The organism is Kaistella rhinocerotis, assembly GCF_030243905.1.
Classification (GTDB): Bacteria; Bacteroidota; Bacteroidia; order Flavobacteriales; family Weeksellaceae; genus Kaistella; species Kaistella rhinocerotis.
Genome location: NZ_JASSYY010000001.1, coordinates 288,358 through 346,028 on the forward strand (window position 1 = coordinate 288,358; position 57,671 = coordinate 346,028).

Below are 57,671 nucleotides of genomic sequence, written 5' to 3' on the forward strand. Positions count from 1 at the left end.
TTGTCAAGTGAATACATCCGAAACTGATGCTGAACGGTAGGAAATACCTTCGTCACCTGGCCGCCCACACGAAGTGTAGGCGAATTTGCATCAAAGTATTGTGGAAACTGAGTTTCAAGATCCTGAAGCTCTTTGAGCTTCATGTCAAATTCAAAATCTGAAATTGTAGCTTCATCCAGCGTGTAATAGCTGTAGTTGTGCTGGTGAATTTCTTTGCGCAGCGCCTCGATTTTTTGCTGAATATTTTCGGGCATTTTACTGAAGTTTAGATAAGAATTGGAAATTAATAGTTTGAATTTTCGTGTGCGCGTTTATTCGCTAAGCATTTGCTCAATTTTATCAGAAAGTTTCTCCGAATTCGGAAGCATCTCCTTCTCAAGTACCAAATTGATCGGTACCGCCGGAACATTTCGCGCGCCGATTGCTTCCACAGGTAAGTCGAGATATCGGAAACAGTTTTTCGAGATGCGGTGTGCGAGTGCTTCTGCAAGTGAATTATTGATCTGTTCCTCCGTAAGCACGATGCATTTTCCGTGTGCTTTTACGCGTTCAAAAATCAGTTTCTCATCCAGCGGAATCAGTGTCCGCAGATCAATGATTTCTACTTGCCCGTTAAAATTCTTCGCTGCGGCTTTGGCCCAATAAACGCCCATTCCGTAGGTTACGATAACAATTGAGCGTCCTTCCTGAATACATTGCTCCTCAGCTTTCAGGGTGATATCTGCTTTGCCGAACGGTAAGATGTAATCTTCGGCGGGAGAAACCCGTTTTGCATCTTCAGTTCCCGGCACTTTGCTCCAGTACAGACCTTTATGCTCAAGCATTATCACAGGGTTCGGATCATAATAAGCAGCTTTTAACAATCCTTTAAAATCAGCAGCGTTGCTTGGGTAGGCGATTTTAATTCCTTTGATATTTGCAAGAATACTTTCTACACTGCCACTGTGATAGGGTCCGCCACCGCCATACGCGCCGATGGGCACGCGGATGATATTGCTTACGGGGAATTTTCCGTTGCTTAAATAGCTCGATTTTGAAATTTCCGTTACCAATTGGTTAATCCCTGGATAAATATAATCTGCAAACTGAACTTCTACGATAGGTTTAAGTCCTACAGCGCTCATCCCGACAGTAGAGCCGATGATATATGCTTCCTGGATGGGTGTATTAAAAACCCGTTTTTTACCGAATTTTTGTCCTAATGTAACCGTTTCGCGGAACACGCCGCCGATTCTTTCGCCCACATCCTGGCCGTAAAGTAACGCTTCGGGATGTTTTCTCATGATTTCCTGAATCGCGTGGATCGCTGCATCTACCATCACAATTTTTTCTTGGCCGTGCGGTGAGCGCGTACCGCTTTCTTCGGTAATAGGAGTGGGTGCGAATACAAAATCTTCCACAGATTCCGGTGAGGGATCCGGTGCTGCGAGGGCATTTTGGAATGCATTTTCTGCTTCCGAACGTGCTGTTTTTTCCATTTCGTTCAGCGTCGCTTCATCAAGCCCAATTTCAAGAAGACTTTTTCTCAGAATATCACCCGGATCTTTCGCGCGGCAATTGATCAATTCATCTTCCTGACGGTAAAATTCACGCCGCACACCGGAAGTATGATGGCCTATCAGTACTGTTTTGGCACAAACTACGAGCGGTTTACGTTCTGCACGCACGAATTCTACTGCATTTTTCATCGCTTCAAAACTTGCCGCAAAATCGGTTCCGTCGACACGCATACGGCCAAGACCGGTGAATCCCGCCACGAAATCGTACGCATCCGCAGTGCGGGCTTCTTCTTTTGTAACAGAGATTCCCCATTCGTTATCCTGCACCAAGAAGATGATCGGGAGTTGGTGAAGAGCCGCAAACTGGAAAGCCTCCGAAACTTCGCCTTCGGTTACCGAATTATCACCCAAACTGCAGATTACAACTGGATTTTGCTTAAATTCTTTAAGCCCAAATTCTTCAATATATTGAATACCCTGCGCAATACCTGTTGTAGGTATCGCTTGCATCCCCGTAGCCGAACTTTGATGAATGATTTTCGGTAGATTATCTTCAAGACTTGAAGGGTGTGAGTAGTAAGATCTGCCGCCTGAAAATGGGTCGTCGGCTTTAGCTAAAAGTTGGAGCATCAAACGGTACGGCTCAAAGCCTATGCCCATCAAAAGACTTTCATCACGATAGTACGGCGAAACCCAATCCTCGGCTGTAAGCTGATAGGCTGTTGCAAGCTGTATGGCTTCGTGTCCGCGTGAGGTACTGTGAACGTAAGGTACTAGTGCCCGGTTTTCTTCATAGATATCCGCCATGGCCTTCGCGAGCATCATATGATTGTAGGCTTTTAATAAAATCTCTTTAGATACGTTTGGCTGAGTTTCGGTTTCCATAGCTAACAAAGATAAAGATTTTAGGGGAAATTTAATGATGATAACGTTTACTGAAGCCTACATCAAGCCCTAAATACCTACAAAATGATATTGTCGCCATTTAGCCTGAACTGTTGAAAAAAAGTTAGTACCAGACTGAAGAGTTTGCGACTTATTCATGGATGTTTCATTTCACATATTTTATCCTATATTTACCACAGAAAAATTTAAATATTAGTTTTATGAAAAAATTATTACTCTCTTGCGGTATCGCTTTTAGCTTTTTCGCACAGGCTCAGCTGAATCACTTAGCTGATTTCGAGGATGCAACTGATGTAGGACAGTACGCACAATTTGGCGGCGGTACTTTCACTTCCGCAGCTGCATGTTCGGGAGATTTTGGTGGACAGTTGCAGATTGGCGCGGTCACTACAAACGGTACAGTGACGCAAACAGGTTGGATGGTCCTTACAGAAGTGCTTGAAGAAGAATTCGGCAAACTGAACAATGGACAGGCGGTAGATGTAAGCTTTAATTACAAAAAAGCCGCGAACTCAAACGGAACGCTTTATGTTGCCCTATTCAGCTACCTGCCGGCAACAAACCAGTGGAACGTGGAATACATCGGAGCAGGAACTGCATTGGGAGCCGCTGCGATTACGACTTGTCAAACTAAAAGTGCTACTATTCCTGCAGGTAAGATGCAGCCCGGCCAAGCCTACGGTATTGGCGCGTGGGTTGTAGGAAGTGCTAACGGAAATATTTTTGTTGATGATATCAACATTGCACAGCAAAACGTAAGTACTGCACCTGCTTGTACTACCTTTACCAACCTTACCAGCGGTTCTGTACTGCCATCGGGAACCAACACTATTTCATGGAATGAATCTCCGACTGCAGTAAATTATTATCTGAAAGTGGGAACTACTCCTGGCGGAACTGATGTCTTCAACGCTGCTGTGACAGGAACTTCACAGAACATTACCCTGGCGCCAAACGGTACTTATTACGCCTCTGTGTCTCCTTGGAATACAGTAGGACAGGCGACAGGTTGTACGGAAGTATCTTTCACCACGAACAATGTGATTACTTATTGCGCGCTTACAACGAATCAGCCTACGGCTATTGCGCCAATTAAATCTGTAAACTTTGCGGGCGTAACGAACAGTTCTGATCCTACAGCAACTACTATTGGTTCATTCGCGCATTATCAGGATTTCACAACCACTATTTTTGAGGTGAAAGATAATGTTACGACATTGCCTATCACGGTATCAGGAACTACAAACGGAAACCCTGTGAATGGTTGGGCTATGTCTGTATTTATCGATTGGAACGGTGACGGTGACTTCGATGATGCCGGAGAATCTTACTTCAATACTACAGCAACTATGGTGAGAAAAGCAGGGGTAACTGATAACCCGGTCGTACTTACAGGAAATATCACAATCCCTTCTGGTGTTGCGTATGGCCAAAAACGTATGCGAGTGAAGTACAATTTTGCCAGCACGGCTATCCACACAGCACTTACCACAGGATGCAGCCAGATGGGTAACGGTCAGGCGGAAGATTATACGCTCGATTATCAGCAGTTCCTTGCAGTAGGAAATGTTAGTAAAGATGCAGTATCTGTATATCCTAATCCATTCGTTGATGTGGTGAAGATTTCTGATATCAAAGGTGTAAAATCAATCACAGTGACAGATGCTTCAGGCAGAAATGTTCGCACTTTAGCTGCGGCTTCTGAGATCAACCTGGCACAACTGAAATCTGGTCTTTACTTTATCAATCTTCGCTATGAGGATGGTACTGTGAAAACAGTGAAGTCTGTAAAGAAGTAGATTTTTCATTTAAATTTATATTGAAGGACGGCAGTTTATCTGCCGTCTTTTTTTGTTTAGATTTAATTTTGTCGGCCCAAACTTTCGCTGTTTTAAGCGTAGAAAATCAATATGCTTATAGTGAAATTTCTGGCAACCGAACCTGCTTTCATGGTTTTGATTTAAGAAGATAAACGCCTATTTTTACCAAAATTTCCACACTTCATGTATCTTATTTTCGACACTGAAACCACCGGTTTACCTAAAAATTTCAATGCACCACTTACCGATGCCGACAATTGGCCCCGGATGGTGCAGATCGCGTGGCAATTGCATGATGATTTAGGAAATCTTATTGAAAACCAGGATTTTGTAATTAAGCCTGATGGTTTTGATATACCGTTTAACGCATCGCGAATCCATGGTATCTCCACCAAAATGGCCCGTGAGGAAGGCCGTGACCTGCGTGAAGTGCTGTCACTGTTTTCGGAGGTTTTAAAAAAGTCTAAGATAGTTGCCGGCCACAATATTGATTTTGATTACAAAATCGTCGGCGCTGAATTTTTAAGACAAGGTCTTGACGACTCGCTGCACGCAATTCCGTCTGCCGATACAATGGAGATCGGTACAGAGTATTGCCAGTTGGGAGGTGGCAAAAATGGCCGGTTCAAATCGCCCAAACTTGTGGAACTCTATGATAAACTTTTCGGTGAAAAGTTCGATGAAGCCCACAATGCCGCGGCAGACGTAAATGCCACCGCACAGATCTTTTTCGAGATGATGCGAATAGGGATTATTCCCGCAAAAGCATTGCAAATCAGCGAAGACGAATTGCAGCGATTCCGGGACGCACACCGGTCACGATTCGCGCCGTTCCCGATTGTCATCCGCCGCCAGGTTTCAGCTACTAAAAAGAAGAAAACCGTTGATTTTGGCGATTTTGATGAGATCGAACTTGGCGAATACTTTAATTTTCACAATCACAGCATTTATTCGTCGCTACAGTCTTCGACGCATATCTCTGAACTTATTTCTCACGCTCTTGCCAATGATTTTCCGGCGGTGGGACTGGTGGATATCGGAAATATGATGGGCGCCTTCAAATTTGTTGCGGAGGTGGAAAAAGCCAATGACAATATTTCAAAAAATTATCAGACCTATCTTCAAAAGTTAGAATCTGCTGCAGCGGAAGGGCAAACTTTCACCGAACCTGCGCCGCGAAAAGAACCGCTGATCCCTGTTTTGGGTTGTGAATTTTATATTTCAGACAGGCCGGAGCAGAAGCAGTTTACCAAAGACGATCCCGACCGCAGAACGAATGTAGTTTTGCTCGCAAAAAATTTCAAAGGTTATAAAAACCTCATCAAACTCTCAAGTCTTGGTTTTGTGAACGGATTCTACTTCGGTGTTCCGCGGATTTCAAAACAAATGATCGCGGAGCACAAATCAGACCTGATTGCGCTTACCGGCGGCATTTCAGGTGATATTCCTTCGACAGTTTTAGAATTTGGTGAACAGAAAGGAGAGGAGGTTTTCAAGTGGTGGAAAAATACATTTGAAGATAATTTTTATGTCCAGCTTCAAAATCACGGGGTAGAAGAGGAAGAATATATCAATGAAGTGCTATTGGGCTTTGCAGATCAGCATGAAGTGAAAATTTTAGCCCAAAATGAAACTTTTTACACCAATAAGACCGATGCAAACATCCAGGATATCCTTTTCTGCATCAAAGATGGTGAGAAACTTTCCTCACCGGTGGGAAAAGGTTTCGGGAAAAGACGTGGTCTTCCTTCCAAAGAGTTTTATCTGAAAAGCCGCGAGGAACTGAAGCAGGCTTTCATTCAGTTCCCTGATGCTTTCGAAGCTTACACAGAGTTCCGGCAAAAATTTGAACCTTACAAACTGAAGCGTGATGTGCTGCTTCCGAAGTTTGACATTCCGGAAGAGTTTTTACATGAAGAAGATTTGCTTGATGGTGGAAAACGTGGTGAAAATGCCTATTTGCGGCATCTTACGTACCAAGGTGCACGCCAGCGATATGCTGAGATTACTCCGTCAATAAGTGACCGGCTCGATTTTGAACTTGATGTCATTGCAAAGACCGGTTATCCGGGGTACTTCCTCATCGTACAGGATTTTTGTAATGAAGCACGTAAGATGGGCGTTTGGGTGGGTCCGGGACGTGGATCGGCCGCGGGATCTGCGGTGGCTTACTGTACAGGAATTACGAATGTGGACCCCATAGAATACAATCTGCTTTTTGAGCGTTTTCTGAATCCTGAACGTATCTCGATGCCGGATATCGATATTGATTTTGATGACGAAGGCCGTGATAAAATCATCAAATGGGTAGTTGAAAAATACGGCAAGAGCAATGTAGCGCAAATCATTACCTATTCTGTTCTTGGCGGAAAATCCGCTATCAAGGATGCCGGACGTGTGCTCGATGTGTCCATCCCGGAAACCAATAACATTGCTAAACTCGTTCCTGCTGTGCCCGGAATGAACATTGCCAAGGCTTTTGCAAAATTTGAAAAACTCGGGCCGGAAGACAAAGTTTTAGCGCAGGAGATGAAAGATATTCTGGCTGATCCTGCTGATGAGCGTTATGATGTGTTGAACGCAGCGCAGAGAATGGAAGGCTGCATCCGGAATACCGGAATTCACGCATGTGGTGTTATCATCACTCCTGAAGATATTTCGAACCTTGTGCCGATCGCTATTGCGGCAAAGGATCCGGATATTTTGGTCTCGCAGTTTGATAACTCGGTGGCAGAAAGTGCCGGTTTGCTGAAAATGGACTTTTTGGGTTTGCGGACTTTGACGATCATCAAGCACGCCATCAAACTCATTAAGCAAAGACACGGAATTGAAATCGATACAGACAACATTCCGCTGGACGACCTAAAGACGTATCAGTTGTTTCAGGAAGGCCGCACAATTGGTATTTTTCAGTATGAAAGTCCGGGAATGCAGAAGTATATGCGCGAGCTAAAACCTACGAAATTTGCTGATTTGATCGCGATGAACGCGCTTTACAGGCCGGGCCCAATTAAATATATTCCAAATTTTATCAACAGAAAAAACAAGCTTGAGGAAACAGTTTATGACCTTGAAGAAACTAAAGAATTTCTCGAGGAAACCTACGGAATCACAGTTTATCAGGAACAGGTAATGTTGCTTTCGCAAAAACTCGCCAACTTTACCAAAGGTGAAGCCGATACGCTGCGAAAGGCGATGGGGAAAAAAGACCGCGCTACTTTGGATAAAATGTATCCTAAATTTTTGGAGGAAGGACAAAAGAACAATCTCGACGTTGATAAACTCAATAAAATCTGGAAAGACTGGGAAGCTTTTGCAGAATATGCTTTTAACAAATCTCACTCCACCTGTTATGCGCTGATAGCTTATCATACCGCTTATCTTAAAGCCAATTATCCCGCAGAATACATGGCGAGCGTAATGACGAATAACCTCAATAATACCAAGCAGATCACCATGTTCATGGAAGATTGCAAAAGCATGGGCGTTGATGTGTTAGGACCGGCCGTGAATGAATCTCAATACGAGTTTTCGGTGAATGAAAAAGGTCAGATCCGCTTTGGGCTTGGCGCTATAAAAGGAATTGGTGAAGGTCCGAGTGAGGCAATCGTAAATGCCCGAAAAGAGGAGAAATACCGCAATATTTATGATTTCTTCGAAAAAGTTCCGTGTACGCAAATGAATAAGCGAGTGGCGGAAAGTTTGGTGATCGCCGGTGCTTTTGATGAGGTTGACCGTTACCACCGCGCGCAGTATTTTGACATCGATATGAGTGGCCGAACCAATCTTGAAAGGCTTTTGCGCTACGGCCAAAGTTTTCAGGAAAGCAAAAATGAGATCGAAAATTCGCTTTTTGCTGACTTTGCAGAAGAAGTGCAGATCGAGCAGCCCAAAATAAATCCCGCGCCGGAGTGGCAGAACATGCACAAACTCAATAAGGAAAAGGAAATTATCGGGTTTTATCTTTCCGCGCATCCGCTTGATGAGTACCGTTTTCAGTTTCAGTTTTTGCAGGGCGCATTGAGCAAGAAGGAAATTCTGGAAGGCAAGAAAGAGGAAATAGAGGAACTGAGTCCGCTCATCTTACCTACGGAGATCATCGATACAGCGGAAGCTGATGAAGATTTGGTCGATATTCCGCTGGATGTTGCTGATGAGGAAGATGACGCCGCGATAGAAGAACCGACGAAGAAAGTGCAGCCGCGAGGAAATTTTAATTTCCTGAACCTTGATGAGATCGATAGTTTCAAAGATACTGCGTTCGCGGGTCCGCAGGCCGATCTGTTTAATAATGACCAGCTGAGCTGGAAAGAAAAACAGGCGCTTCGAAATAACACACCTGAATATATGGTCGCCGGACTGGTAACCGAATACAGCGTCCGCGACGGAAAAAACAGTGGCGAAAAGATAGCTTTTGTCACACTGGAAGATTATAGCGGAAGTTACAGTTTTCGGCTCGGCGACCGAGATTATATGAGGCTTCGTGATAAAATAGAAGTGCAGCGTTTTGTTATTTTCAAGATTAAATTTGCGCAGTCTAAAGACGGGCGTGTTTTCGTGAATGTGAATGAAGTGACCGATCTGAAGGATGCTTTCGAAAAATTTGCGAAAAAGATGACCGTGGTAATTGGGCTGAATGACCTTCGGCGTGAGGACATCAGTTTTTTCCGCGAAAACTTCATCGATAACAAAGGAGAGCAAAAACTTACGTTCCTTGTCAAGAATCCTGATGACCAGACCACAGTTGAAATGCTTTCAATGAAAGCACAGATTGAAATTAACGGCTCACTGCTCGAAATTATCCATCAAACGCAGAAATATCAGGTATATCTGAATTAAAGCCACATTATCGTAATTAAAACTATTAAAAAAGATTTCGCATAAATTTCTTTTGCAGGTATTGATATTTTTGCTAAATTAGCAATCAAACACACAAATGCATGAGAAATCAAATTATCCTCTACGATAATCATTATCTCTCTATGGAAGCATTCTGCTGCTTCCTCGACAGTAATGGTTATAACAAAAAGTTCGATTACCTCCACACCTCCGACTTTCAGGAGCTTCCGGAGATGATTACCAACCAGGCGGAAATCGCTATTATCAACGTTTGCGGCGTGCCGAGCAATGACGCTCTGGAGATGCCCGAGAAACTTCTCGCGAAGAATCCGCAACTCAAGATCATCATCGTTTCTTCAAGTCCTGAAGTGAAGGTGATTAAAAAATTCTTTGAGAAAGGAGTGAAGAGTTTTTTAACCAAAACCACTGACGGTGTGGAATTCGTGCACGCGATGACGCAGGTGTTGGAAGGAAAGGTTTTTCTTACGGAAGATACCAAAAACGCGCTTTACAACTTTATTTGCAACGTTGAAAATATCGAAGAGCCTGATCCTTTGCGCACCGAAGCACTGACAGTCCGTGAAAAAGAAGTTTTGCGTCATATCTGCGAAGGATTACGGACACGCGAAATTGCCGATGAGCTGTTTATCAGTCCGCACACGGTAGAATCTCACCGCCGCAACATCATGCAGAAATTGGAGGTACGAAGTTCCTCCATGCTCGTGAAATTTGCGATGAGCCACAAATTAGTTTCTTAACAAGGATACAGATCTTTTGCTTCCCCTAAAAGGTTACACGCTTTTAGGGGATTTTTTTGTACTCTGGCATCTCAGCCAACGTTAGGATGCGCTTCCTGCTTCAGAATATTCTTTTCCTTTAAGGCAACTAGCATACGTTCGTACTTGTATTGCTGCCAATCGAATTTTGCTAAGAATTCAAGGCCCGCACGGAAACCTTTATTGAAAAGTTCGGTCTTTTCCTGTTCATCCATGAAGAAATTGAGCCAGTTACTTGGGCTGCAATCTACATATTGAATGCTGTGCGTGCTGTAGAAGGTGTATTTCGTGAGAAAAGTTTTATCGTTAAATCCTTTCAGTGTATCAAAGATATTTGCCATAAAAGATAGCGGACTTTTCAGGATCTCCTTCGTTCCGGAGCCGCGCGCTTCACCCATTTCCGCTTTATCCATAAGTCTGACCCCAAAGACCGGAACTCGCGGATAGAAGATGTCGCTTTCGTGAAAAATATCTATAGGAAAATTTGAAATACTGCCACCATCGATGAAGATTCCTTGTTCATATACACTTGCCGGCTCTGCATTAAGCCAAAATTTCCACGCCGCAACTATTGAATCTTTTGAAGTATCGATTTTTGTAATCATTGGCTCGAAAAAGTAGGGTACCGACATCGAAGCACGTACAAATCTTGCCGGGCTGATCTCGGAAAGCTGTGTGTTGCTCCAGTAAAGGTTAGCCATTTTGGGTAATTCAACTTTTATTTTTGAATTGATATCAGTGGTGATGATCGTGTAATCTGCACGCAGTAGCGTAAAAGGATTGTCACGATAAACGTCATTGTCCTGCGCTGCCTGCAAAAAGTTGCGGAAGCGTACCAGATCAAGGTTGGCTAGTTGAGTGTCTGGGATGTTTTTAATGTGTTCGAGCGCATTGGTGTAATATTCCGGGCCATTTCCGTATCTGTAGTTGAGCTGCAGGTCCCTACCTTTTTTGTTGTATTGCTCATTCAGATGGCTGATATTTTTGACGTTATTACGTACAAGAACGGCCATCATTTGCTTCTCGAATTCGTTTCCCGGATTAAGTCCTATGTGATTCTTATTAAAAAGTTGAAAATAATGCCAACTGATTAATGCCAGCGATAAAAAGATAACAAACGGCAACAGATACCACAGCGGATTGATTTTAAAAATTAAAGTAACAAATGGGAAGAGCAGGATGATAATCAAAAGTCCCAAAACCGTATATGACGCTCTTTTAATGTACCTTTTTCGTTTCAAAATCCGGCTGGCGAGCCGGCGCACAATAGATTTTCCATCCATGAAAGCCTCAAATTTCCAACTAAATAAGATTTCTCTAATCTTCGTGCTTTTACTTAATTTATGATTACCCAGGGCTGCAATAAGCATCGTATTGATCGCCCCCGCACTCGTTCCCGCGATACGCAAAAAGCGAATCCCAAAAACTTCCAGCGCATACAGATAACCCACCAGCGCTACACCCCAAACGCCGCCGCCTTCCTGCACAAAATTTACATACTGATTGCCCTCGTCGTCTAATATGTCCGAGAATTCCTGTGCTGCGATGTTGTCACAAAGTTCGCTGAATCGTTCTTTTGATTCCTTATCTAACTTTGCATCGTGCTGTATCATTTCGATTATTCTTGCATCCATTTGAGTCAGGTTTTAGTTTTTATTATCTTGGTCTGTTTGGCCGCCTTTCACCCGTTTCCTGATGATATTGAAGAGGTAGATCACAAGTGGGATGACGATAAGTGAAAGGATTTCCTTGAAATGTGAATCCGCAAACCGGTAAATCTTTTGCCCAAAAGTGAGTTGCGGCTCGTTGATGTCAATTTTGATATTGATTTGTCGCTCTGCAAGTTTCAATTTCTGTCCCTCAGGGGTTTCTGCTTTGATAAGCAGCGTGATATTTCCCAAATGCGCGGTCTTTGCAATAGCTTTTACTTTCCAGTGCCAGTAATTTCCATTCTCCAAATCGAGTGTTTGCTCATTGGGGTCAGCTTGCGAAAGTGCTTCTGCATCATCTACTTTTGTTATTTTAAAGTCATCAAAATCGTAGAGTGGTTTTATCGAAAGTTTTTTGTAGGCTTCAATGTTTTTAATAATACAAACCACGCTGCTGTCATTGATTTTGGTAAACTCCAGATCCTCCTTTTCTATTTGTCGGATGCTCTGTCGGACCTCTGACGGTTTTCCCTGCACTTTCACGAAAACGCGCAGGTCACGGGTTTCATTTTGCGGGATCACCGGGTAATATGAAAATCCGAGCGTGGCATCTACAGGCTTCGCTTCATTATCGTCTGTTACACTTTCACCGGCATCGGCATCCACAGAAACAGCGGCAGAATCAATGTCTACCGAACTTCCGAGCGTTGCCGAATCTGTAAATACGGCCGTATCAGAATCTGTCGCCGCGGGTGCGTTTTCATTGGAGCCACCGGAGCAAGCCAAAAGCAGAAGACATAGTAAAAAGGGCGTGAATATTTTCATTTTCAGGAATTTTAAATCATTCAGCGGCGAGATATTCTTTCAGTTTTTGCGAAACTTCCGGCGACTTCAGTAGTTCTTCCCGCATCAGTTCACGGTCAGCATCGCTCCAGATATCATTTTCGTGATATTCCAAAAACTTTTGGAGAGCCGGATTGGTGTGCATTTGTTGCAGGATTTCAGTCTGGAACATTTCACCGCGTACTTCATTAGCTTCATTTTCACCTTTCAATCTCAGTAAAAGTCCGAGTAGATCCAAAATTCCCCACAGATTCACGGTTGCTTCTTTGGCTTTAACTAAATTTTCTTCGGAAGGCGGAACTGTTAAAGCTTGGTCTGCTTTCAAAATACCGCATCCCAGATAAATTTTGTGCAGTGGGTAAGAATGGCGGTCCGCCGAAGCGAAAAGTGCGTTTTTTACCATTTCTACTTTACGCCATTTTTCTCCCGGGAATTTTTTCAGTATCTCGTTGATTTCATTGCGATAATACGTTAGCCAAATTGCCGCTGCGGCTGCAACCTGCGGCGTGGCAGATGACGTTCCGCCACCGTCAAGACGGAAGTATTTACCCGCGTCATTCATGGTCGCCCAGAAAACGTTCGGCGTGTATGCTGCCAAAGCGTGAGTCATCACGTCGGCAGGTCCGAAATTTCCCTGCATCGTCTCACCGCCCTCAGATTTTGTTTGGATTCTTGCCTTCAAAACGTACGGAAGATTGTCGTATGCGACGCCCGTTGCTGCGATCACCCGCTCCCAGCGCGCGGGATATAAAATCGTTTTAGGCAATGCTTTCCTTGGTCCTTCAAACCACGAATTTCCGGCGGCTGTCACAACTGTGATTCCGGCTGCATAGGCTTTGTTCACCATGTTTGCCCACGCTTTAGTAGGCGCACCTGCCATTGACATACTAATGACTTCACAACCTTCGGAAATTGCATATTCCAGCGCATCTACAAATGAGGATGTCTGGATTAGCGCAACCGTTTCGCTGATCCGCATTGAGATAATTTCGGCAAACGGTGCAGCACCTACCACACCGCTGTAATTGTCACTTGTATGTGAGTTCCCGACGCTCCCGCCGGCTAATAAGATCATCGTCGCCGTGCCGTGGCCATCCTGCTCAAGTTTTGTACCTGAGGCGACATCTATCGCCTGTTTACCTTCTTCACCTTTAATGAAACTTCGGCTTTTGTCTTTCATTAAGTTTTTTGGCAGCGCGGGATGATCCGGCTGAAATCCTGTATCGATGTGCCCAACTTTGATCCAGGGATCTTTCACTTTTTCTAAAAGTCTTTTATTAGCTTTAAAAAATTCGGAATATTTATCTGTAAGATGCCAAACAAAACGGTCGGTACCTTCATCCGGACGTGGCCAGTTTTTAAGGTATTCGGTTTCATCAAAAGCTTCTAATTCCGGGTGTTGGCTTGCCAAATATTCCGGATCCTGTGCGGAAAAAATCCTATGTCGCAGGTCCGGTTCTACAAATTCAGGTTTTTGTCCGGCCGCCAATTCGCCGTCCAAATAATCGTGTGCGGCGTCCCACGGGTTTAGTTCGTCGCCTTTTGTAATGATCCGAGGAATTGGTTTTCCGAATTTATCTAATATTTCCATCGCTTTGTTATTTTAAATTTTATTGTCATAATCCGAAATGAAGGCCAGTCTTTCCGCGGAGTTATTGAACCCGAAACCTTCCAGTTCGGCGTGTAAAGGACCATAGTTGCCGTTTCTGCAAACAAAGTAATCCGGCGATAGGTTCTTTACTTCGGTAATAATCGGCCGCTGTGTATGACGGTAGGGAAGAACACGTTTTGGAACTTCCTTCACCACGAAATAAATCAGGTCAACTACGCTCACAAACTCATCCGTGGGCGAGAGATTTCCATTAAAGACCTCAAGACAGACTTCCGTAAAAAGGCTATTGTCGGAGCCCGGCAAAATCACCGATTTTTCATCGTCATCACAAGCTGAGATAAAAACCCTGCCCTCGCCGCCCTGAAGTTTTTCAAATAGCAGCCTGTTCGACGTCTCGGGAACTGTTTCAAGCTGCTCGAAAACCGAAATTTCTTTTGCTTTCATGCCGTCTGCATGGCAGCAATCGAGCAAAACCAATATTTTGTCGGCATTGAGCTCATTGATCTTCTGTGAAAATAGATTTCCATTGAGCAGGGTTTCTTCTTTCTGAGTCAGATCAGCACCGGAAGTTTTAAGATAAAAGTCGAAAACCAGAGGATCATCCTCGCGTGGAATTTTAAGTCCGTGACCGGAATAGTAGATCAACACAGTCGGATTTGCTGTTAGCCTGCTTGCTGCAGTAATTCGCTCAAGCGCCTCCAGAACCTTTTGTTTTGAAGCGTTTGTTTCCGTAAGAAATTCGATATTTTCATTGGGGTAGCCGCCTTTTTGTGGGTCGCTAAGCAAGTGATAGATTGCGTTGGCATCAGCAACTGTGGCAGGAAGATCTCCGCCAACACCAATGATGAGGGCAAAGAAATTTTCCATGACTTATTATTAATCAATCATCAGAGGAACAAAAGAAGGATAATAAAGCAGCGGAAATTCTTTGCTTTGAGAATAGTTATTTTTCATGGTTGTGTTGTTAGTTTCCTCAAAATTAATAATTTATCACAACACAACTTTATTTTTTTAATTAAATATATGTTCTGCTAGGAATATATTTAATCTCAATAAAATCACCATCTTTTCCGGCGGACATAAACAAATGTGATGACTACGATCAGCACCATCAGACCCAGTGTCATGAAATATCCGAACGGTTCGTGAAGTTCGGGCATGTTATCGAAGTTCATTCCGTAAATGCCGGCGATAAATGTGATTGGAAAAAAATACATCGAATAAATCGCAAGTACCTTCATCACCTGGTTAGCACGTTGGTCACTCATCGCCAGGAACATCGAAATCAGGTTGGTAGATTGCGATGTAAGATGTTCAAAATCTGTTACAACGTCGTCGTGTTTATCTTTAAGGTTGATAAATTCCGAATCATTAATCGAGAGTATTTTAAACTGATCGATGATGCTTCCCGAGATGTGCAGAATGCGGGAATTCAGGCTGCTGCGTCTTTTAAGGTTGTAAATCTGACGGATAAGTTTGCTGTTTCCGTTGTTTTTTAGAAAAATATCATTCTCAATCTTATCCATTACTTCCAGCAGTCTTTGTGACTCGTCATCAAAGGATTTCATCACTTTCAGTGCAAGGGCAAGCGCTATCTCGTCGGGTGTGGGTGAAAGCCCGTCCGCAGCCTTGATTTCATTTAAATATTCAACGACGCTAAGATTTTTCATGCGGTGAACCGTGATGATCAAATCATCTTTCAAAAAGATCCCGAGCTTTGTGGAGATATCACTTAAGGTATTCAGTGCGCGGCGTTCAAGCTTTGTATTTTCTCGCAAAAGAAAAAATCTTGTGCCTCCGTCTTCCTCAAATTTCGGAAGGTGGTTCGGATCCATCGTATCTTCCAGCAGCAAGCCATTGATGTGATATGTTTCCTCCAGAAATTTCAGGTCCTGAAGCGTGGGCGCTTCCACGTCAATCCACTTACAGTGCTGATTTTGGTATACGGTTTCGATTGGCATTAAACAAAATTAGCAATAAATCTGCCTGCTGCTGTCCCGCTCTGTTGATTTAAATAAAATTATCTTTGCACAAAGAATTTTACATGATAAAAAGTACAGTAAGAGGTATTGGCCATTATGTTCCGGACAATGTAGTGACCAATGATGACCTTGCAAAACTGATGACCACCAACGATGAGTGGATCACGGAAAGAACGGGCATAAAGGAACGCCGCCACCGAGCCAACAGAAATGATGCAACAGAAACCACAGCCTATTTTGGTTTTAAAGCTTCTGAAAAAGCGCTGGAAATGGCTGGTCTTACCGCAAAAGATATCGATTATATCGTGTTTGCAACGCTCTCACCCGATTACTATTTTCCGGGTTGTGGCGTGCTTTTGCAGGAAATGTTGGGCTGCGACACCATTGGCGCGCTCGATGTGAGAAATCAGTGTTCCGGCTTCGTGTATGCGATGAGTGTTGCGAATGCTTTCATTAAATCAAAAACATACAAAAACATACTTGTAGTAGGTGCTGAAACGCATTCATTCGGACTCGATTTTTCTGATGAAGGCCGCGGTGTTTCGGTGATATTTGGTGATGGGGCAGGTGCTATAGTATTATCTGCATCAGAAAGTGATGATACCGGCGATATTCTGTCTGTTAATATGCATTCTGAAGGGAAATATGCCGATGAACTTTGCACGAAATTCCCGGGATCTAAGTACGGTTGGAGCGACAGGATGCGTCTGGAGCCTGAAAATGTGACCAATGCTGAGGTTTACCCAGTGATGAACGGTAATTTCGTCTTCAAACATGCGGTGACACGCTTTCCGCAGACGATGATGGAAGCGCTGGAAGCAGCCGGAAAAACAGTGGAAGATCTGGATATGTTCATTCCTCACCAGGCCAATTTGCGAATTGCGCAGTTCGTACAGCAAAAAATGGGACTGCCGGAAGATAAAGTATTCAATAATATCCAGAAGTATGGAAATACCACGGCAGCGTCTATTCCGATTGCATTAAGTGAAGCCATTGCCGAAGGAAAAATAAAAAGGGGAGACCTTGTGCTACTGTCTGCTTTCGGAAGCGGATTTACTTGGGGTTCTGTGCTTTTTAATTATTAATACACACAAGTTGAAACAAAAAAATGCCCCGTTCTGGGGCATTTTTATTTATTGTACCGGAGATTGTGTAGACTCCAGCGCAGCCGAATCAACACCGGAATTGCGTTCTTCTTCCACACTGTGATTTTCTTTGAATTCATCCCGTTTTTCTTCTTTCTGCACACAGGCGCTCATGAAGAGCATTCCTAAAATCGCGAGACCAAATAAATTTTTCATGCTGTTATTTTTTTAATTTGATACCAGCCTGCAATAATTATGCAATCATTTCAAAACTGAAATTTACGCGCCTAATTGTTACTCAAACACTTCAAGTTCACTACCGTCAAAACTGGCAAATACCATCGTCGGTTCAGAGTCCTGATGGAAAATGTTGCCGTCTCTGTCAATTGCGATTGCGCCGGCAAATCCGTTGATTTCCTTCAGTTCAGCAAAAGTTTTATCAAAAGCTTTCTTTAATGATAAACCATCGGTAACACGGGTCACTATTTTTGCGGCGGTAGCGTTGCTCACTATGTCTTCGCCTACACCCGTACAGCTCACCGCACAAAATGTGTTCGCATAGTTTCCGGCCACAGTAGCCGAATCTGAAATGCGCCCCACAATCTCAAAACCTTTACCACCGGTAGATGTTGCAGCTGCTAGATGTCCATCTTTATCGATTGCGACACAACCCACAGTTCCTTTTCCGCCATTTTTTAGCTTTTCCTCATATTCTTCGCGCCTTTTCTGTGTTTCTGTAGAATATTGTTCGAAACCTTTTTCAGCAGCATATTGATTGGCGCCGTTTCCGCCCAAAACGCGGTCATCCTCATTTTTAAGGATTTTCGCGACTTCAATTGGGTTTTTAACGTTTTGGATATTGATTACACCGGAAAACTTCTGTGTTTGTCCGTTCATCAGTGATGCACTCATCCTTATCTTTCCGTCACTTTGAATCTGTGATCCGGTTCCGGCATTGAATAGTTCGTCATCTTCAAGGAGAGAAACCGCGTAGACCACGGTCTCTTCCGCGGAATTTTCCTTTAGATATGAATACGATTTTTCAATAATCTCCTTCAAAGCATCCTGCTTCGCGGTCTTTACTTCGAAACTTTGGTCGCTTTCAGAGAAGAAGCCACCGTGTATAATAATTTTCATCTTTTAAATTTAACTGTCCTGTGGAATCGGGTTGTACTGGGAATTAACGATGGTGAACTCTTTTGTCTTAAGGTCAAAATAATCGTTCTGAGACATCACATGAACCGTGAGATTGTCAATAGAAATGGGTTCTCCCAACTGGATTTTAGTTAGGTTGGTGTCTTTAATGAACCTTCCGTCGACCAGTATCACAAGTCCGGAACCAATCGCTGTCATTCGGTCACCCGAAATGTACAGTCCGGTATCTTCACCAAGTCCTATGCCTAACGTTCTCGGATTATTCACCACCGACTGAAAAAGCCGCCCGATTCTTCCGCGCTGCACAAAATGTGTATCCACGATCACATTTTCTATGAAACCGAGTCCCTGGGTTGTTTTTATTTCGCCTTTCAAAAGCGCCTCGCTGCTTGATCCCTGGTAAATCATGTTTTCAGAAGCCGCCGCAGCACCAGCTGAGGTGCCTGCATAGATGAAATTCTGCTCCTGATACTTCACTAAGATGGCTTCATGGAATCTTGTGCCACCCAGGATGGAGGTGAGCCTCAGCTGGTCGCCACCCGTGAACATCACCACATCTGCAGCGTTGGCCCGTGCCACCATTGCGTCACTGTTTGCCTGCTCGCGGTTTTGGATATCGAGGATGTTGACGGTTTTTACGCCTAAGAATTCAAAGGCTTTTTTATATTCGGGACCTACGATTTGCGGAATTTGTGAAGCGGTAGTGATTACTTCGATAACAGAATCTTTCTTTAGCCGTGATTCATCGATGATCTTTCGGAGGATTCCTCTTTCAAAAAAATTAAGATTTTTCTCAACATTCTGGTCATATTCGGTTTCTGCAAAACTCCCTTTGTTCACCGCACCTCCGATGATCATTAATTTCCCAACTGCTTTCATAGAGTGCAAATTTACTAAATTTAAGTTTTCAGCGCTTTACTTACCAATTTTCAGGCCGACTGTATAGATGTACTTAATTCTCATAAACAGGCGGATAAAAAAATAGTTGCAGATTTTTAGGCATTTCCTTTATCTTTGATTCTGTTACAAAAATTTACAAGTCGCAAATCACATCAATAAACTATGAAAATTGAAAAAATACAGGTTTTAAAAGGACCGAATATCTGGAGCATCCGACGAAAAAAACTGATTCAGATGAGATTGGATCTGGAAGAACTTGAACATTTACCTACCAATAAGATCGACGGTTTTCGCGAAAGGCTGGAGCAGCTTATCCCTTCACTAGTCACACACAGATGTTCAGAAGGCGTACATGGAGGCTTTTTTCAGCGTGTAGAGATGGGAACTTGGATGGGCCATGTCATTGAACACATTGCACTTGAAATTCAGACGCTGGCGGGTATGGACACAGGCTTTGGACGAACACGCGAAACGAAAACACCTGGCGTTTACAATGTGGTTTTCAGTTATTTGGAAGCCAATTGTGGCGTGTACGCGGCAGAACAGTCGGTGGAACTTGTACGATATCTGATTGACGGTAGACAGTACGATATTGAAGATTGCATCCAGCAGCTCAAGGAAATACGTGAACAGGAAAGGTTAGGTCCTTCTACCGGAAGTATTGTAGAAGAAGCGGTCTCCAGAAATATTCCGTGGATACGTCTCGGCCGTAATTCGTTGGTCCAATTAGGGTACGGCGTAAACCAACAGCGCTTTCAGGCGACCATAACCGGGAAAACCAGTTCTATTGCGGTTGAAATGGCCTGTAATAAAGAACTGACAAAAAAAATGCTCGATGACAACGCGATTCCTGTGCCGATGGGAGAACTTGTCACCGAGCCTGAAGACCTGGATAAAGTAATTCGCAAGATAGGATATCCGATTGTTTTGAAACCCCTGGACGGCAACCATGGAAAAGGATCTTCGATCAATGTTAATGATTGGGAAACTGCACTTATTGGACTACAACACGCCCAAAATTACTCGCGTAAGGTAATTGTAGAAAAATATATTTCCGGCTATGATTTCCGTGTGCTTGTGATCAATCATAAAATGGTGGCGGCAGCCAGAAGGGTTCCGGCTCATGTAGTGGGCGACGGTGTGCAGAATATCCAGCAACTTATCGATATCGAAAACCAGGACAGCAGAAGAGGTTACGGACACGAAAATGTGCTTACCGAAATATTGGTGGATAAAGACACCAACGAACTGCTTGAAAAACTGAATTACAGCCTTGAGACTGTGCCTCAAAAAGGTGAAGTGGTCTATTTAAAATCCACGGCCAATCTCTCCACCGGCGGCACTTCTATAGATGTGACCGATATGGTGCATCCCGAAAATGTCACCATGTGCGAACGGATCTCGAAAATCATAGGTCTGGATGTTTGCGGTGTCGACATCATGGCTCAAAACCTTACACAACCTTTAAAAGAAAGCGGCGGTGCAATCATCGAAGTAAACGCAGCGCCCGGTTTCAGGATGCATTTGGCTCCAAGTGAGGGCTTGCCCCGAAATGTGGCCGCGCCCGTTGTAGATATGCTTTATCCGCAGGGAAAACCGTTCAGAATTCCCATCATTGCAGTGACGGGAACGAACGGAAAGACGACAACAACGCGTCTTATTGCACATATCGTAAAAAACAATGGGTTCCGTGTAGGTTTCACCACTTCAGACGGAATCTACATCCAGAATACAATGCTTACGAAAGGAGATACCACCGGGCCAATCTCTGCTGAGTTTATCTTAAAAGACCCCACTGTGGAATTTGCAGTCCTCGAAACTGCGCGTGGGGGGATTTTGCGCTCCGGTCTTGGCTTCAGTTCCTGTGACATTGGGGTTTTGACGAATATCAAAGAAGATCATTTAGGAATGAATGATATTCACAACCTTCGTGATCTCACCAAAGTAAAAAGGGTAGTGCTGGATGCAGTTAAAAAAGGGGGCTGGAGCGTCTTGAATGCAGATGATGCCTATTCTATGCGTCTGATGCCGGACCTTGATTCGAAAATTGCCATTTTCAGCCTTGATGAAAACAATGAACACATCCTGAAATTCGCGAAAGAAGGCAAGATCACATGCGTTTATGAGGAAGGGTTCATCACCATCAAGAAAGGTGACTGGAAAATTCGTGTCGTAAAAGCCCGCAATGTGCCGATCACCATGGAAGGAAAGGCTCGCTTCATGATTTCGAACGTGCTTGCGGCAACCTTAGCAACATATCTGCACGGGTTTGAGATAGAAGATATTGCAAACTCACTCCGCACGCTGATACCAAGCGCTGCACTGACTCCCGGACGTCTGAATTTGTTTAAATTTAAGAAATTCCACGTGCTGATCGATTTTGCGCACAATCCGGCGGGGTACGAAGCTATTGAAGATTATCTTAAAAATGTGGATTCACCAAAGAAAATCGGGATTATCTCCGGCGTCGGTGACCGGCGTGATGAAGATATCCGGGAATGTGGAAAAATCGCGGGAAGAATGTTTGACCATATCATCATCCGCAACGAAAAACATCTGCGCGGACGAACTGAAGAGGAAATAAATAGCCTTGTAATCACCGGTATCCATGAATCGGGACGTGATGTGAGCTACGAAATTATTCCAAAGGAAACAGATGCACTTAAACATGCAATCAGTTTAGCTGAAGAAAATACCTTCATAATTGCCCTTAGCGATGTTATTTCAAATGCGATTGAACTCGTGCAGGAATACCAGATCAAGGAACTACAGGAGGACGGTAAAATACTTTAAATACAAAAATGAAATTCCCTCAAAAGTTTGAGGGAATTTTTTCTAATACGGTAACTTGATGTTCTCAGGATTTACAAAATCACCTGAGTACGGATTTTCGAGAAAACTTAGGAAAGGCTTACGAAATGTGATGATGTCTTCGCGCTGAATTCCGTAGACAGACCAATAGTTGGAAAGCAGTTGTGCAAACATATCCTGGTCCCAAAATCCAAATAGCGGCCGTGACGCATCAGCAACAACCGGTAGTGCTTCAATCTTAATCCCGTTGTCTGTACGCAGGATCTTATACTCTGGTTTGTACTGCAGCAGATAATCTGAATAGTGAAAACGCGCGTAAAGTTCCTCAAACTGAATCGGATGAAGTATGTGACCTTTCATTTTTTCGAGGATTTCCTGCTGGCATTCGCCGATGATGCCATTGTCTTGTAGGCATGCAATGAAACCAAAACCGTTCACACCAAACTGGAAGAGAAGGTTGATCGCATCATCGCGGTAACTTAGGATATCTGCCGAATATTTCAGGGGAAATACAGTGATTGACCACGGTTTCCGGTCTGAAAATGTAACCGGCTCAGTAATCGACTGTATCATCAAATGAAAGTTCCCGAATCTTTCGCGGAGCATCGGAGAAAGGTCGAATGTCTGACCAACACTTAATACACGGTTGCTTTCGTACTGCATCTCGTGATAGAGCAGGCCGTAAACGATTCGGCTCGTCCAGAGAAAAATCAAATGCTCATCCAGTGCGGCCATTCCATCGTAGCCCTTTTTGTAGGCTTCATATATTTTTTGGTCTAAATTTACAAAAGCATCTTTTACGCGCTGCGTGCACGGCAATTTCAGGTCGGCATACACGTATGATTTTGATTTATCCATCATTTCGATGCGGTCCTGGCCTATTTTGAAATGATCCATCAGCCATTCTGGAAAGACCGTCATGCTTTCGGTCGTGAGATCACCGGTAAGAAAACAGAATTGTTCTCCAAATATCAATTCTTCAAAAGGATTAAAAAGTGTAAGTGCCATAAGTCTGAATGCCGGTTTTTCGGCGCTGCAAAGATAAGCATATCGCGCTATCCGGGAGTTGTTGCGCTATAATAAAGTAAAAAAAGCTATTTTATCTTCCCAATTATTTGCCTATTTTTGACCGATGGAAAATTTCGTGGTTTCAGCAAGAAAATACCGTCCGCAGGAGTTTGATACTGTGGTGGGACAGTCGCATATCACTGATACGCTGGAGCACGCCATTCAGGAAAACCAGCTCGCGCAGGCACTGCTTTTTTGCGGTCCGCGTGGCGTGGGAAAAACTACCTGCGCGCGGATTTTGGCCAGAAAAATCAATGAGCGCGACGGTTCTACGTCGGAAGATGGCTTTTCTTACAATATTTTTGAACTTGATGCCGCTTCAAACAACGGTGTAGATGAAATCCGCGAACTTACTGATCAGGTTCGTTTCGCACCGCAGGTCGGCAAGTACAAGATCTACATCATTGATGAGGTTCACATGCTTTCCTCAGCTGCTTTCAATGCTTTTTTAAAGACGCTTGAAGAACCGCCGGCGCATGCCATCTTCATTTTGGCTACTACCGAAAAGCACAAAATCATCCCGACAATCCTTTCGCGATGCCAGATTTATGATTTCAAAAGAATCACGATCGAAGATATCCAACTGCAATTGAAAAAGATAGCGGATAAGGAAGGAATCGCGTACGAAGACGATGCGCTTTATATGGTAGCCCAAAAAGCCGACGGCGCCATGCGTGACGCACTTTCGATATTTGACAGGCTGTCTACCTTCACGCAGAAAAACATTACTTTGGCCAAAGCGGCGGAAGTACTGAATATCTTAGATTACGACCAATATCTGAATATCGTCGATCTTGCACACGAAAACAGGATTTCCGAAATACTTTCAGCGTTTAATGAGATTGTGAAAAAAGGCTTCGATTCTCACATTTTCATTGCGGGGCTTGGAAACCATTTCCGCGACCTGATGATGGCCCAGAATACGAATACTTTAAATTTAATAGAAGTCGGCGAAACCACAAAGACGAAATATGCCGCGCAAAGCAAAAAGTGGAGTGCGCAACTTCTGATAGACGCCATTGAAATCTGTAATCACGCAGACATCAATTATAAAAATTCAAAAAACCCACGGCTTACCGTCGAAATTGCGCTCATGCAACTTGCCTCGCTTACGGCAAACGGCAGTGCAGATAAAAAAAAAAGTATCTGATTTTAGCACCGCAGGCTAATCCTGAACCTGTAGTTGCCAAGATTTCCGTAGAAAAACCTGTTGCTGTAGCGCCCGTGCCGACCGAACCGGAAACCGGGCCAGTCATTGCAAAAACTTCCGAACCATTATTAGCGAAAAAAGCGCCATCCCGTTACAGCATTACGGCGATGCTTGAAAAATCGGAAGAAAAAGCCGAAATAGTTGCGGAAAAACCTCAGGAAAAACTGCCGAGCAATCACTTTACCGATACTGATCTTCAGCAGGAGTGGCAAAAGTTCCTGCAAAACCTGCAGAGCGACGATGTGATTGTTTTTAATGCAATCAGCTCATTCCGGCTTCGGAAAAAGGATGAAGATATCATTGAAATCACCTATCCGTCAGATTCTGCGAAGAGTGAGTTCGAGAAGGTGCGCGCAGATTTCTTCAACCATTTCATGCATAAGGTGAATCATTACAACATAAAAATAGAATACAGAAACGACGTCACGCTCAAAAAAGAAATCGTGACCAAGCGGATGCTTTTCGATAAATTAGCGGCGATAAATCCTGTTTTAAATGAACTTGACGAATTATTTAAATTTGACTTTAATTCTTAAGTACAGGAAACGTCAGAAATCAAGAATAAAGAATGGATCTAAAAAATATTGAAAACAAGTGGGTTCACCAATTTGCCAAACCCATCATCATAGCCGGCCCGTGCAGCGCCGAGAGCGAAAGCCAAATGCTGGAAACGGCCAGACGCATCAAAGAATCGGGTGCTGACGTGCCGATTTTTCGCGCTGGAATCTGGAAACCACGCACGAAGCCGAACGGCTTTGAAGGCGTTGGCGTAATCGGTCTCAACTGGCTTAAAAAAGTAAAGGAAGAATACGGTTTCCGTACCGCGACTGAAGTTGCGAACGCGCATCACGTGGAGGCTGCACTCGCGGCGGATGTCGATATTTTGTGGATTGGAGCCCGTTCTACAGTAAATCCTTTCACTGTGCAGGAAATTGCAGAAGCATTGAACGGAACGCAAAAACCAGTTTTCGTAAAAAATCCGGTGAACCCTGATTTAGCATTGTGGATTGGCGCACTGGAAAGGCTTTTGAGCCAGAATGTGCAGAATCTCGGTGTCATTCACCGCGGTTTTTCAACCTATCGAAAGACGAAATACCGGAATATTCCGAACTGGCAGATTGCACTGGATTTCCGGCAGGAATTCCCGAATATTCCGATGCTTGTAGATCCGTCGCATATCTGTGGAAACCGAACCGGTCTGGCTGGCGTAGCGCAGGAGGCGTTCAATGTTGGTTATGAAGGTATGATCATCGAAACGCACTGCAACCCTGATGAGGCTTGGAGCGATGCGTCGCAGCAGATTACGCCTGAGGTTTTGGCTGATATTATTTCAAATCTGCAGATCAGGAACTCTGATATTTCAGCATTTGATGATGAAATGGACAGGCACAGAACACTGATTTCCGACCTTGATTTCCAATTGATTGAGTTGCTGTCGCACCGCATGAAAATTTCGGAAAAGATCGGGACCTTGAAAAAAGACAACAACATTGCGATCTTCCAACCTGAACGCTGGAAAATCATTTCGGAATACGCGCAGCAAAAAGCTGACGAAACAGGAATGTCATCAGAATTTATAGAGAAAGTCTTCAAAGCGATACATGAAGAATCAATTGAAGTTCAAAACAGTCTTTAAATTTGAAAAAATAACGGTTTGAAAGGACTTATCACTAAATCTACCGGCAGCTGGTACCAGGTTTTAGACTCGGAAAAGGGCCAGTTTTATGAAGCGCGGATCCGTGGCAAATTTAAGCTCATAAAAACAAGGCTTACGAATCCTCTGGCCGTAGGTGATATGGTAGAATTTTCTTTGGAGCAGGATGATGTCGCGTGGATCACGCACATTACGCCGCGAAAAAACTACCTGATCCGCAAATCTGTAAATCTCTCGAAAGAAGCGCATATCATTGCCTCTAATATTGATATAGCATGCTTTATCTATACGCTGAAATTTCCGGAAACTTCCTTAGGTTTCCTTGACCGTTTCCTGGCATGTTGTGAAGCGTACAATATCAAACCGCTCATCCTTATCAATAAAATGGATACGCTGAGTGACGAAGAAACGGAACTGGTGCGTTATGTCGAGTCGCTCTATAAAGAAATCGGCTACGATACTTTAGAAATTTCTTCTTATTCTAAACTGAACCTGGACCAGCTTCAGGATTTGATCAAAAACAAAGTTTCGGTATTTTTCGGTCATTCGGGCAGCGGGAAATCTACGTTGGTAAACGCTCTGCAGCCGGATTTAAACCTTAAAACATCCGAGATATCAACCTCTGTTCTTAAAGGCAAACATACCACTACATTTGCCCAAATGCATTTCTGGGATTTTGGCGGAAGCGTGATCGATACACCAGGGGTGCGGGAGTTTGCGATGATTGATGTAGAGAAAGCCGAAATCCAGCATTACTTTCCTGAGATATTTTCCGTTGGCAGAGGCTGCAAGTATCACAACTGTATGCACATCAATGAGCCTAAATGTGCGGTGATCAAATCACTTGAAGAGGGCGGAAGGATAGAAGAAAGCCGCTACAACACCTACCTGAAACTGATGGAGGAAGCCGAAGAAAATTCGCTTCCATAAAAAACCCAGCCGAAGCTGGGTAAAAACTAATAACCATGAAAACTCAAATTAAACATGAGAATCGAAGTGTTATTCACAACTTCTGTGCCAAAATGAATTTAGCTCTCTAGAAAATGAATTTACGGTGCAAATATATAAAACTTTTTGTACTTTTGCGCCACATTAAAATACGATATATGTCAGGTAAAATTACGTTCACTATGATCAAGCCAGATGCAGTTGCAGCTGGTCACATTGGTGCTATTTTAGGGAAAATCTCGGAAGCAGGTTTCAAGATCAAAGCTTTAAAACTTACTCAACTTACAGTTGCTGATGCGCAGAAATTCTACGAAGTTCATGCAGAAAGACCTTTTTATGGTGAACTTGTGGAGTTCATGAGCAGCGGACCTATCGTTGCGGCGGTTCTTGAAAAAGATAACGCAGTAGCAGATTTCCGTACACTTATTGGAGCAACGAACCCGGCCGAAGCTGCGGAAGGAACCATCAGAAAAATGTTTGCGAGAAGTGTTGGTGAGAATGCCGTACACGGTTCAGATTCTGATGAGAATGCATTGATCGAAGCTAATTTCCATTTTTCAGGAAGAGAAATTTTCTAATTTCTTAACTGAAATATTTAAATATAAAAAGCCCCGCATGCGGGACTTTTTTGTTTTCGGACTGGATGTCTTAAATTTTTAGAAGTTCAATGGTCCGTTCAGGACTGTCGGATGAAAAGACTGCGTTTCCCGCAACTAGAACATCCGCGCCGGCTTCGAAAAGTTTGCCGGCATTATCCAGATTCACGCCGCCATCTACTTCAATCAGTGCTGTGGAATTATTGGAAAGAATCAAATCCTTAGTCTCCGCAATTTTCTTGTAAGTATTTTCAATGAATTTCTGCCCGCCAAAACCCGGATTCACGCTCATCAGCAATACCAAATCCACTTCTGCGATGATATCTTCGAGCATCAGGACCGGCGTGGCAGGATTGAGCACTACACCCGCTTTCGCTCCCTTTTCCTGTATGAGCGCGATGGTGCGGTGAAGATGAGTACACGCTTCGTAATGAACGGAAACCAAATCTGCACCCGCAGAGATAAATTCCTCGGCATATTTTTCAGGCTCCACAATCATCAAATGCACGTCCACAAATTTCTGCGCGTGTTGCTGAACGGTTTTCATCACAGGAAATCCAAATGAAATATTGGGTACGAAACGGCCGTCCATTACGTCGATGTGAAGCCAGTCTGCTTGCGAGTTGTTGAGCATTTCTATGTCGCGCTGCAGATTTCCGAAATCGGCTGACAGGAGGGAAGGAGCGATGAGTTTGGTTTTCATGAATTTATATTTAAAACGGAATCGGTTTTAAGGAATTTTAGTGATATTTTAGATTCATTCCGGGCTCGATTTTCAGCAAAGTTTCGTACATAAGATTGATGACATGTTGTACGTCTTCCTTGGAAACCATCTCCACAGTGGTATGCATATAACGTAACGGAAGTGAGATCAGTGCAGAAGGAACACCGCCGTTTGAGTGCGCAAACGCATCTGTATCTGTTCCGGTTGCACGGCTTGCCGCCGCCCGCTGAAACGGTATATCTTTCTCTTTGGCTGTCTCCACGATGAGGGAGCGAATGGTGTGATGAACGCTGGGCGCAAAGAAAATTACAGGTCCGGCACCACATTTTTGGTCGCCTTCCTTCTTTTTCTCGATCATCGGCGTGCCTGTGTCGTGTGTCACATCGGTGACAATGGCGATGTTCGGTTTTATCGTGTCAGCGATCATATCAGCGCCATAAAGACCTACCTCTTCCTGCACAGAATTGGTAATGTAGAGACCATACGGCAACTGCTTTTGGTTTTCTTTAAGCATTCTTGCAGCTTCGGCAATCATGTAGCCGCCGATACGGTTGTCCAGGGCGCGGCACACATAATATCGGTCGTTCAGTTCGAAAAATTCGTCAGGATAGGTGATCATGCAGCCAACAAATATTCCCAAATCTTCTACTTCCTGCTTGGAGATGGCGCCGCAATCAATGAATATATTTTCGAGTTTCGGGACGGGTTCATCTGAACTTATGCCGCGCGTATGTATCGCCGGCCAGCCGAAAACTCCCTTAACAACACCTTTTTCGCCGTGGATTTGAACAACCTTCGACGGAGCGATCATTTGGTCTGAGCCACCATTCCTGATCACATATATCAAACCTTCATCCGTGATATAATTCACGTACCACGAGATTTCATCAGCGTGCGCCTCGATGACCACCTTGAATTCGGCTTCGGGATTGATAATACCGTAACATGTTCCATAATGATCAAATTCCACTTTGTCCACAAATGGAGCCACATAATCCATCCAGATTTTTTGGCCACCATGCTCGTAACCGGTTGGTGATGCGGTATTTAAATATTTTTTTAAAAAGTTTAAAGACTTATTTTCGTCAGCCATTATATTAGGTATGAAATTTGATGTAAAAGCCTGATTTTATACGACGTAAAAATAATGAATTTAAATAAACTGGTGGCAGTATCCGCTGTGTTTTGCTTCAGTTTAATGAGTGCCCAAAAGGACACCGTACTTATTGCAAAACCAATTAGCCAATACCCGCCCGAGCTTTTGAAGACTGACGAACTGGGAAATAAATATTACTACGACGAAGCTCAAAAAGCCAAAATATACGAGATTGACGGTGAAAATGTGGTTGTAATGGACGAACTCATTTTGCTGAATAAACCCAGGTTTAATAACCAACTCGATCAAAACTATTATTACTTTCTCAACAAGAAACTCAATCGTGTTTATCCACTTTTTCTTACGGCACTGGACCAGTATCAGGGCATTCAACAGGAAATAAAGGGTCTTAGCCGCGCCGAACAGAAAAAATACGTAAGTTCGCAGCAGAAATTGCTGGCAGATCAGTATGAAAAGCAGCTACGCGACCTGACGACGACGGAAGGGAAAGTTTTTGCTAAACTGATGTACCGTGCGACCGGCAAGACAGTCTTTGAGATTATCAAGGAACTGCGTGGCGGCTGGAGTGCTTTCTGGTGGAATGTGAAAGGAAATATTGCAGATATTGAACTGAAAGAGCCTTACGATCCGTACCGAAACCGCACCGACGAGTTTTTGGAATCGCTTCTTCAAAGCAACTGGAATTCCGGATATCTGCAGCCATACCCGGGTCACCGTGATTTCAAAATAAAGAAATAAGATTTTTTAATGAACAGATTTTTCAACAGACTGATATTGGCCGGCGGGCTCATTATCTCAGGTTTTATGTACTCTTATGGCGTTACCGGTCACCGGATAGTTGCCGAAATTGCCGAACGGAATCTAACACGGAAAGCAAAGAAAAATTTAAAGAAAATCATTGGCGACCAGAAATTGGCTTATTGGGCAAACTGGCCTGATTTTATAAAAGCTGACACCACGGGAACGTGGAAACATTCCGAGGTTTGGCATTATGTAAATGTAAATTCGCAGCCAAACGCTAAAATGTTCTCTGACAGTCTTCAGGCACAGAAAGGTCCGAATCTTTATACGGAGATCAAAGCACTTTCAACAAAAATCAAAGACAAGAGTACGCCGCAAAGCGAGCGCGAGATTGCGTTGCGCTTTCTTATTCATATGGTAGGAGATTCTTCCCAGCCACTACATGTGGGTCGCGCCGAAGATTTGGGTGGAAATACGATTAAGATTAAATTCTTCGGAGATAATACCAATCTACATTCGCTGTGGGATTCTAAACTGATCGATTTCCAGAAATACAGTTACGAGGAGTATGCCACTGTGTTGAATGTAAAATCTAAAAAAGAAATCGAGCAGATCCAAAGCGGAACACTTGAAGATTGGTTCTATGACAGCCAGAAAATGGCGGATACAATCTATGCAAATACGGTAGCCGGAGCCGCTTATTCCTACGATTACAACTATAAATTTGCGCAAACTATGGAGCGCCAGTTGTTGCATGGAGGATTAAGGCTTGCAAAAATCCTGAATGAAATTTTATAGGAATCTTTCACAAAGTTTTTCGTAGGCGATCCTGTCAACCGGTAGTACGAAAGGGTTTTGGGCGGCATTTATTGGAAGCCACTCGGTTTTTTCGATGCACGGATCCATGATCAAGAATTCAGTTTCATCAGCAATTTCTACGATGTAATAAATGGTAAGTAGTTGCTCGTTTTCGCGAAAACGGGAGGCCACGAAATCTTCCTGCGTGTAAAGATGACTTAAGATATTGATCTTTACATTTAATTCTTCTTCAAATTCGCGTCGGAGACAATCGGTAACACCTTCGCCGAGCTCCAGTCCACCACCAGGCAGTTTCAAAAGATTTTGGCCTACATATTCTTCATGTAGTACCAGCACTTTTCCGTCTTTTACCGCGGCGCCATATACGCGGACATTTAGTTTTTCGGTCATTGGTTTAAATTACAGAACATTCCAAAGTTAATAAAATTTAGGATGCAGGTTCGCTTGCTTTCCAGGCGATCATCATTTCACGTTTTCCCGGTGGTCCGGGGCGTTTTTCTACTTTAAAACCGAGTTCTTTAAGAATCCGCCGAACGCTGCCTTTGGAAGAATAAGTTGTGAAAAGTGCACCCATTCCCATTTTATCAGCTACCATTTCTAAGAGAGGTTGCTCCCAAAGATCCGGTTGTACACGGGCGCCAAAACAATCGAAGTAGACGAGATCGATACTTGGCATTGGGATGTTTTCAATTTCAAAAAAATCGCATTTAAATTTCGTTAAATAAAAATCAGGGACTATTTCCACTTTTTTTTCCCACTCGCATGCATGAATTTTAGCATTAAGGTCTGCTATTTTTTCCTCATCGAAAAGACTCTCATATGCAAGTTCTGTAATTTCGGCTTGCTTTACGGGATATTTCTCTAATGTATAATAATGAATAACATGACATTTGTCATTTCTTAAAAATTCATTTAATGTTACCAAAACGTTAAGTCCTGTGCCAAAACCAAGTTCCAAAATATGAATTTCGTAATGTTGTGACAAATTTAACCCATTATTGATAAAGACGTGACGCGCTTCCTGCAACGCACCGTGACCGGAATGGTAGTTTTCATTTAAATCCTTTATTAGCAGTGTTTTACTGCCATCTTTGGTAGTTGTTACAATCCGTTCCATGCTAAATTTTTTCAAAAATACTTTAAAACTTTTATATTTAGAAAATTATGTTAAATTTGTAGAACATCAATAAAATTTTTTAATATGATAATTCAAAAATCTGCAACTCCCCGGATTGCAACCTTTGATCCACAAAATTTCTCTTTTGGCGATACGTTTACGGATCATATGATCATCTGCGAGTATGAGAATGGCAAATGGGGTGATGTGAAGCTTATTCCGTATGGTCCGCTGCCTTTTACACCAGCAATGATGGGGCTGAACTATGGTCAGGCATGTTTCGAGGGAATGAAGGCTTATAAAGATGATGAAGGCGAAGTTTTTCTTTTCAGACCTGAAAAGAATTTTGAAAGAATAAATAAATCTGCATCTAGATTGGCGATGCCGGAAGTTACCGAAGAAATGTTTCTTGGCGGCCTGAAAGCACTTGTAGATATGGATCGGGAGTGGATTCCGCAGGGAGTAGGGACTTCTTTATATATCCGCCCGCTTATTTTTGCAACAGAAGAGGTATTGAAAGCAAGAATTTCAAATAAATACATGTTCGCGATTGTTGCGACACCTGCAAAAAGTTACTATACTGAACCGGTTTCTGTACTCATTTCAGATTTTTACTCACGTGCGGCAAGCGGCGGTGTAGGTTCTGCAAAAGCAGCTGGGAATTATGCAGCATCTTTCTATCCGACTCAGTTGGCAAACCAACAGGGCTATGAGCAGGTGATCTGGACAGACGATTCCACACACGAATATTTCGAAGAAAGTGGAACGATGAATGTCTTCGTACGAATCAATGATACCATTTATACTCCTCCTACATCGGAAAAAATTCTTGATGGCGTTACGCGTGACAGTTTTATCCATTTGGCGAAAAGACGTGGCATTGATGTGAGAATTGAGCCTGTATCTGTGAAAAAAGTGATCGAGGCGCAGAAAGATGGTAGTCTGAAAGAAGTTTGGGGCGTTGGAACTGCCGTAGTTACGAGTGTTTTCCGTGCGTTGGGTTACAAAGGTGAAAAACTTGAACTTCCAACACTTCCACTTGAAGAAAGCTTCGCGCTTTCACTGCAGCAGGACCTTGTGAATATTCAGAACAATAAATCTGAAGATCCGTTTGGCTGGAGAATGAAAGTCGGTAAAGAAGTTTTGCAGGATGCTTAATTTCTATCAGCGATAAATATATTTGACCGGGAACTTCCCGGTCTTTTTGGTTAAAAGTTTAGCGCGAATTCACTATTTTCGCAAATATTTATGCGCAAAATAATTGTCTTTTCAATACTTGTAGCGGTCGGCTGTGCACAGAAACAGCAGAGTCATCCGCCTGTAGGTGGCTTTCTGAGCGAGAAAGATCTGGAAACTTCAAAAAACCGGGCGAAAAATTTAAATCAAACCGAAAGACTGCAGATTGAAGACTGGATCAAGAGCCAGGATGAAAAGTTTTATCCAATGCCTTTAAACTATTGGGTAAATGTTGAAAACCTGCAGAATAATCCACGGAAAGCTGAGGGTCAGACCATCTCTTATTCTTATGAAATTTTTGATTTTGACCAAGTGAAACTTTCGACAGAGCCGGTGGAGAAAAGGAATGTTCAGTTTGGACGTTTTGAGGAACTGAAAGCCGTAGAAGATGTTTTGAGATATCTGGAACTCGGTGCTTCTGCCACTATTTTGGTGCCTTCGGTGTTGGCTTTTGGCACTTATGGTGACAATAATAATATCCCGAACGACTTGCCGCTAATTATAAAAATCAAAGTATTATAAAAATTTATCCATGTTTAAAAAGAATTTATTAATCGCAATGGCAGCGTTTTCGCTCAGCAGTTGCACACCAATCTATAAAAAAATGAACGTAGAAAAAGAAACTTACGAAGGCTTAAAAGATGGCCTTTACGCTAATTTCCAGACTTCAAAAGGAAATATGATCGTAAAATTTGAAGATCAGAAATCACCGGTTACGGTGGCTAATTTCGTGGGTCTTGCAGAAGGAAAAATCGAAAATAAGTCCAAGACTAAGGGTGTTCCGTTTTATGACGGTACTATTTTTCACCGCGTGATCAAAGATTTCATGATTCAAGGTGGTGATCCGCAGGGAACCGGAATGGGTGATCCCGGCTACAAATTTGAAGATGAAAAAAATGACCTTCAGCACACCGGAAAAGGTATTCTCTCAATGGCAAATTCAGGTCCTAATACCAACGGTTCGCAGTTTTTTATCACTGAGGTTGCAACACCTTGGCTCGACGGAAAACACACCATTTTTGGTAAAGTGGTAAAAGGAGAGGAAGTGATTGATGCTATCGCGAATGTAGAAAAAGGTCCACAGGATAAGCCGCGTACGGATGTTGTTCTGGAAAAAGTTTCTGTATTCTCAAAAGGAGATCAGTACAAAAACTATGATGCTGCGCAGGTTTTTACTGAAGGCAAATCTAAAATTGCTGAAAATAACAAAGCTGCGATGGCAAAGATTGAAGCAGAAAAGAAACGTAAAGAAGAAGAATTCGCAGCAAATCAATTGAAAATGGTAGAAGATATGAAAGCCGGGATGCAGGTGACAGCTTCAGGACTTTACTACAAAATCACGAAAACTACCGACGGCGTTGCGCCAAAGGCCGGTGATGAAGTCGCTGTACATTATGCAGGTCGTTTGGTTGATGGTAGTGAGTTCGATTCATCGTTTAAACGTGATGAGCCGATCACGTTTTCAGTGGGTATTGGCCAGGTCATCAAAGGTTGGGACGAAGGAATTTTACTATTAAAAGAAGGTGAAACCGGAACTTTCCTCATTCCTTCAGAACTTGGATATGGAACAAGAGGAGCTGGCGGCGTGATTCCTCCGAACGCGTGGCTGGTATTTGATGTAGAGCTTGTAAAAGTGAATGCAACTTTAACCAGATAACTCAATAACAATAAAATTATAAAAAGGGAACACTATTTTTTAGTGTTCCTTTTTTTTTGGTTAATTATTTTAGCTTAATTCTTTATTTTTAATTAAAAATACCCAAAAGCATCATATCAATTATGGTGATTTCACGGTACAACCATTTGATTGTTACGGTAAATTTGTACCAGAAGTTTAAGGAAAGCACGGAAGCGAAAAGCAGGTATAATGCGGCAACAGAGACTTAAACTTTGATTAGATTTTACACAAAACAGATAGATGACGATAAACACAAATGACTGAAAAAGGGAAGGTGCATTTCAAAAGAATGCATCTTTTTTTATACTACTTTTTCACCGCAGATTTTGCAGTAGCGCGCGTCATCATCTATATCCTCATTTCCGCAGCGGTTGCAAACTTTCTCCAAATTTTGGCGTTTGTTACGCATTTCAGCCGTCACGATTCCCGTAGGCACTGCAATGATAGAATAACCTGCGAGCATGAGCAAAACGGACAAAAACTTGCCCAGTGGTGTGGCAGGTGAAACATCGCCATAGCCGACGGTAGTAACTGTTACTACTGCCCAGTAAATACTTTGCGGAATACTTTCAAAGCCAGGTCTGTGGCCTTCCACCATGAACATCAGCGAGCCTACAATCACTGAAAAAATTACCAGAAAAAGCAGGAAAATGTAGATTTTGCGTGAGCTGTTTTTCAATGCACGTACGATGAAAGTGCCGTCGTGCATGAAGTCGAGCAGGTTGAGGATCCGGAAAATACGCAGCATCCGCAGCATGCGGATGATCAGGAAATACTTCGTAATAGGGAAGAAAAGACTCAGATAAAAGGGCAAAATCGCCAGAAAATCAATGATTCCGAAAAAGCTGAAGATATAGGCGCGGCGGTTGCGGATCGTGATTATCCGTAAGACATATTCGACGGTGAAAAAGGCGGTTATGATGATCTCCAGGATTACAAATAGCCGGTGAAGTTTCGCGTCGTAAATTTTCACACTTTCCATCATGACGATGAAGGTGCTGAGGAGGATCAGTGTAAGCAGTGTGAGGTCGAACAGTTTTCCGAGCCGCGTATCAGATTTGAAAATGATGCGGAAAACCTTGCGTTTCCAGCGTTTGTTCTCAGAAATAAAATTGTGTTCCTTATCCATATGCCTTTAGGAAATAAATGTAAATAAATAATTCCTATTTTCGTAACAAACTTAGTGCAAATGAAACTGAAGCAGGCTGTAGAAGCCATTGAACAGCGTTTTAAGATAAGCCACGCCGAAGATTTTGATAATGTCGGATTACTTTGCGGCAATCCGGAACGTGAAATTACGGGAATACTGGTGTGCCATGATTCACTGGAATGTGTTGTAGATGAAGCTATTTCGAAAAATTTAAATCTGATTGTGGCATTTCATCCGATTGTTTTTTCAGGCTTAAAATCCATTACCGGTAAAAATTACGTGGAGCGTGCTGTGCTTAAGGCAATAGAAAATAAAATTGCGATCTATGCCATTCACACGGCATTTGATAATGACTATTTCGGCGTGAATTATCGCATTTGCGAAGAATTGGGCTTAAAAAACCAACAGATTTTGATGCCTAAAAAATCTAATCTGACAAAACTGGACGTCTATGTTCCGCACAGTCATGCAGATACGGTAAGAAACGCAATGTTTGAAGCGGGCGCCGGCAACATCGGTTTTTATGATGAATGCAGTTTTTCGGTTGACGGACGTGGGACATTCAGACCAAATGAAGGATCAGATCCTTATTCCGGTACGCAGGGTGTTCGCGAAAACGCCGCGGAAGAAATGATTTCCGTAATTTTTGAAAGCTACAAATCATCAAAGATAATTTCCGCTTTAAAAGCAGCGCATCCTTATGAAGAAGTTGCTTATCAACTGATTAAGCTCGAAAACGAAAACCATTATGCCGGTCTGGGGCGTTTCGGTCAATTTGAAAAGGCACTGACTGAGGTAGAATTTCTTCAGCTTTTAAAAGACAGATTTAGTCTGAACGTAATCCGCCACAGTAATCGTTTGGGCAAAATGATTGAAACTGTCGGTGTTTTGGGTGGCAGTGGCGCCAGCGGAATAAAAAGCGCCTTGGCGAAAGGCTGTGACGCGTACATCACGGCTGATGTGAAGTATCACGAATTTTATCAGGGCGAAGACAGGATGCTGATTTGCGATATCGGGCATTTTGAGTCTGAGCAATTTGTCCCAGACCAAATATTTCAAATATTGTCGGAAATTTTTCCTAAATTTGCGGTCTCAAAATCTCTTGAGAAAACCAATCCTGTTAATTATTTTTTCTAAAAATATGGCTAAGAAAACTGTAGAAGTTACAATTGAAGACAAGCTTCGGGCACTGTATGACCTGCAAATTATTGATTCACGTCTAGACGAGATCCGTAATACGCGCGGTGAACTCCCGATTGAAGTTGAAGATCTCGAAATTGAAATTGAAGGTTTAGAGAAAAGAGCAGAAAAGTTTCAGGCCGAAATAAAGGAACAGAACGACGAGATCAATAATAAAAATGAGGTTATCAATCATGCTAAAACATTGATTGACAAATACAAAGCTCAGCAAAATAACGTTCGAAACAACAAAGAATTCGAAGCTTTAGGCAAAGAGATCGAGTTCCAGGAACTTGAAATACAGTTGGCTGAAAAAAGAATCAAAGAATTCGGTGCGAAGATTTCACATAAAGATGAAACTTTAGAAGAATTGACCAACAAGATTTCTGAACTGAAGAATCACCTGAAATTTAAGAAGGAAGAGCTTGAAAGTCTTGTTGCAGAAACGCAGAAAGAAGAGGAATTCCTTACTGCGAAGTCTGAAGAATTCGCTAAAAATATCGATGAAAGACTGCTGGCATCTTACCAAAGAATCAGAAGCAACTCACCGACCGGTCTGGCGGTTGTAGGTCTTGAAAGAGGTGCGCCGAAAGGTTCATTCTTCACACTTCCTCCACAGAAGCAAATGGAAATCGCTCAGCGCAAGAAAATCATTATCGATGAGCATAGCGGTAAAATCCTGGTAGATGATGATCTCGTAAATGAGGAAACTGAAAAAATGAAAGATATTATTAAATTTTAATTCTTTCTCTAAAAATAAAAAAGGTTCGGAAATTTTCCGAACCTTTTTGTTTTATTCAATAGCTGCATTTTCCAGACAGTCTTTTATTCTCCGCATGGCCTTCATAAGTTCCGCCTCAGATGCTGCGTAAGAAAATCTGATGCAGTGCGGGTTTCCGAATGAAACTCCACCAACGGTCCCTACATGCGCGTTTTCTAGCAAAAACATCGCAAAATCATCTGCATTAACCATTAATTTTCCGTTCAGTTTCTTCCCTAAATAGTAGGAAATATCCGGAAAAAAATAAAATGCAGCTTCCGGATAATTCACTTTAAAACCCGGAACGTCCTGCAAAAGATTGAAGACCAAGTCACGTCGCTCGCGAAATTTTTCAATCATATATCCATATTCACTTGGCTCGGCACGTAACGCTGCTACAGAAGCTTTTTGTGCCATCGTATTCGCGCCACTTGTCATCTGACCCTGAATTTTTTCGCAACCTGTCGCCAGCCATTTCGGACAAGCCGAATAGCCGATTCGCCAACCTGTCATCGCAAATGATTTTGACATCCCGTTGATTACCGCGGTTTGCTCATAAACTTGTGGAAATTCGGCAATCGAGGTGTGTTTCCCGTCATAGTTGATGTATTCGTAAATTTCATCTGAAATTACAGTTACCTGTGGATGTTTCGCCACTACATTTGCAATCGCCTCTAGTTCCTCATAGGAATAAAAACTGCCCGATGGATTGCACGGTGAGCTGTAAAGCAAGATTTTAGTCTTGGCTGTGATGGTATTTTCAAGTTGCGAGGCGGTCATTTTGAAATCTGTATCGATCGAAGTCTCAATGAAAACCGGCACGCCGCCCATCATTTTCACCATTTCCTTATAGCTCACCCAGTATGGTGCAGGTAAAATAACCTCGTCACCGTCGTTCAGTAATGAGGCAACCACATTTAGGATCGATTGTTTCGCGCCGTTTGATACGCATATTTGGCTCGGTTCGTAGTGAAGATTGTTGTCGCGTTTCAGTTTGGCACAAATGGCCTCGCGAAGATCCAGAAATCCCGGGACGGGGGAGTAGTGGCTGAAGTTATTGTCTATCGCTTCGAAAGCGGCTTTCTTAATATTTTCCGGTACGTCAAAATCCGGTTCGCCCAATGTCAGGCTGATTACGTCCAGGCCCGCGGCCTTCATTTCCCTCACCTTATTACTCATCACGAATGTCTGCGAAAAGCTCATTCTGCTAAGGCGGTTTGCTAGTTTCTCCATAATTTTTCTTAGGCTTCCAAAGATAAATTTTTTCTTCATGCAGGCGCTTTCTTTTTGTTTAAATTTGCCAAAAATGACTTAGATGCAGACCGAACTTATCCTAAAATATTTTCCCGATCTCTCCGAAAACCAGAAGCAGCAGTTTGATAAACTCCAGGAACTGTATGCAGAATGGAATGCAAAAATCAATGTGATTTCGCGCAAAGACATGGATTCGCTTTATGAGAAACACGTCCTTCATTCACTCGGCATCGCGCGTGTGATGAACTTCTCTCCCAACACGAAAGTGCTTGATATTGGGACTGGTGGTGGATTTCCGGGAATTCCGCTGGCCATTATGTTTCCGGAAACTCATTTTACGCTGGTAGATTCTATCGGTAAAAAAATCACCGTGGTGAAGGAAGTTGCCGCCGCTTTGGAACTTCAAAATGTGACCGCGATCCATGCACGTGCGGAAGATATTCCCGGAAAATTTCACTTTGTAGTAAGCCGTGCGGTGACGCAGATGCCGGTGTTTTTGCGTTGGCTCAAAGGAAAATTTGAGAAAGAGCAATTTAATCCAAAACACAATGGTGTCCTTTATTTAAAAGGTGGTGACCTGAGTGAAGAGCTTTCGGGACTGAAATGCGAAATATTTGACCTTAAAAATTATTTTGAAGGCGAATTCTTTGAGACTAAAAAAGTGGTATATTTATCTAAAGGAAATTTTAATTCTTGATATGCACGTACTATTGCGATTATGATTATCGTTTTAGTTGTAATAAATCAAATATTTATGAAAACTATATTTAAAATGGCAATGCCGCTGGTTCTTTTTCTGGGCCTTGCAAGTTGCAATGACCGGTTTGAAGGTGATGAAATTACCAGCACAGAACTCGCAAAGATTGACAGCGTGAATATCGCGCAGGACACAATGGATGTTTACACCATCCAGACTATTAAAACCTATTCAGATTACGCCGCAAACTGTGAAGGCTTTTACGGCTACGATTATGTCCACAAACCTTCACTGCAACGTGATGTTGCCACATATAAGTTTAAAACGACCGCGGCTTGTGGGGAAACCTTGGCGCGCTCCTCACAGATCAATTTCAGACCTGTGGAGGCTGGTGTTTACACATTCCGCTTCTGGACGGGTAGAGATTCTTCAGGCGCCGATACCTGGCTGGAACGGATGATCGTCGTAAAATAAATTCTGTTTTTAATTTTCAAAACTTAAAGCATTCGAGGCAGGTTTCGGATGCTTTTTTTGTATTTTTAATGGTTAATCCATACCCACAACGCTAAATGAAATTTTTAAATAAAATTGTAACTGAACTGCTCGCGCTGGAAAGTGACCTTTCAAAGTTTAACATCGTGCTGCCCGGCAAGCGGCCGATAGTTTTTATCAAGAAAATACTTAAAGAAAAGAAGTATTCCGGTTTTTTGCCTAATTTCTTTACCATCGAAGACTTAATCACTGAACTTGGCGGAAAGATGCATGTCCAGGGTATTGCGGTCTGGTTGTTTGCATTCGATGTCTATCGCAGCCAGCATCCGGGTGAAAGCTTTTCGGATTTTCTTAAATGGTTTCCCACTTTGCTGAAAGACTGGGATGATATTTCAAAATTCGCCGAAGATGACACCAAAGTTCTGGAATACATGGTGAGCGAAGAACGAATTAAAAACTGGGCGGAAAACCTGGGTGATCAGGACGGCACGGTGCGTAAGCATTTGAATTTCTGGCAGCGTATGAACGCCTTCGTCCCTTTGCTGCAGCTCCGGTTGGAGGAAAAAGGCTGGGCGACCTCGGGCATGATGCACAAAGCGGCTAGTAGAAAAATAGAAGAATTCGCTCAAAGTACGGATGGGAAATATGTCTTTTGTGGTTTTAACGCCTTCACGCCGGTGGAGGAGAAACTTGTGAAAAACCTTTTGCAGTGGGACAGGGCGATCTGTTATTTTCAGGGCGACGATTATTATGTCGCGGATGAAAGACAGGAAGCCGGCAAGTTCCTTCGCCAACACAGGCATTGGAAAGAATTCAATGAAAGCCGGCCGTTTCGCTGGATCGAGGATGATTTCCGGAAGACCAAGAACATTAAGGTTTACGAAGTTTCGGGCAATGTGTCGCAGACCAAAGTGCTGCCGTCAATCTTTTCAGAAATTCAATCTGAAAATCTAGCGGATACTGCAGTTGTTTTATTGGATGAAAATCTCCTGCCAGCCGCGTTGGATGCTCTGGCTGCAGCGCCGCGCCTGAATATCACGATGGGTTTTCCGCTGAAAAATCTGGCATTCAGCAACGCGATGAAACGGCTTTTTTATCTTCAGAAACTACTCGAAGCCTCAGACTCATCTTATTATTACAATGACGTACTTTCGATTCTGGAAGAGCTGCCAAACGCGGATCAAGACCAGGAGATCATCGTAAAATTCCGCGTGCAGATTGAGGAACGGAATATTATTTACATCTCCCGCAAATTGCTAACTGAGCTTCTGGGTGAACTTTCGTATTTCAATCTTTTTCAAAAGCAGGAATCGGTCGCGGTATTTCTGGATTTACTTATTTCGTATTGCTACCAACTGAAGTTTGGTGATTTGGATGACATCCAATATGAAAATATTTCGCACTTCGAAAAATCATTTAAAATCATTAAAAACCAGTTGTCACCCTACAGTTTTACACTGAATATGGAAACGCTGGAAGTGCTTATCAATCAACTGATCAGCTCGGAAACAATTGATTTTCAGGGTGAGCCGTTAGAAGGTTTGCAGGTGATGGGTTTACTGGAAACGCGTCTGCTGAATTTCGAAAATATTATCCTGCTGTCTGCCAACGAAGGAAAACTGCCGCTGGGGAACACCCAAAATACGTACGTGCCATTCGGAGTGCGGAAGCATTTCGGTTTACATACTTTTTTAGAAAATGACAGTATCTACGCTTATCATTTTTACCGTTTTTTGCAGGATTCCCGGAATGTACATCTGCTGTTTAATGCTTTGAATTCCGGTGTCAACAGTGGTGAGAAAAGCCGTTTCATCACGCAGCTTGAAATAGAAGACCGGTATCACAAAATTGAAAATATCATCATCGAGAACAGTTCGGAACCTATTCTTCTGCAACCGATGCAGTATGAAAAAACGCCTCCGGTTCTTGAGCAACTTGAACTTTGGAAATCGCGGGTTTCTGCGTCGCACCTTACGTCGTACATCTATGATCCAATTGATTTTTATTTGAATAAGATCCTGCACACGCGGGAAGGCGAGGAGATGGAAGAGGAGCTTTCTCAGCGTAGCTACGGAAATCTTGTGCACTATGCGCTTCAGCATATCTACGAACCATTGGTTGGCAAAATATTGAAATCTAATAATTTATCGGTTGCAAATGAAGCAATAGATGATGCTTTGAATGCCGCGATTGAAAAAATTAAACATCAGCCTGAATTTTATGAACGCGGAATCAATTTCATCCACAAATCAATTGCGGAAAGGGTAGTGCGAGGTGTGTTGCAGCATGACATCGAACTTTTATCCAATGGAAACACGCTCGAAATTGTGGGTGTGGAGCGGGAATTTACCAGTCCGCCGTTTTATTTAAACGACGAAAAGACAGATTCAGTTGCATTTTACGGTTTTATTGACCGCATTGACAGATTGAACGGAAACATTCGCATCATCGACTTTAAAACAGCAAAAACGAAAAATCTGGCGATTACACATCCTAAAAAAGACGATGGTGGCGAAAAATTGCAGAATCTGTTTTTCAGCAGTGATTATAAGCAGGCGATGCAGCTTTCTATCTATGCACATCTGATTGTGAACAGCACCGATTTTGTTGACAACAGGGTACAGTGCGGAATCTGGAGCTTTGCCGAGGTAAACAGAGGCGTACAGACGCTCAGTCTTTTCGGCGATGATGAGATTACCGCCGAAAATCTGAAAACGTCATTGAACGCTGTGAAAAACGTTATTTTAGATATCCTGAACCCCGAGAACAAATTCGTGGAATCAGTGAAAGTTTCGTATGATTATTAAGGATTTTAACCAAAAGCATTAATTCCGGTGATGTCCATTCCGGTGATCAGCAGATGGATGTCATGCGTTCCTTCGTAAGTGATTACAGATTCAAGGTTTGCCGCGTGACGCATCATCGGAAATTCACCCATTATACCCATACCACCGAGCATCTGTCTGGATTCCCGCGCAATGTCGATTGCCATTTTCACATTGTTTCGTTTGGCCATAGAAATGTGCGCAGGTGTAGCTTTATGATCGTTTTTAAGGTTACCGAGCTGAAGGCAAAGAAGTTGTGCTTTGGTGATTTCTGTAAGGAATTCGGCCAGTTTTTTCTGCTGAAGCTGGAATGAAGCTATAGGTTTTCCAAACTGTTTGCGCTCTTTTGAATACTTTACGGCCGTGCAGTAACAGTCTACAGCAGCGCCGATCACTCCCCACGAAATGCCGTAACGTGCAGAGTTCAGGCACGAAAGAGGACCTTTCAGACCAATGACATTCGGTAAAATATTTTCTTTCGGAACTTTTACATTATTGAACACCAATTCGCCGGTTTTTGACGCACGAAGACTCCATTTATTATGCGTTTCAGGCGTAGAAAAACCTTCTAAAGTGCGCTCAACAATAAGTCCGCGTACTTTGCCGCTTTCATCTTTAGCCCAAACAACCGCGATATCACAGAGTGGCGCATTCGTGATCCACATCTTGGCACCATTAAGTAAATAATGGTCACCTTTATCCTCGATCTTCGTTTCCATTGAACTTGGATCTGAACCATGATTTGGTTCGGTAAGACCAAAGGCACCAATCATTTCTCCGGTGGCAAGCTTCGGAAGATATTTACGCTTTTGTTCTTCAGATCCAAACTCATTGATTGGGAACATCACCAGCGAACTTTGAACAGAAGCAGCAGAACGAACGGCCGAATCTCCGCGTTCGAGTTCTTGCATGATGATTCCGTAAGCAATTTGATCAAGGCCTGAACCGCCATATTCTTCGGGAATGTAAGGGCCGAGTGCGCCGATTTTGCCCAATTCCTGCATCAGACCGGGAATATCGGTGTGGTGCTGCGCAGCATTGTCAATCTTAGGCATCACAAAACTTTCAACCCAATCGCGGACAGACTGGCGGATTAACAGATGCTCTTCGGTGAGCAGACTGTCCATCAAATAATAATCGGGAATGCTTGTGAGCGGGTAGTATGACATATTTTATAGTTTTTTGCTAAAATTAAGTTTTTTCGCAGTGATGGCGAAATAATTAAAAATTAAAAATTGAGTTTTAATGGATATCCCTGAAGCGATAAAGGTAGGGCGCCTTGTTTGCCGAACCGTCGTATAATTTCTCCAGTCTTTCTAAACAATTCATCGCCAGTATTTTGCGCTGAAAATTATTCCTTCTGAAATTTTCGCCGAGCACCGCTTCATACACACTCTGGAGCTCGTTCATCGTGAATTTTTCCGGCAAAAGGTTGCTGGCAGCAATCTGTGTATCGATGTTTTTTCGGATATATTCAGCACCCTTTTTCACAATTTCTTTGTGGTCGAAGGCTAATTTTGGAAGTTTATCAAGGTCAAACCACTGGCCGCTTTCATTGTTGTAGCGCGGAAAAACGCTTATCTGTGTGTAATCTACCAAACTGCAGTAACCCGCGGAGATAAACCGTTCAAAAAGCCAGTGATCATCGGGAAATGTAAGATTTCTCGCCTTTAAAAAGTCTTTGCTGAGTTTTAAGCTTGTGCGGTCAACTTTCCCGAAAGTATGAAACTGCTCTAAAAAAATGTTGTCTAAATAGGTTCTTTCGTAAAGGATACGGCGCGCAGCTTCATCTAAATCTTCGTCTTTTTTAACAAATCCACCAGGCAGGGACCAATATTCCACGCCTTGCCATTTTAAAAGAAGCACTTTTAACCTGGCATCCTGAACGCTGAAAATAGTGCAGTCTACAGAGAGATGCTTAACATATTTTTCTTTCGTCAATACGTCGTGCAGACGCATGTTGTCTGAAATTTCATCATTGATCATATGTGTTAAAATTAGTAGTTATCTTATCATATTTAAGAATTTCGGTTGGGCACAACATAATTATCATGCATGATTTTTGTCATGAAATTTTTAAAAATACATTAAAAATAAGGAAGATGGAGTTTCGGATTACCAAACATTAACGTGAAGCGGCCGTGGGGAAATTTCTGTCGAAATCTACACAATCTACCGGCTTTAGCGTATGACCCTCATATTTCAATTGTCCAGGATTTGCATAACGGTCTGTACTGCCTTCTGTGACGTGGTCACCAATGCCTTCAAGTAAGTTTCCGTCTTTTTTAAGAAAATAAATTTCGCGTTCAGATGTCATTCCTTCAGCTTCGAACACATAGTTTAATTTGAGCGTATCACCGTTTTGTGTACCGGATATTTCGCCAAAGGAACTGTCTTTTTCAAAATTTTTGTAACGCATCTTACCAATCAAGGTACCGAGATTATCCTCAATGGAAAAAAAGACGGAATCTTTGCCAACCACGGATATATAGCAATTTTGAACAGTTGAGAGCTCGATGGGTTCATTGGATTCCGGAACTTTAACTGAATCAAGTTTGGTTGAACTGTCAGTAATTTGTTCAGATTTTTTTTCGCAGCTGAGAATCATCGAGCCAGCGAGTAAGGCAAGGCAGATCTTATTCATATTTAATTTCTTCATGACTATAAAAGTACAAATTTTTGGTAAGTGCAAGATATTATACCAAAACAACGAAAAGGCCTATAATTTATATTATGTTAAGTTAGGAATGTTTTCGGGCATGTTTAATATTTAGTGAGTCTCAATCTCCTTTTTTACGGAAACCCCCTGACAGATGCTATTTATTTATTCAAATTGATGCCAGCTACGCTTAAACATTAAAATAAAGGATTAAAAAAGGTCTTCCAAAACCGGAAGACCCTACATATTATTTTTTCAAACATTTCTCCAGAAACTGATCCTGTTCCCACAAAACGTGCAAAATATTTTCACGGGCAGCGTAACCGTGAGATTCCAACGGAAGCAAAACCATACGTACAGGCGCGCCCAGATTTTTCAATGCCTGGAAATATCTTTCGGTCTGCAGCGTGAATGTTCCCGGATTATTATCGGCTTCACCATGGATCAGCAACATCGGAGTCTTCATTTTATCTGCGTTCATGAATGGTGACATCGTGTTGTAAACCTCCGGTACATCCCAATAATTACGCTGTTCAGATTGGAAGCCAAATGGCGTAAGCGTACGGTTGTAAGCGCCACTTCGCGCGATGCCACAAGCGTAATTTTTTGAATGCGTAAGCAGATTAGCCGTCATGAAAGCGCCATAAGAATGCCCACCAACAGCAACTTTTGAACGGTCAATATAGCCAAGCTGATCCACCGCATCTATTGCCGCTTTACCATTGGCTACAAGCTGTGGAACGAAACTGTCATTCGGTTCACTTTTTCCTTCACCGATTATCGGGAAAGCCGCATCATCCAAAACCGCGTAACCTTTGGTCACCCAGTAAATGAAAGAGCCGTAACTCGGAAAGGTAAAATCATTTGGATTCTGGGTATTCTGGCCGGCTGTGTTTTTGTCTTTGTACTCGGTTGGGTACGCCCAAATGAGCAACGGCAGTTTTTCCTTTGGATTTTTTCTGTCAAAACCTGCCGGCAAATAAAGCGTTCCGGTGAGTTCTACCCCATCATTACGCTTGTATTTGATAACTTCTTTGTGTACATTTTTAATACTTTCAAATGGATTTGCAAACTTTGTAAGTGCCGTTGCTTTGCCATTTTTAATATTTCTGAGGAAATAATTCGGATATAGATTGGCCGATTGTTCCACTACCAAAACTTCACCTTTTTTAGCATCCAAAATATCGATGATATCCTCCTTCGAATTTTTAAGCTTAGAGGTGTACACGCGTTTTTTTGACAACGTATTTACGTCAATTTCATCAATAAACGGGAACTGACCTGTTTTTGTGAATCCGTCTCCCACAAGATATGCCTTGTCGTCTTTGGCATCGATGACCGTCCTTCCATATTGGTTCTTCGATTGGTTAAATGAACCCGGATCCGTGTAAACATCCTGATAATTCCGGTCATCAATGATGCGGTGTGTGTTGTCTTTCAAGTTGATAAGGTATGATTTGGTATTCCGCGTATCGTACCATGAGTCTGTAATCACCGCAAAATTTCCATTAGACCAATCAATATTATTGAATCTTTGCTTTGTTTTAAAGAATGATTGAGGTTCTGCACTGAATGGCGCTTTCCAAAGAAACACTTCATCGCGAAACTCGACGGATTTAGACTGGTCCCCGCCGTCCAGGGCTTCGGCATACACCAGCGTTGCAGGCTCATCATCCCGCCAGGTCATGCTGCGCTTTCCGGTGCGGACAGATGAGAAGCCTTTAGGCATTATTTCAGTTAACGGCACTTCATTTACGGTTTTTACGAGCTTCCCAGCTATATCGTAAACCGCGGTTGTCATTGGAAAACGGTTCAAAGGAACTATGTACGAATACGGCCGCTGAATGGTAGTGAGCATCAGCAAGCTTCCGTCAGGAGAAAGACTCATCCCGGTATAGATTGCAGCGTTTTTAAATGTACTTTCATTACCGTCAACACTTATTTTTACCAGTTCAGCGTTTGCCAACGTATCGAAATTTTGCTCATCCTGCGGGTTTTTGAGTAAATCCTGATAAGTTCTGTTTTGCGAAACCTTTCCGTCTGCGGTAGAAACCGTAGGACCGGTGGGAATTGTAGTCTTTGAATCAATCAATGCTTTGCGGTCGTCCGGAATGCTTTTAACCAAAAGTGATTTTGAATCTTTCATCCACACATAAGGCGTCCCGAGATTCGCGTTCAGGTTGTCGCGGCTGATTTTTTTTGCGGTTGCCGAAGCGAGGTCTACCACCCACAACTCCACTCCTTTTGCGGTAGTATTTGTGAATGCCAGCGTCTTTTCGTCAGGTGAGAAATTCGTATACGATATTTTAGGATTGGCCGGAAGCCCTTTAACCTGCGTTTCCGATTTATCTTTTAACTTGCGGACTTTCAGGTTGTTAATATAAGTGACAGTGCTGCTGATATTTGTGACCGGATTCACGCGAAGACCTGCGAGTTTCATTTCGGGCATATTCAGTTCGTCCAACGATTTGTACGTGTTGCGGTAGGTGAAAACCATCCAGTCTTTCTTGCTGTTCATGATGACGCCGGGCGCGCGTTGGAAGTCAGCGAGCTGAAGGATTTCGGCAGAAGGCTGCTGGTACGTTATATTTTCCTGTGCGAAAGTCATTCCGGCAAAAAGAAGCGCGAGGACTGCTGTTTTGATTCTCATAATGATCTGTTTAGTTTTAGTATTAAAAAAAATGCACCAACGGTCAGTCAATGCACTATAGATATGTTTTAGCTATTTACCAGCTCGATTGGCGGCGCCTGGTTATCATTGCATCCACTGAATATCTGCCGGGTCCGAACGCAAAAAGTAACATGTAAACCGAAAGGTAAAGCAAGCTCATTTCACGTTTTGCAAATGGATCTGCGCCATGAACGATCAGTCCGGCGACAGCCATCGTGATCAGCAGGAAAAACAGTGCGAAACGCGTGAAAAGTCCCAGGATGATGAATATAGAACAGACAAATTCCGCAAATACGGCTAAGATAAGTGTGCTTTTGGGGCTCAGCCACAGAAAACTGTAAAACTGAATTTCTTCGCCGGAAAAGAGTTGCTGCAATTTTGGAAAACCATGCGAGAGCATTGCAAATCCTACAAAAATTCTGGTAATAAGGATGACGATATCACTTATTGCAGCATTACTTTGCGAGGAAGTAAAGTAGTTCATCGGGACAAATTTTACCAAATTTAAGAAAATAACCTGTATCAGCAACTACTAGCGGTAGCCGAAATTTTTGAGGTCACGGTCGTTTTTCCGCCAGTCTTTCTTCACTTTTACAAAAAGGTTCAGGTGTATTTTCTTCGCAAAGAATTTTTCGAGGTCGAGCCGGGCTTCTGTACCTACTTTTTTTATGGATTCACCTTTGTGGCCTATGATGATGCCCTTTTGGGTATCGCGCTCCACGTAAATGATTGAATCGATGAATATGATGCCTTCTTTTTCTTTAAACATTTCTGTCACCACCTCTACTGAATAAGGGATTTCCTTCTCATAATTGAGCAGGATTTTCTCACGGATTGCTTCATTCACGAAAAATCTTTCCGGCTTGTCCGTATACATATCTTTGTCATAATATGGCGGACTTTCCGGCAGCAAAGATTTTAGTTTAGGTAAAATAACCTCAGTGTTAAAGGCGCGGAGGGCAGAAATGGGCAGTATTTCAGCTTTAGGAATTCTTTCGTGCCACAGCTCCATTGTCTTTTCAAGGTCAAGCTGGTTCGACTGATCGATCTTGTTGATCAAAATAAGGACAGGAACTGGTATTTTGTTCAGTTTTTCAATCAGAAATTCCGACTGTTCGCCGGTATCAAGCACATCTACAATGTAAAGGAAAACATCCGCGTCCTGCAGTGAATCTTTTACAAAATCCATCATTTTTTCCTGCAATCCGTATTTTGGATCAAGAACGCCCGGCGTGTCTGAAAATACGATCTGAAGATCCTCTTCATTATAAATTCCAAAAATCCTGTGGCGCGTTGTCTGCGCTTTCTGCGTTACGATGGCGAGTTTCTCACCCATCAATTGATTGAGGAGAGTAGATTTACCCACGTTGGGCTTACCGACTATATTTACAAATCCAGCTTTATGCATTGAAAAAAAGATATTAAAAAGTCTGTATTTAGACCTGGGCAAAGTTAATGAAACAAACTTTAGTATAAGAAATTCAGCTAAAAGCAATAGCATCATGAAAGCGACGCTTTTTTGCCCAGAAATACCAGTTTGGAATGTTGCTCTATATCTCCGAATTACCGCTTATAAACCACTGGCAATATCTCATTTTCGAGAAGGCCGTAACGCTTGCGCAGCTCCGGTGAAAATTGCTTTGAATAAAAATTGATATCAACTTCAAATCCGGCGTTTTTAAGTCTTTGGAAATAATCCCTTCCGTACCAGCGCACGTGATCGTACTGGCCGAAGTGTTTCTGTCGTTCTTTTGGATCTTTAATTGAAAAATCTTCGTAAGTTTTATCCAAACCGGTTTTCATCGGTACCTGAAAGATTCCCCAGCCGCCCTTTTGCATCACACGAAAAAGTTCGCCCATCGCTTTTTGGTCATCTTCGATATGCTCCAACACATGATTGCAGAAAATGACTTCAAAACTTTCGTCTTCAAAAGGTAAATCAAGAATATCCGCTTTCACGTCCACAATTGGGGAAAAAAGATCTGCCGAAACATATTGGAGATTTTTTGTTTTTTTGAACCGCCGCAGAAATTCCTGTTCAGGCGCGATATGCAGCACTTTGTAGTTTTTCCGGAAAAAATCGGTTTCGTTTTGGAGATACAGCCACATTTGGCGGTGACGCTCGAGACTTAAAGTACCGGGTGAAAGCGCATTATCACGCTGTTTTCCGTAGCCATACGGCAGAAATTTCCGATATGATTTACCGTCAATTGGATCTGTGAACCGGTCGCCTTTAAAGAGCTGATAAATCAACGGCCGCAAAACGACGCTCAGGTCTATAAGGATGGGCCGAGGTATATTATTCAGAAAAAATTTTGCAATTTTTCTCATCAAAAATCGAGGGTGAAGGCGTCTTCTTCCGTACTTTTAATTCCTAAAGCTTCATAGATATATTTAAAGGTGCTCAGCAGAACCGGTTTGCCACCGATTATTGCGACATTGTGCTCGAAGTGTGCAGACGGAGAGTTGTCCAGCGAAGTAACCGTCCAGCCATCATCATGAAATTTCACTTTTTCAGTACCGAGATTTACCATCGGTTCTATAGCCAGCGCGACACCGTCTTTCAATACTTTGCCACTGCCTTTCCGGCCATAATTCGGAACTTGTGGATCTTCGTGCATCTTTCGGCCAAGACCATGGCCTACAAGTTCCCGGACAACGCCATAGCCGTGTTTTTCGCAGTGTTCCTGGATAGCATTTGAAATATCTCCAACTCTTTTTCCACGAACACACTGCGCAATTCCTTTGTATAAAGATTCTTTGGTTATATCGAGCAGCTTTTTAGTCTCAGGTTCCACTTCTCCCACTTCAAAAGAATAAGCGTGGTCACCGTAAAAACCGTTCATATACACGCCGCAATCAACGGAAAGTATGTCACCTTCTACAAGCGGTTTGTCATTCGGAATTCCGTGTACAACCTCCGCATTGGGCGAGATACACAGATTTTTCGGGAATCCGTACATTCCGAGGAAAGCCGGTTCACCGCCATGATCACGGATGAACTCTCCACCCAACTTATCGAGATGTGCAGTGGTAGTGCCGGGTTTTATTTCTTTGGCCAGCATGCCGAGCGTCTTGGAAACCAATTGTGCGCTTTCGCGCATTACCCTCAGTTCTTCAAGTGTTTTTAAGATGATCATGTAAGTATTTTAACAGGCTTAAATTTAAATTTATAAGGGAAGGAAGAGTTTACCAGAAAAGACCTTTTTTCTTTTCCTTCTTCATTTTTGAATAGGCTAAAACCTCAGAACCTTCTACGCGAAACTCGATACGGTCATTGATGATGTTATAGATTTCGCCCCAACCCGGAAATCCACCAAGGTTGCGGTCATCAATGAAAAGATCTGCATCTATCTTGCGTGAAGCTGCGTCGGCATCAAAAATCTCTCCTTCAAAACTTGAATTGACGGCGTAAAACTCCACACCGTGTTTGCGGCAAAATTCTACGGCCTCCTCGAGTGTTTTCCCGTGTCTGTACGTCCATAAGATCAGTCGGTAGCCTTCAGACTGCAGTTTACGCAAAGTTTCGAACGCAAAGGTTTTGGGTTTTCCAATACCCGGATATGCGTCTTCTACGACGGTTCCGTCAAAGTCAATTGCAAGTTTCTTGTTGCTTTTCATCAAAATAAATTTTTTGCCGAGCAAAGATAACAAAATAAAAGAGCGGCAGAAAATCTGCCGCTCGCAATGAAATTAATTTGAGTTTTCTTATTTAAGACTTCACCCATTTAAACTGATATTCCAGATCCGGGGTCGCAATCCTGTCTGTTACGCGTTGCAGCCTGCTTGGCAATTTCATCAGGTATTCCTGGGCTTTTTCCGCTTTTTCGGTTAGGCCGGTGATATGTTCTATTTTCCAGTCGTTCAGCAAACCACTAAGTATGTCAATATAATCCTGACCGGTATACACCATCGCGCGCTGAGCCGCATCGGAGAAGTGACCCCACAATTCGCCTGCTTTCTGGCCAGATTCCCGCATCAGATGTGCCGGCATTACAATTTTCTTACGCATCATATCTTCAAAAGCCAGCATCATTTCGGAAGGGTCAAGTTCAAAAATACGAGTGACAAAGTGCTTATATGCTTTTGCGTGTCGTGCCTCGTCAGCCGCGATCACACCGCACATTCTGGATAGTTTTGTATTTCCGGTCTGCTTTGCCAAAGAACCTACTCGCCTGTGTGAGATGTTGGTAGCGGTTTCCTGGAAACTTGTGTAGACGAAATTTCGGTATGGATCCATTGAAGTTCCGATATCGAACCCATCCTGAATTAAATATTGAGTAGTGATTTCTACTTCCCGCATATTTACGCGGCCACACAAATAAAGATATTTGTTCAGCAAATCACCGTGACGGTTTTCTTCTGCCGTCCAGCTGCGTACCCATTGAGACCAGCCGCTTCGTTCTTCCTGTTCGATACCATCGATTCCCATAATCCATGATTCATAACTTGGGAGCGCTTCTTCGGTGATACAGTCTCCGATGAGCGTCACGAATAGGTCATAATCCATTTCCTGGGCGTAGGTTTGCAGTTCTTCTACATCATATTTGAACTGATCTGCAGTAGGATCCGGCAAAAAATCTGTGGGTTGCCAAATTTTTTCCACTGGGGTAAGATACGTCGCTATGAAATCGCTCACTTCTTTGCCCAAACTGCGCATTACCTCTATTCTTACAAGTTTATCGTACATCATGTTAATTTTTACCGGTACGCAAATATAACAAAATAGTATTTATGGCATATCACAGGCAGACCGGGAAGTAAAATCCCCGGTCTGCGTTTTTAGTTTTGTTATTCAGTATTTTTTATTTTACTGGAATGTCTGTGAATGTTCCATAGACTTTGCTGGCTGTGCCACCGGTCCCACTCGCTTCGAAAGTGCCTGAAGCTTTGCTGCCATCATTTTTGGTAATGATTATTTTGCCGCCGCTGGTGCTGCCAAAACCATTAAAATATAAAGCGTTTCCCGCAGTTCCGATATCATAAGTTCCGACCGCTGTGCCGCTAAGATTTATTTCAAATACAGTTCCCGAACTGGTAGTTGCACCTGTGAATGCAAAAATACTCTTAAACTGTGTTCTGAGTTCAGAGGACCCGGCAGTTTTCAACGCCGCGTTCATATCATTTTCCCGCCAGAAAAATCCGGTTGCAGCAGGCGGTGCAACCTGGTCATCATTAGTTTCTGACCGTTCGCATGATATTAAAATCACTGATGCAAGGATGATTGGAAGTATTAGAACAAAGTATTTATTAAAAGTTTTCATGATTATTTTTTGTTGTTTAAAGAAAACCGCACCCTTATGAGCCACTTAAATACTTATAAATTATCGAAGGGCGCGGAAATCACTATGATTTTACTATTGGTTCACATCAAGCCTTGAGATCAGAAGCCGGTCACCGTTTGGTGTTTCACTGAAGAAGTACGTGTAATCTCCAATCTGCATCCGGTTGTATTTTTCATACAGGTAATATTTCTTTTTTTCCAGGTCTCCCAATGTGCGGAAGGCGGATGAGGATCCTTCTGCAAGGTTCAGTTTTCCGTATTCGATACTGTAAAATGGCGAATAGGAAGTGGTAGTAGTATTGGTGGTAGAGCCGTCAAAATTCATGAAACTGCTGAAATCTGTATCCTTATCAATCGCTTTTACCATTTCCATTACCCAGTTAACAGACTTTCCGTCCTTGCTTTCGATTACATAACTGGTTGCGGGAAAATTATCAGCGGTCATCGGAGAATTATTAAAAAAGCCTTTTTTGTTCTTCTGATCGAGCAAAACCGTGTAGTTTTTCTTCAAACTGCCGTCCGGATTCAGGTGAAGCATATAAAGACCCTGATAAATCCTTTCGTATTTCGGACCGCTGGATGAAGTTCTGATGCCTGCGAGTGTGTTCAGCATTTTGTTTCCGCCTACTCCACCGCTGTTTTTCTTGAAATCCTGAAAACTTAAAACCATCGAGCCATCATTTAAGATTTGGAAATTATTTGTCTTAAATTTTTTGCCGTCAAAACTGAGCGCTTTTTTCATGTCCGGTCCTGCAACTGCTTTCTGATTCAGCTCCTCGATCGGCGTCGCATTAGCGAATACCAAACGACCACCGGAGACTTTGCACACGATGAAATCAGTATATTTTTTTTCATCCATGGCATTTTCAAGGTCGTCCTGGCTCGGCATCATTTCCTCTTTGCCAGTGGCGAGGTTTACAGCTTTTTTTCCCGCACTTACCAATCCGCCTAATCCGCCAAGTTTACCCAGGACTTTTTCTGTGGCAGACGTTCCGCTTTTGGTTTGTTCTATTTCTTCAGAATCCATACTGGACGGAGAAACTGACATCCCGAGTAATTCTTCCGCCGTTTTCCCGTCTTTTTTTATTCCAAGTCCATAAAGAAGCACATTTCCGTTCTTCTCGTACGCATTGATGATCCTGTAACCGGCTGTGGGTGCGGTGAATTTGAAGTTTTCTCTAATCGTACCTTCAGGCGTGATGCGAAAATAAGTCATCTCATTTGGTGGTAGATTTGTGCCTCTCGCCGGAGCCATTACCAAAATCCAATCACGTGGTAAATCATCGTTTTCTATATTACGGCTGTCATCATCGAGCAATGGTTTTGAGAAGACGGGCCGAAGCTGGCTACCGGTCGCAAGAGATTGTATTTTCCGTATACTGCCGTCGTTTTGAACTTTTAATAATTCGATTTTAGAAAAATCTGCTTTTTCGCGGCTGTAAGGGTAGCCCATCACGAGGATCGCGCTGTCTCTTTCCACTTCATAAGCACCTCCGAAAAGGTATTCGTCGCCATTGTCGTTGGTGAGTTTTTGTTTGTCGAGCATTTTTACCTTTCGCACATATCCACCCGCAAGCCAGTTGTATTTGGCGGTTACTTTCCGGTTTTTGTAAACCAGTTTACCCATCAGGTTTGAACTTACCGAAATAGCATTGTTAACCAGTAGATCACCCTTGTATGTCAGACCTTTGTACCGTTTTCGGGCTTTTTCTATTTCCCACTCATCTTCCTTTGATCCGGTGAGATTCGCGTCTTTATCAAAGCTGTAGGTTTCTATTTTCACCATCTTTTTAGACGATGGCAAAAAATAGATCATGTCGAAATTACCATCCGCTTTTGCTTCTACTCCACCCAAGTATCCTTTTTTGGCTTTACGTGAAATTTCATAATCTTTCTCCAGGACGTTCATGCCCTGCGCATGCATCGCAACACCTGCTGTAACAAATGCGGCAACAAATAAATTTTTGTAATTCATGATTTGTGATTTTTTGTAGAATAAAAGTACACCGCTGCCCGGTACACATCGCTACACCTTTTTGGGTATTTTTAGCCATAAAAAAACCTCGCGGTGCACGAAGTTTATTTATTGACCCGAAGTTTATCGCTGAAATTTCGTGACAATTAAAATCGAATTCAAATCTTCCGTTAATGAAGATCATCCAAAAGTTGCAGGTCGGTTACAATTTGCATCAGTTTAGGCAAACTGTTTACGTCGGTTTTCCGGTAGATGTTTTTCCGGTGGGTTTCTACAGTACTCAGGCTTATGAAGAGTTTTGCGGCAATTTCTTTATTCGAGTCGCCTGCGAACATCATTTTCACAATCTGTTTTTCACGGTCCGAAAGTTTCACTGCGGGATAATCCACAATCTTTTTTCGGAAGCTATCCAGCATTTCCGCAGCCTCAGGTGACAGATGCGTGTAGCCTTTCCGAACGTATTGAATGGCCGAAACCAGTTCGCTGCGGGAGATTTTTTTCGAAAGATATCCCTCCACACCCGTTTTTTCGATTAGTTCATAAATGATTTTCGCCTCATAGTTCATCGAAAGTATGATGATTTTTAGATGTGGAAACTCCTTTTTCAGAATTTTGGATGCTTCGAGACCGTTGATAGCAGGCATCACGAGGTCCATCAACACTATTTCAGACTCTACTTTCCTGTTTCGCAGGTCATCAATGAAAAGATTGGCGTCATTATAGGTTTTCTTGATAGCGATATCTTTTTCGAAACCCAGCATCAGTTCAATACCTTCAATAATGATATTATGATCGTCGATGATTACTATGTTTACAGTATTCTCCATCAGCATGGGATTTTCATTTCGACTGTGGTTCCGCGATCTTTCTCGCTTTTCAGAACATACGTTCCTTTAAGCATTTCTATACGTGATTTTATATTTTCGACGCCCAAACCACCGGCTGCAATGGCCTCATCGACATCAAAACCAATCCCGTTATCACCATAGAAAATCTCTACAAAGCCCTTGTCCTGTTGAATTTTAATTTGCACTTCCGATGCCTGCGCATGTTTGATTGTATTGTTCAGGCATTCCTGTACCACCCTGAAAATCACGACCTGAAGTGACTGATTAAGATCCTTCCGAAGATTATTGATCTGGAGTTGAATATTTAAACTAGCCGAACTGGTTTTGGCTACCAGATCACGCAAGGCATCGGGCAGACTGTTTCTGATGAGCATATTTGGCATGATTTGGTGTGAAAGTGTGCGAACGTCCGAAATTGCGTCCCCGAGAATAGATTGCGTTTTGTGAAGAACTGCGGTGAATTTATTTTCGTCATTTTTAAAGTCATTAAACATGCTTATGTTCATGTTTGCGGCAGAAAGCAACTGGCCGATACCATCGTGAAGCTGCGTCGCCATTCGTTTCCTTTCGTTGTCTTCGGCCTGCAGTACGGCGTTTGCGGCAAGTTCCTGCTGATGTAGGACAACCCGCTGCAACTGAACTTTCTGACGTGCACGGTAATTCTGATAATAGAAAAAGCCGAGCAGTAACACGCCAAGAAGCGAGAATACCAGGACATTACGTTTGAAAACCTTTGACTTTTCGGCTAAAAGCTGACGGTCTTTTTCGGCGGTTTCATATTTTACCGAAAGTTCCTCGATCTGCTCCGCCTTTCCAAGCGTGAAAATACTGTCGTTTATGATTCTGAAATTTTCGAGGTTTTCATATGCTGCATCGTTTTTGCCCTGCAGACGATAGATTTTAGCGAGGTTTTGATAGTTGTTTTTCAGTAAATCAAGATAATCAAGCCGGCGGGAAATGGCGTTACTTTTAAGAAAATAAACCTCAGATTCGCTGTAGCGATCCTGCTCCTGATACAACTTCCCAAGAACATTATAGCTCATGGCCAGCGCAAATTCATCCTTTGTCTGCTCACGGAGGTTTATCGCTGCA

General features: G+C 42.8%; 51 protein-coding genes (2 of these 51 only partly in view). 20 read left to right on the top strand and 31 right to left on the bottom strand.

Annotated features, from left to right (window positions below):
• Together ligA and QEP06_RS01345 are read right to left on the bottom strand one after the other, a co-directional pair.
• Nucleotides 1-254: the 5' end (the start) of an NAD-dependent DNA ligase LigA gene (gene ligA / locus QEP06_RS01340; RefSeq protein WP_285268738.1), read on the bottom strand. 1,750 nt of this gene lie to the left of the window's left edge; only the first 254 of its 2,004 coding nucleotides appear in the window; its start codon is at nucleotides 252-254; the stop codon falls past the left edge of the window.
• A gap of 57 nt (nucleotides 255-311) precedes the next feature.
• Nucleotides 312-2,384, bottom strand: coding sequence for an alpha-ketoacid dehydrogenase subunit alpha/beta (locus tag QEP06_RS01345; protein ID WP_285268739.1), 2,073 nt, complete (start codon nucleotides 2,382-2,384; stop codon nucleotides 312-314).
• A 221-nt stretch (nucleotides 2,385-2,605) separates the two neighbouring features.
• Between QEP06_RS01345 and QEP06_RS01350 the strand changes: the two genes are divergently transcribed.
• The 3 genes from QEP06_RS01350 (at nucleotide 2,606) to QEP06_RS01360 (ending at nucleotide 9,822) form a co-directional block, all read left to right on the top strand.
• Complete coding sequence (locus QEP06_RS01350; protein WP_285268740.1) at nucleotides 2,606-4,204, top strand: T9SS type A sorting domain-containing protein; 1,599 nt, start codon at nucleotides 2,606-2,608, stop codon at nucleotides 4,202-4,204.
• 204 nt (nucleotides 4,205-4,408) lie between these two features.
• Nucleotides 4,409-9,064 carry a DNA polymerase III subunit alpha gene (gene dnaE, locus QEP06_RS01355; RefSeq protein ID WP_285268741.1) on the top strand — a complete coding sequence of 1,552 codons (4,656 nt, stop codon included), beginning with the start codon at nucleotides 4,409-4,411 and terminating at the stop codon, nucleotides 9,062-9,064.
• Nucleotides 9,065-9,165: 101 nt separating this feature from the next.
• The gene (locus QEP06_RS01360) at nucleotides 9,166-9,822 is read left to right on the top strand and encodes a response regulator transcription factor (RefSeq protein ID WP_285268742.1); all 657 of its coding nucleotides are present in this window, start codon (nucleotides 9,166-9,168) and stop codon (nucleotides 9,820-9,822) included.
• Nucleotides 9,823-9,893: 71 nt separating this feature from the next.
• Here the strand turns inward: QEP06_RS01360 and QEP06_RS01365 are convergent, their stop codons facing one another.
• The 5 genes from QEP06_RS01365 to QEP06_RS01385 form a co-directional block, all read right to left on the bottom strand.
• A complete protein-coding gene (locus QEP06_RS01365) occupies nucleotides 9,894-11,474 on the bottom strand; it encodes a patatin-like phospholipase family protein (RefSeq protein ID WP_285268743.1) in 1,581 nt (526 codons plus the stop codon).
• Between the two features lie 12 nt (nucleotides 11,475-11,486).
• Complete coding sequence (locus QEP06_RS01370; RefSeq protein ID WP_285268744.1) at nucleotides 11,487-12,314, bottom strand: hypothetical protein; 828 nt, start codon at nucleotides 12,312-12,314, stop codon at nucleotides 11,487-11,489.
• A gap of 16 nt (nucleotides 12,315-12,330) precedes the next feature.
• The gene (locus tag QEP06_RS01375; RefSeq protein WP_285268745.1) at nucleotides 12,331-13,923 is read right to left on the bottom strand and encodes a S8 family peptidase; all 1,593 of its coding nucleotides are present in this window, start codon (nucleotides 13,921-13,923) and stop codon (nucleotides 12,331-12,333) included.
• Between the two features lie 12 nt (nucleotides 13,924-13,935).
• Nucleotides 13,936-14,811: a caspase family protein gene (locus QEP06_RS01380; RefSeq protein WP_285268746.1), complete on the bottom strand. Its 876-nt coding sequence runs from the start codon at nucleotides 14,809-14,811 to the stop codon at nucleotides 13,936-13,938.
• 191 nt (nucleotides 14,812-15,002) lie between these two features.
• Nucleotides 15,003-15,905 carry a CorA family divalent cation transporter gene (locus QEP06_RS01385; RefSeq protein WP_285268747.1) on the bottom strand — a complete coding sequence of 301 codons (903 nt, stop codon included), beginning with the start codon at nucleotides 15,903-15,905 and terminating at the stop codon, nucleotides 15,003-15,005.
• Between the two features lie 83 nt (nucleotides 15,906-15,988).
• Between QEP06_RS01385 and QEP06_RS01390 the strand changes: the two genes are divergently transcribed.
• On the top strand, nucleotides 15,989-17,011 hold the full coding sequence (locus tag QEP06_RS01390; RefSeq protein ID WP_285268748.1) for a 3-oxoacyl-ACP synthase III family protein: 1,023 nt from the start codon (nucleotides 15,989-15,991) through the stop codon (nucleotides 17,009-17,011).
• A 48-nt stretch (nucleotides 17,012-17,059) separates the two neighbouring features.
• Here QEP06_RS01390 and QEP06_RS01395 read toward each other — a convergent pair whose 3' ends face one another.
• From QEP06_RS01395 to QEP06_RS01405, 3 genes are all read right to left on the bottom strand, one after another.
• Nucleotides 17,060-17,227: a hypothetical protein gene (locus tag QEP06_RS01395; protein ID WP_251833437.1), complete on the bottom strand. Its 168-nt coding sequence runs from the start codon at nucleotides 17,225-17,227 to the stop codon at nucleotides 17,060-17,062.
• A 78-nt stretch (nucleotides 17,228-17,305) separates the two neighbouring features.
• Nucleotides 17,306-18,148 carry an isoaspartyl peptidase/L-asparaginase gene (locus tag QEP06_RS01400; protein WP_285268749.1) on the bottom strand — a complete coding sequence of 281 codons (843 nt, stop codon included), beginning with the start codon at nucleotides 18,146-18,148 and terminating at the stop codon, nucleotides 17,306-17,308.
• Between the two features lie 9 nt (nucleotides 18,149-18,157).
• The gene (locus QEP06_RS01405; protein ID WP_285268750.1) at nucleotides 18,158-19,045 is read right to left on the bottom strand and encodes a cyanophycinase; all 888 of its coding nucleotides are present in this window, start codon (nucleotides 19,043-19,045) and stop codon (nucleotides 18,158-18,160) included.
• A gap of 183 nt (nucleotides 19,046-19,228) precedes the next feature.
• Between QEP06_RS01405 and cphA the strand changes: the two genes are divergently transcribed.
• Nucleotides 19,229-21,859, top strand: a complete 2,631-nt coding sequence (gene cphA / locus QEP06_RS01410) for a cyanophycin synthetase (RefSeq protein ID WP_285268751.1) — start codon at nucleotides 19,229-19,231, stop codon at nucleotides 21,857-21,859.
• 42 nt (nucleotides 21,860-21,901) lie between these two features.
• Here cphA and QEP06_RS01415 read toward each other — a convergent pair whose 3' ends face one another.
• Nucleotides 21,902-22,885 carry a hypothetical protein gene (locus tag QEP06_RS01415; protein ID WP_285268752.1) on the bottom strand — a complete coding sequence of 328 codons (984 nt, stop codon included), beginning with the start codon at nucleotides 22,883-22,885 and terminating at the stop codon, nucleotides 21,902-21,904.
• A 124-nt stretch (nucleotides 22,886-23,009) separates the two neighbouring features.
• Between QEP06_RS01415 and dnaX the strand changes: the two genes are divergently transcribed.
• The 5 genes from dnaX to QEP06_RS01440 all read left to right on the top strand — a co-directional run bounded on the left by dnaX (nucleotide 23,010) and on the right by QEP06_RS01440 (nucleotide 27,335).
• A complete protein-coding gene (dnaX, locus tag QEP06_RS01420) occupies nucleotides 23,010-24,095 on the top strand; it encodes a DNA polymerase III subunit gamma/tau (RefSeq protein WP_285268753.1) in 1,086 nt (361 codons plus the stop codon).
• A gap of 167 nt (nucleotides 24,096-24,262) precedes the next feature.
• Entirely contained in the window at nucleotides 24,263-24,691 is a 429-nt protein-coding gene (locus QEP06_RS01425) for a hypothetical protein (protein ID WP_285268754.1), read from the top strand.
• Between the two features lie 32 nt (nucleotides 24,692-24,723).
• A complete protein-coding gene (locus QEP06_RS01430; RefSeq protein WP_251833430.1) occupies nucleotides 24,724-25,791 on the top strand; it encodes a chorismate mutase in 1,068 nt (355 codons plus the stop codon).
• An 18-nt stretch (nucleotides 25,792-25,809) separates the two neighbouring features.
• Nucleotides 25,810-26,739: a ribosome small subunit-dependent GTPase A gene (gene rsgA / locus QEP06_RS01435; protein WP_251833429.1), complete on the top strand. Its 930-nt coding sequence runs from the start codon at nucleotides 25,810-25,812 to the stop codon at nucleotides 26,737-26,739.
• Between the two features lie 176 nt (nucleotides 26,740-26,915).
• Nucleotides 26,916-27,335, top strand: coding sequence for a nucleoside-diphosphate kinase (locus QEP06_RS01440; RefSeq protein ID WP_285268755.1), 420 nt, complete (start codon nucleotides 26,916-26,918; stop codon nucleotides 27,333-27,335).
• A 70-nt stretch (nucleotides 27,336-27,405) separates the two neighbouring features.
• Here the strand turns inward: QEP06_RS01440 and rpe are convergent, their stop codons facing one another.
• Together rpe and QEP06_RS01450 are read right to left on the bottom strand one after the other, a co-directional pair.
• Entirely contained in the window at nucleotides 27,406-28,056 is a 651-nt protein-coding gene (gene rpe / locus QEP06_RS01445) for a ribulose-phosphate 3-epimerase (protein ID WP_285268756.1), read from the bottom strand.
• A 37-nt stretch (nucleotides 28,057-28,093) separates the two neighbouring features.
• The gene (locus tag QEP06_RS01450) at nucleotides 28,094-29,170 is read right to left on the bottom strand and encodes a M42 family metallopeptidase (RefSeq protein ID WP_285268757.1); all 1,077 of its coding nucleotides are present in this window, start codon (nucleotides 29,168-29,170) and stop codon (nucleotides 28,094-28,096) included.
• Between the two features lie 54 nt (nucleotides 29,171-29,224).
• On the opposite strand from QEP06_RS01450, the gene QEP06_RS01455 reads away from it, so the two are divergent.
• Both QEP06_RS01455 and QEP06_RS01460 read left to right on the top strand, forming a co-directional pair.
• The gene (locus tag QEP06_RS01455) at nucleotides 29,225-29,932 is read left to right on the top strand and encodes a DUF4294 domain-containing protein (RefSeq protein WP_285268758.1); all 708 of its coding nucleotides are present in this window, start codon (nucleotides 29,225-29,227) and stop codon (nucleotides 29,930-29,932) included.
• A 9-nt stretch (nucleotides 29,933-29,941) separates the two neighbouring features.
• A complete protein-coding gene (locus QEP06_RS01460) occupies nucleotides 29,942-30,733 on the top strand; it encodes a S1/P1 nuclease (RefSeq protein WP_285268759.1) in 792 nt (263 codons plus the stop codon).
• Here the strand turns inward: QEP06_RS01460 and QEP06_RS01465 are convergent.
• A complete protein-coding gene (locus tag QEP06_RS01465) occupies nucleotides 30,728-31,144 on the bottom strand; it encodes an NUDIX hydrolase (protein ID WP_285268760.1) in 417 nt (138 codons plus the stop codon). The genes QEP06_RS01460 and QEP06_RS01465 overlap by 6 nt on opposite strands.
• 37 nt (nucleotides 31,145-31,181) lie before the next feature.
• The gene (gene mnmC2, locus QEP06_RS01470) at nucleotides 31,182-31,871 is read right to left on the bottom strand and encodes a tRNA (5-methylaminomethyl-2-thiouridine)(34)-methyltransferase MnmC2 (protein WP_285268761.1); all 690 of its coding nucleotides are present in this window, start codon (nucleotides 31,869-31,871) and stop codon (nucleotides 31,182-31,184) included.
• An 84-nt stretch (nucleotides 31,872-31,955) separates the two neighbouring features.
• On the opposite strand from mnmC2, the gene QEP06_RS01475 reads away from it, so the two are divergent.
• The 3 genes from QEP06_RS01475 (at nucleotide 31,956) to QEP06_RS01485 (ending at nucleotide 34,764) form a co-directional block, all read left to right on the top strand.
• Nucleotides 31,956-33,029, top strand: coding sequence for a branched-chain amino acid aminotransferase (locus QEP06_RS01475; RefSeq protein ID WP_285268762.1), 1,074 nt, complete (start codon nucleotides 31,956-31,958; stop codon nucleotides 33,027-33,029).
• A 90-nt stretch (nucleotides 33,030-33,119) separates the two neighbouring features.
• A complete protein-coding gene (locus tag QEP06_RS01480; protein WP_285268763.1) occupies nucleotides 33,120-33,629 on the top strand; it encodes an FKBP-type peptidyl-prolyl cis-trans isomerase in 510 nt (169 codons plus the stop codon).
• Between the two features lie 82 nt (nucleotides 33,630-33,711).
• Complete coding sequence (locus QEP06_RS01485) at nucleotides 33,712-34,764, top strand: peptidylprolyl isomerase (RefSeq protein WP_285268764.1); 1,053 nt, start codon at nucleotides 33,712-33,714, stop codon at nucleotides 34,762-34,764.
• A 322-nt stretch (nucleotides 34,765-35,086) separates the two neighbouring features.
• Here QEP06_RS01485 and QEP06_RS01490 read toward each other — a convergent pair whose 3' ends face one another.
• Nucleotides 35,087-35,914, bottom strand: coding sequence for an ion transporter (locus tag QEP06_RS01490; protein WP_251833418.1), 828 nt, complete (start codon nucleotides 35,912-35,914; stop codon nucleotides 35,087-35,089).
• Between the two features lie 60 nt (nucleotides 35,915-35,974).
• Between QEP06_RS01490 and QEP06_RS01495 the strand changes: the two genes are divergently transcribed.
• Both QEP06_RS01495 and QEP06_RS01500 read left to right on the top strand, forming a co-directional pair.
• Complete coding sequence (locus QEP06_RS01495; RefSeq protein WP_285268765.1) at nucleotides 35,975-37,072, top strand: Nif3-like dinuclear metal center hexameric protein; 1,098 nt, start codon at nucleotides 35,975-35,977, stop codon at nucleotides 37,070-37,072.
• A gap of 4 nt (nucleotides 37,073-37,076) precedes the next feature.
• Nucleotides 37,077-37,856 (top strand): zinc ribbon domain-containing protein, encoded by a 780-nt coding sequence (locus QEP06_RS01500; RefSeq protein ID WP_285268766.1) that lies wholly within the window; start codon nucleotides 37,077-37,079, stop codon nucleotides 37,854-37,856.
• 51 nt (nucleotides 37,857-37,907) lie between these two features.
• On the opposite strand, the gene QEP06_RS01505 is transcribed toward QEP06_RS01500, so the two are convergent.
• Entirely contained in the window at nucleotides 37,908-39,107 is a 1,200-nt protein-coding gene (locus QEP06_RS01505) for a pyridoxal phosphate-dependent aminotransferase (RefSeq protein WP_285268767.1), read from the bottom strand.
• Nucleotides 39,108-39,189: 82 nt separating this feature from the next.
• Here QEP06_RS01505 and rsmG point away from each other — a divergent pair, with 82 nt between their 5' ends.
• From rsmG to QEP06_RS01520, 3 genes are all read left to right on the top strand, one after another.
• Nucleotides 39,190-39,825, top strand: a complete 636-nt coding sequence (gene rsmG, locus QEP06_RS01510) for a 16S rRNA (guanine(527)-N(7))-methyltransferase RsmG (RefSeq protein WP_251833414.1) — start codon at nucleotides 39,190-39,192, stop codon at nucleotides 39,823-39,825.
• A gap of 57 nt (nucleotides 39,826-39,882) precedes the next feature.
• Nucleotides 39,883-40,299: a hypothetical protein gene (locus QEP06_RS01515; protein WP_285268768.1), complete on the top strand. Its 417-nt coding sequence runs from the start codon at nucleotides 39,883-39,885 to the stop codon at nucleotides 40,297-40,299.
• Between the two features lie 95 nt (nucleotides 40,300-40,394).
• Nucleotides 40,395-43,124, top strand: coding sequence for a PD-(D/E)XK nuclease family protein (locus QEP06_RS01520; RefSeq protein ID WP_285268769.1), 2,730 nt, complete (start codon nucleotides 40,395-40,397; stop codon nucleotides 43,122-43,124).
• Between the two features lie 5 nt (nucleotides 43,125-43,129).
• Here the strand turns inward: QEP06_RS01520 and QEP06_RS01525 are convergent, their stop codons facing one another.
• The 14 genes from QEP06_RS01525 to QEP06_RS01590 form a co-directional block, all read right to left on the bottom strand.
• Entirely contained in the window at nucleotides 43,130-44,311 is a 1,182-nt protein-coding gene (locus tag QEP06_RS01525; protein WP_285268770.1) for an acyl-CoA dehydrogenase family protein, read from the bottom strand.
• A 73-nt stretch (nucleotides 44,312-44,384) separates the two neighbouring features.
• Nucleotides 44,385-45,128: an NUDIX hydrolase gene (locus QEP06_RS01530; protein WP_285268771.1), complete on the bottom strand. Its 744-nt coding sequence runs from the start codon at nucleotides 45,126-45,128 to the stop codon at nucleotides 44,385-44,387.
• A gap of 139 nt (nucleotides 45,129-45,267) precedes the next feature.
• Nucleotides 45,268-45,801: a hypothetical protein gene (locus QEP06_RS01535; protein WP_285268772.1), complete on the bottom strand. Its 534-nt coding sequence runs from the start codon at nucleotides 45,799-45,801 to the stop codon at nucleotides 45,268-45,270.
• A 247-nt stretch (nucleotides 45,802-46,048) separates the two neighbouring features.
• The gene (locus tag QEP06_RS01540) at nucleotides 46,049-48,451 is read right to left on the bottom strand and encodes an alpha/beta hydrolase family protein (RefSeq protein WP_285268773.1); all 2,403 of its coding nucleotides are present in this window, start codon (nucleotides 48,449-48,451) and stop codon (nucleotides 46,049-46,051) included.
• A 76-nt stretch (nucleotides 48,452-48,527) separates the two neighbouring features.
• Nucleotides 48,528-48,956, bottom strand: a complete 429-nt coding sequence (locus QEP06_RS01545; RefSeq protein WP_251833407.1) for a DoxX family protein — start codon at nucleotides 48,954-48,956, stop codon at nucleotides 48,528-48,530.
• A 48-nt stretch (nucleotides 48,957-49,004) separates the two neighbouring features.
• Nucleotides 49,005-49,880, bottom strand: coding sequence for a GTPase Era (gene era / locus QEP06_RS01550; protein ID WP_285268774.1), 876 nt, complete (start codon nucleotides 49,878-49,880; stop codon nucleotides 49,005-49,007).
• Nucleotides 49,881-50,035: 155 nt separating this feature from the next.
• Complete coding sequence (locus QEP06_RS01555; RefSeq protein WP_285268775.1) at nucleotides 50,036-50,803, bottom strand: class I SAM-dependent methyltransferase; 768 nt, start codon at nucleotides 50,801-50,803, stop codon at nucleotides 50,036-50,038.
• The gene (map, locus tag QEP06_RS01560; RefSeq protein WP_285268776.1) at nucleotides 50,803-51,612 is read right to left on the bottom strand and encodes a type I methionyl aminopeptidase; all 810 of its coding nucleotides are present in this window, start codon (nucleotides 51,610-51,612) and stop codon (nucleotides 50,803-50,805) included. The genes QEP06_RS01555 and map overlap by 1 nt, the downstream gene beginning before the upstream one ends.
• Nucleotides 51,613-51,661: 49 nt before the next feature.
• Entirely contained in the window at nucleotides 51,662-52,093 is a 432-nt protein-coding gene (locus tag QEP06_RS01565; RefSeq protein WP_251833403.1) for a BT0820 family HAD-type phosphatase, read from the bottom strand.
• 91 nt (nucleotides 52,094-52,184) lie between these two features.
• The gene (locus tag QEP06_RS01570) at nucleotides 52,185-53,162 is read right to left on the bottom strand and encodes an acyl-ACP desaturase (RefSeq protein WP_251833722.1); all 978 of its coding nucleotides are present in this window, start codon (nucleotides 53,160-53,162) and stop codon (nucleotides 52,185-52,187) included.
• Between the two features lie 115 nt (nucleotides 53,163-53,277).
• Nucleotides 53,278-53,736, bottom strand: coding sequence for a hypothetical protein (locus QEP06_RS01575; protein WP_251833402.1), 459 nt, complete (start codon nucleotides 53,734-53,736; stop codon nucleotides 53,278-53,280).
• Between the two features lie 93 nt (nucleotides 53,737-53,829).
• On the bottom strand, nucleotides 53,830-55,731 hold the full coding sequence (locus QEP06_RS01580; RefSeq protein ID WP_285268777.1) for a hypothetical protein: 1,902 nt from the start codon (nucleotides 55,729-55,731) through the stop codon (nucleotides 53,830-53,832).
• Nucleotides 55,732-55,901: 170 nt separating this feature from the next.
• A complete protein-coding gene (locus QEP06_RS01585; protein ID WP_285268778.1) occupies nucleotides 55,902-56,558 on the bottom strand; it encodes a response regulator in 657 nt (218 codons plus the stop codon).
• Nucleotides 56,558-57,671, bottom strand: partial view of a tetratricopeptide repeat-containing sensor histidine kinase gene (locus QEP06_RS01590; protein ID WP_285268779.1) — the 3' portion only. Its footprint extends 641 nt past the window's final position; the window shows 1,114 of its 1,755 coding nt (coding positions 642-1,755); its start codon lies off the right edge, out of view; its stop codon occupies nucleotides 56,558-56,560. Before QEP06_RS01590 ends, QEP06_RS01585 begins: the two co-directional genes overlap by 1 nt.

What these genes read in the sequence shown, in the direction of transcription:
- QEP06_RS01345 (WP_285268739.1), bottom strand. Translation starts at nt 2,384, where the DNA reads ATGGAAACCGAAACTCAGCCAAACGTATCTAAAGAGATTTTATTAAAA.
- QEP06_RS01350 (WP_285268740.1), top strand. Translation starts at nt 2,606, where the DNA reads ATGAAAAAATTATTACTCTCTTGCGGTATCGCTTTTAGCTTTTTCGCA.
- dnaE (WP_285268741.1), top strand. Translation starts at nt 4,409, where the DNA reads ATGTATCTTATTTTCGACACTGAAACCACCGGTTTACCTAAAAATTTC.
- QEP06_RS01360 (WP_285268742.1), top strand. Translation starts at nt 9,166, where the DNA reads ATGAGAAATCAAATTATCCTCTACGATAATCATTATCTCTCTATGGAA.
- QEP06_RS01365 (WP_285268743.1), bottom strand. Translation starts at nt 11,474, where the DNA reads ATGGATGCAAGAATAATCGAAATGATACAGCACGATGCAAAGTTAGAT.
- QEP06_RS01370 (WP_285268744.1), bottom strand. Translation starts at nt 12,314, where the DNA reads ATGAAAATATTCACGCCCTTTTTACTATGTCTTCTGCTTTTGGCTTGC.
- QEP06_RS01375 (WP_285268745.1), bottom strand. Translation starts at nt 13,923, where the DNA reads ATGGAAATATTAGATAAATTCGGAAAACCAATTCCTCGGATCATTACA.
- QEP06_RS01380 (WP_285268746.1), bottom strand. Translation starts at nt 14,811, where the DNA reads ATGGAAAATTTCTTTGCCCTCATCATTGGTGTTGGCGGAGATCTTCCT.
- QEP06_RS01385 (WP_285268747.1), bottom strand. Translation starts at nt 15,905, where the DNA reads ATGCCAATCGAAACCGTATACCAAAATCAGCACTGTAAGTGGATTGAC.
- QEP06_RS01390 (WP_285268748.1), top strand. Translation starts at nt 15,989, where the DNA reads ATGATAAAAAGTACAGTAAGAGGTATTGGCCATTATGTTCCGGACAAT.
- QEP06_RS01395 (WP_251833437.1), bottom strand. Translation starts at nt 17,227, where the DNA reads ATGAAAAATTTATTTGGTCTCGCGATTTTAGGAATGCTCTTCATGAGC.
- QEP06_RS01400 (WP_285268749.1), bottom strand. Translation starts at nt 18,148, where the DNA reads ATGAAAATTATTATACACGGTGGCTTCTTCTCTGAAAGCGACCAAAGT.
- QEP06_RS01405 (WP_285268750.1), bottom strand. Translation starts at nt 19,045, where the DNA reads ATGAAAGCAGTTGGGAAATTAATGATCATCGGAGGTGCGGTGAACAAA.
- cphA (WP_285268751.1), top strand. Translation starts at nt 19,229, where the DNA reads ATGAAAATTGAAAAAATACAGGTTTTAAAAGGACCGAATATCTGGAGC.
- QEP06_RS01415 (WP_285268752.1), bottom strand. Translation starts at nt 22,885, where the DNA reads ATGGCACTTACACTTTTTAATCCTTTTGAAGAATTGATATTTGGAGAA.
- dnaX (WP_285268753.1), top strand. Translation starts at nt 23,010, where the DNA reads ATGGAAAATTTCGTGGTTTCAGCAAGAAAATACCGTCCGCAGGAGTTT.
- QEP06_RS01425 (WP_285268754.1), top strand. Translation starts at nt 24,263, where the DNA reads ATGCTTGAAAAATCGGAAGAAAAAGCCGAAATAGTTGCGGAAAAACCT.
- QEP06_RS01430 (WP_251833430.1), top strand. Translation starts at nt 24,724, where the DNA reads ATGGATCTAAAAAATATTGAAAACAAGTGGGTTCACCAATTTGCCAAA.
- QEP06_RS01440 (WP_285268755.1), top strand. Translation starts at nt 26,916, where the DNA reads ATGTCAGGTAAAATTACGTTCACTATGATCAAGCCAGATGCAGTTGCA.
- rpe (WP_285268756.1), bottom strand. Translation starts at nt 28,056, where the DNA reads ATGAAAACCAAACTCATCGCTCCTTCCCTCCTGTCAGCCGATTTCGGA.
- QEP06_RS01450 (WP_285268757.1), bottom strand. Translation starts at nt 29,170, where the DNA reads ATGGCTGACGAAAATAAGTCTTTAAACTTTTTAAAAAAATATTTAAAT.
- QEP06_RS01455 (WP_285268758.1), top strand. Translation starts at nt 29,225, where the DNA reads ATGAATTTAAATAAACTGGTGGCAGTATCCGCTGTGTTTTGCTTCAGT.
- QEP06_RS01460 (WP_285268759.1), top strand. Translation starts at nt 29,942, where the DNA reads ATGAACAGATTTTTCAACAGACTGATATTGGCCGGCGGGCTCATTATC.
- QEP06_RS01465 (WP_285268760.1), bottom strand. Translation starts at nt 31,144, where the DNA reads ATGACCGAAAAACTAAATGTCCGCGTATATGGCGCCGCGGTAAAAGAC.
- mnmC2 (WP_285268761.1), bottom strand. Translation starts at nt 31,871, where the DNA reads ATGGAACGGATTGTAACAACTACCAAAGATGGCAGTAAAACACTGCTA.
- QEP06_RS01475 (WP_285268762.1), top strand. Translation starts at nt 31,956, where the DNA reads ATGATAATTCAAAAATCTGCAACTCCCCGGATTGCAACCTTTGATCCA.
- QEP06_RS01480 (WP_285268763.1), top strand. Translation starts at nt 33,120, where the DNA reads ATGCGCAAAATAATTGTCTTTTCAATACTTGTAGCGGTCGGCTGTGCA.
- QEP06_RS01485 (WP_285268764.1), top strand. Translation starts at nt 33,712, where the DNA reads ATGAACGTAGAAAAAGAAACTTACGAAGGCTTAAAAGATGGCCTTTAC.
- QEP06_RS01490 (WP_251833418.1), bottom strand. Translation starts at nt 35,914, where the DNA reads ATGGATAAGGAACACAATTTTATTTCTGAGAACAAACGCTGGAAACGC.
- QEP06_RS01495 (WP_285268765.1), top strand. Translation starts at nt 35,975, where the DNA reads ATGAAACTGAAGCAGGCTGTAGAAGCCATTGAACAGCGTTTTAAGATA.
- QEP06_RS01500 (WP_285268766.1), top strand. Translation starts at nt 37,077, where the DNA reads ATGGCTAAGAAAACTGTAGAAGTTACAATTGAAGACAAGCTTCGGGCA.
- QEP06_RS01505 (WP_285268767.1), bottom strand. Translation starts at nt 39,107, where the DNA reads ATGGAGAAACTAGCAAACCGCCTTAGCAGAATGAGCTTTTCGCAGACA.
- rsmG (WP_251833414.1), top strand. Translation starts at nt 39,190, where the DNA reads ATGCAGACCGAACTTATCCTAAAATATTTTCCCGATCTCTCCGAAAAC.
- QEP06_RS01515 (WP_285268768.1), top strand. Translation starts at nt 39,883, where the DNA reads ATGAAAACTATATTTAAAATGGCAATGCCGCTGGTTCTTTTTCTGGGC.
- QEP06_RS01520 (WP_285268769.1), top strand. Translation starts at nt 40,395, where the DNA reads ATGAAATTTTTAAATAAAATTGTAACTGAACTGCTCGCGCTGGAAAGT.
- QEP06_RS01525 (WP_285268770.1), bottom strand. Translation starts at nt 44,311, where the DNA reads ATGTCATACTACCCGCTCACAAGCATTCCCGATTATTATTTGATGGAC.
- QEP06_RS01530 (WP_285268771.1), bottom strand. Translation starts at nt 45,128, where the DNA reads ATGATCAATGATGAAATTTCAGACAACATGCGTCTGCACGACGTATTG.
- QEP06_RS01535 (WP_285268772.1), bottom strand. Translation starts at nt 45,801, where the DNA reads ATGAAGAAATTAAATATGAATAAGATCTGCCTTGCCTTACTCGCTGGC.
- QEP06_RS01540 (WP_285268773.1), bottom strand. Translation starts at nt 48,451, where the DNA reads ATGAGAATCAAAACAGCAGTCCTCGCGCTTCTTTTTGCCGGAATGACT.
- QEP06_RS01545 (WP_251833407.1), bottom strand. Translation starts at nt 48,956, where the DNA reads ATGAACTACTTTACTTCCTCGCAAAGTAATGCTGCAATAAGTGATATC.
- era (WP_285268774.1), bottom strand. Translation starts at nt 49,880, where the DNA reads ATGCATAAAGCTGGATTTGTAAATATAGTCGGTAAGCCCAACGTGGGT.
- QEP06_RS01555 (WP_285268775.1), bottom strand. Translation starts at nt 50,803, where the DNA reads ATGAGAAAAATTGCAAAATTTTTTCTGAATAATATACCTCGGCCCATC.
- map (WP_285268776.1), bottom strand. Translation starts at nt 51,612, where the DNA reads ATGATCATCTTAAAAACACTTGAAGAACTGAGGGTAATGCGCGAAAGC.
- QEP06_RS01565 (WP_251833403.1), bottom strand. Translation starts at nt 52,093, where the DNA reads ATGAAAAGCAACAAGAAACTTGCAATTGACTTTGACGGAACCGTCGTA.
- QEP06_RS01570 (WP_251833722.1), bottom strand. Translation starts at nt 53,162, where the DNA reads ATGTACGATAAACTTGTAAGAATAGAGGTAATGCGCAGTTTGGGCAAA.
- QEP06_RS01575 (WP_251833402.1), bottom strand. Translation starts at nt 53,736, where the DNA reads ATGAAAACTTTTAATAAATACTTTGTTCTAATACTTCCAATCATCCTT.
- QEP06_RS01580 (WP_285268777.1), bottom strand. Translation starts at nt 55,731, where the DNA reads ATGAATTACAAAAATTTATTTGTTGCCGCATTTGTTACAGCAGGTGTT.
- QEP06_RS01585 (WP_285268778.1), bottom strand. Translation starts at nt 56,558, where the DNA reads ATGGAGAATACTGTAAACATAGTAATCATCGACGATCATAATATCATT.